General features: G+C 71.9%; 49 protein-coding genes and 2 pseudogenes (2 of these 51 running past the window's edge). 28 read left to right on the forward strand and 23 right to left on the reverse strand.

Annotated elements, in window-relative coordinates:
• The 3 genes in view from Drose_RS18425 to Drose_RS18440 are tightly spaced (at most 53 nt apart) and all read left to right on the forward strand, a layout consistent with a single transcriptional unit that may run on beyond the window.
• Positions 1 to 272, forward strand: the end of a protein-coding gene (locus Drose_RS18425; protein WP_260729413.1) for a GNAT family N-acetyltransferase. 397 nt of this gene lie to the left of the window's left edge; 272 of the gene's 669 nt are visible here — the last part of the coding sequence; its start codon lies off the left edge, out of view; its stop codon occupies positions 270 to 272.
• 53 nt (positions 273 to 325) lie between these two features.
• Complete coding sequence (locus Drose_RS38790; protein ID WP_313900030.1) at positions 326 to 1549, forward strand: EAL and HDOD domain-containing protein; 1224 nt, start codon at positions 326 to 328, stop codon at positions 1547 to 1549.
• Positions 1550 to 1601: 52 nt separating this feature from the next.
• A complete protein-coding gene (locus Drose_RS18440) occupies positions 1602 to 2864 on the forward strand; it encodes an EAL and HDOD domain-containing protein (protein ID WP_260729414.1) in 1263 nt (420 codons plus the stop codon).
• On the opposite strand, the gene Drose_RS18445 is transcribed toward Drose_RS18440, so the two are convergent.
• Complete coding sequence (locus tag Drose_RS18445) at positions 2836 to 3039, reverse strand: hypothetical protein (RefSeq protein ID WP_260729415.1); 204 nt, start codon at positions 3037 to 3039, stop codon at positions 2836 to 2838. The two genes, Drose_RS18440 and Drose_RS18445, sit on opposite strands and share 29 nt — an antisense overlap.
• A 1175-nt stretch (positions 3040 to 4214) precedes the next feature.
• Between Drose_RS18445 and Drose_RS18450 the strand changes: the two genes are divergently transcribed.
• The 4 genes and pseudogenes from Drose_RS18450 (at position 4215) to Drose_RS18465 (ending at position 11835) form a co-directional block, all read left to right on the forward strand.
• The gene (locus Drose_RS18450; RefSeq protein WP_260729416.1) at positions 4215 to 9815 is read left to right on the forward strand and encodes an RHS repeat domain-containing protein; all 5601 of its coding nucleotides are present in this window, start codon (positions 4215 to 4217) and stop codon (positions 9813 to 9815) included.
• 435 nt (positions 9816 to 10250) lie between these two features.
• Positions 10251 to 10506, forward strand: a pseudogene (locus tag Drose_RS18455) (IS1380 family transposase); the annotation flags it as partial.
• A gap of 31 nt (positions 10507 to 10537) precedes the next feature.
• A complete protein-coding gene (locus Drose_RS18460) occupies positions 10538 to 10759 on the forward strand; it encodes a hypothetical protein (protein WP_260729417.1) in 222 nt (73 codons plus the stop codon).
• A 26-nt stretch (positions 10760 to 10785) separates the two neighbouring features.
• Positions 10786 to 11835 (forward strand): hypothetical protein, encoded by a 1050-nt coding sequence (locus Drose_RS18465; protein ID WP_260729418.1) that lies wholly within the window; start codon positions 10786 to 10788, stop codon positions 11833 to 11835.
• A gap of 399 nt (positions 11836 to 12234) precedes the next feature.
• On the opposite strand, the gene Drose_RS18470 is transcribed toward Drose_RS18465, so the two are convergent.
• From Drose_RS18470 to Drose_RS18485, 4 genes are read right to left on the reverse strand one after another with little or no spacing between them, the layout of a single operon-like run.
• Positions 12235 to 12570 carry a hypothetical protein gene (locus tag Drose_RS18470; RefSeq protein ID WP_260729419.1) on the reverse strand — a complete coding sequence of 112 codons (336 nt, stop codon included), beginning with the start codon at positions 12568 to 12570 and terminating at the stop codon, positions 12235 to 12237.
• Between the two features lie 11 nt (positions 12571 to 12581).
• On the reverse strand, positions 12582 to 13388 hold the full coding sequence (locus Drose_RS18475; protein ID WP_260729420.1) for an alpha/beta fold hydrolase: 807 nt from the start codon (positions 13386 to 13388) through the stop codon (positions 12582 to 12584).
• Between the two features lie 6 nt (positions 13389 to 13394).
• Positions 13395 to 13844, reverse strand: a complete 450-nt coding sequence (locus tag Drose_RS18480) for an SRPBCC family protein (RefSeq protein ID WP_260729421.1) — start codon at positions 13842 to 13844, stop codon at positions 13395 to 13397.
• The gene (locus tag Drose_RS18485) at positions 13841 to 14182 is read right to left on the reverse strand and encodes an ArsR/SmtB family transcription factor (RefSeq protein ID WP_260729422.1); all 342 of its coding nucleotides are present in this window, start codon (positions 14180 to 14182) and stop codon (positions 13841 to 13843) included. The genes Drose_RS18480 and Drose_RS18485 overlap by 4 nt, the downstream gene beginning before the upstream one ends.
• 188 nt (positions 14183 to 14370) lie before the next feature.
• Between Drose_RS18485 and Drose_RS18490 the strand changes: the two genes are divergently transcribed.
• Positions 14371 to 14589, forward strand: coding sequence for a hypothetical protein (locus Drose_RS18490; protein WP_260729423.1), 219 nt, complete (start codon positions 14371 to 14373; stop codon positions 14587 to 14589).
• Here Drose_RS18490 and Drose_RS18495 read toward each other — a convergent pair.
• On the reverse strand, positions 14586 to 15647 hold the full coding sequence (locus tag Drose_RS18495; protein WP_260729424.1) for a hypothetical protein: 1062 nt from the start codon (positions 15645 to 15647) through the stop codon (positions 14586 to 14588). The genes Drose_RS18490 and Drose_RS18495 overlap by 4 nt on opposite strands.
• 108 nt (positions 15648 to 15755) lie before the next feature.
• Between Drose_RS18495 and Drose_RS18500 the strand changes: the two genes are divergently transcribed.
• The 4 genes from Drose_RS18500 (at position 15756) to Drose_RS18515 (ending at position 18358) form a co-directional block, all read left to right on the forward strand.
• Positions 15756 to 16118 (forward strand): ArsR/SmtB family transcription factor, encoded by a 363-nt coding sequence (locus Drose_RS18500; protein ID WP_260729425.1) that lies wholly within the window; start codon positions 15756 to 15758, stop codon positions 16116 to 16118.
• A complete protein-coding gene (locus Drose_RS18505) occupies positions 16115 to 16738 on the forward strand; it encodes an SRPBCC family protein (protein WP_260729426.1) in 624 nt (207 codons plus the stop codon). The genes Drose_RS18500 and Drose_RS18505 overlap by 4 nt, the downstream gene beginning before the upstream one ends.
• A 233-nt stretch (positions 16739 to 16971) precedes the next feature.
• Positions 16972 to 18069 (forward strand): amidohydrolase family protein, encoded by a 1098-nt coding sequence (locus Drose_RS18510; protein ID WP_260729427.1) that lies wholly within the window; start codon positions 16972 to 16974, stop codon positions 18067 to 18069.
• A gap of 127 nt (positions 18070 to 18196) precedes the next feature.
• Entirely contained in the window at positions 18197 to 18358 is a 162-nt protein-coding gene (locus Drose_RS18515; RefSeq protein ID WP_260729428.1) for a hypothetical protein, read from the forward strand.
• An 82-nt stretch (positions 18359 to 18440) separates the two neighbouring features.
• On the opposite strand, the gene Drose_RS18520 is transcribed toward Drose_RS18515, so the two are convergent.
• Positions 18441 to 19673 carry a PQQ-dependent sugar dehydrogenase gene (locus Drose_RS18520; RefSeq protein WP_260729429.1) on the reverse strand — a complete coding sequence of 411 codons (1233 nt, stop codon included), beginning with the start codon at positions 19671 to 19673 and terminating at the stop codon, positions 18441 to 18443.
• 85 nt (positions 19674 to 19758) lie between these two features.
• On the opposite strand from Drose_RS18520, the gene Drose_RS18525 reads away from it, so the two are divergent.
• On the forward strand, positions 19759 to 20325 hold the full coding sequence (locus tag Drose_RS18525; RefSeq protein ID WP_260729430.1) for an AAA family ATPase: 567 nt from the start codon (positions 19759 to 19761) through the stop codon (positions 20323 to 20325).
• Between the two features lie 24 nt (positions 20326 to 20349).
• Here Drose_RS18525 and Drose_RS18530 read toward each other — a convergent pair whose 3' ends face one another.
• The 3 genes from Drose_RS18530 to Drose_RS18540 are packed head-to-tail and all read right to left on the reverse strand — an operon-like array spanning position 20350 to position 23836.
• Complete coding sequence (locus Drose_RS18530; protein WP_260729431.1) at positions 20350 to 22641, reverse strand: ABC transporter permease; 2292 nt, start codon at positions 22639 to 22641, stop codon at positions 20350 to 20352.
• Positions 22638 to 23315 (reverse strand): ABC transporter ATP-binding protein, encoded by a 678-nt coding sequence (locus Drose_RS18535; RefSeq protein WP_260729432.1) that lies wholly within the window; start codon positions 23313 to 23315, stop codon positions 22638 to 22640. Before Drose_RS18535 ends, Drose_RS18530 begins: the two co-directional genes overlap by 4 nt.
• A complete protein-coding gene (locus Drose_RS18540) occupies positions 23312 to 23836 on the reverse strand; it encodes a PadR family transcriptional regulator (RefSeq protein WP_260729433.1) in 525 nt (174 codons plus the stop codon). The genes Drose_RS18535 and Drose_RS18540 overlap by 4 nt, the downstream gene beginning before the upstream one ends.
• Before the next feature lie 684 nt (positions 23837 to 24520).
• On the opposite strand from Drose_RS18540, the gene Drose_RS18545 reads away from it, so the two are divergent.
• Positions 24521 to 26368 (forward strand): glycoside hydrolase family 9 protein, encoded by a 1848-nt coding sequence (locus Drose_RS18545; protein WP_313900031.1) that lies wholly within the window; start codon positions 24521 to 24523, stop codon positions 26366 to 26368.
• Here Drose_RS18545 and Drose_RS18550 read toward each other — a convergent pair.
• Together Drose_RS18550 and Drose_RS18555 are read right to left on the reverse strand one after the other, a co-directional pair.
• A complete protein-coding gene (locus Drose_RS18550) occupies positions 26365 to 27324 on the reverse strand; it encodes a small ribosomal subunit Rsm22 family protein (RefSeq protein ID WP_260729434.1) in 960 nt (319 codons plus the stop codon). The genes Drose_RS18545 and Drose_RS18550 overlap by 4 nt on opposite strands.
• On the reverse strand, positions 27317 to 28237 hold the full coding sequence (locus Drose_RS18555) for a DUF389 domain-containing protein (RefSeq protein ID WP_260729435.1): 921 nt from the start codon (positions 28235 to 28237) through the stop codon (positions 27317 to 27319). Before Drose_RS18555 ends, Drose_RS18550 begins: the two co-directional genes overlap by 8 nt.
• A gap of 75 nt (positions 28238 to 28312) precedes the next feature.
• On the opposite strand from Drose_RS18555, the gene Drose_RS18560 reads away from it, so the two are divergent.
• Entirely contained in the window at positions 28313 to 29731 is a 1419-nt protein-coding gene (locus tag Drose_RS18560) for a WGR domain-containing protein (protein ID WP_260729436.1), read from the forward strand.
• 32 nt (positions 29732 to 29763) lie between these two features.
• Here the strand turns inward: Drose_RS18560 and Drose_RS18565 are convergent, their stop codons facing one another.
• Positions 29764 to 30528: a PIG-L deacetylase family protein gene (locus tag Drose_RS18565; RefSeq protein ID WP_260729437.1), complete on the reverse strand. Its 765-nt coding sequence runs from the start codon at positions 30526 to 30528 to the stop codon at positions 29764 to 29766.
• Between the two features lie 28 nt (positions 30529 to 30556).
• Here Drose_RS18565 and Drose_RS18570 point away from each other — a divergent pair, with 28 nt between their 5' ends.
• Together Drose_RS18570 and Drose_RS39095 are read left to right on the forward strand one after the other, a co-directional pair.
• Positions 30557 to 31468 carry an alpha/beta hydrolase gene (locus Drose_RS18570; protein ID WP_260729438.1) on the forward strand — a complete coding sequence of 304 codons (912 nt, stop codon included), beginning with the start codon at positions 30557 to 30559 and terminating at the stop codon, positions 31466 to 31468.
• Between the two features lie 18 nt (positions 31469 to 31486).
• Positions 31487 to 31543, forward strand: a pseudogene (locus Drose_RS39095) (hypothetical protein); the annotation flags it as partial.
• Between the two features lie 35 nt (positions 31544 to 31578).
• Here the strand turns inward: Drose_RS39095 and Drose_RS18575 are convergent.
• The gene (locus Drose_RS18575) at positions 31579 to 32349 is read right to left on the reverse strand and encodes a hypothetical protein (protein ID WP_260729439.1); all 771 of its coding nucleotides are present in this window, start codon (positions 32347 to 32349) and stop codon (positions 31579 to 31581) included.
• Between the two features lie 118 nt (positions 32350 to 32467).
• On the opposite strand from Drose_RS18575, the gene Drose_RS39100 reads away from it, so the two are divergent.
• Both Drose_RS39100 and Drose_RS18580 read left to right on the forward strand, forming a co-directional pair.
• Entirely contained in the window at positions 32468 to 32770 is a 303-nt protein-coding gene (locus Drose_RS39100; protein WP_390891444.1) for a DUF6886 family protein, read from the forward strand.
• 14 nt (positions 32771 to 32784) lie between these two features.
• Positions 32785 to 33066 carry a GlsB/YeaQ/YmgE family stress response membrane protein gene (locus tag Drose_RS18580; RefSeq protein ID WP_260729440.1) on the forward strand — a complete coding sequence of 94 codons (282 nt, stop codon included), beginning with the start codon at positions 32785 to 32787 and terminating at the stop codon, positions 33064 to 33066.
• 176 nt (positions 33067 to 33242) lie between these two features.
• Here Drose_RS18580 and Drose_RS18585 read toward each other — a convergent pair whose 3' ends face one another.
• On the reverse strand, positions 33243 to 35450 hold the full coding sequence (locus Drose_RS18585; protein WP_260729441.1) for a helix-turn-helix transcriptional regulator: 2208 nt from the start codon (positions 35448 to 35450) through the stop codon (positions 33243 to 33245).
• Between the two features lie 309 nt (positions 35451 to 35759).
• On the opposite strand from Drose_RS18585, the gene Drose_RS18590 reads away from it, so the two are divergent.
• Entirely contained in the window at positions 35760 to 36197 is a 438-nt protein-coding gene (locus tag Drose_RS18590) for a hypothetical protein (RefSeq protein WP_260729442.1), read from the forward strand.
• Between the two features lie 367 nt (positions 36198 to 36564).
• Here the strand turns inward: Drose_RS18590 and Drose_RS18595 are convergent, their stop codons facing one another.
• A complete protein-coding gene (locus tag Drose_RS18595) occupies positions 36565 to 37026 on the reverse strand; it encodes a cupin domain-containing protein (RefSeq protein ID WP_260729443.1) in 462 nt (153 codons plus the stop codon).
• Between the two features lie 260 nt (positions 37027 to 37286).
• Here Drose_RS18595 and Drose_RS18600 point away from each other — a divergent pair, with 260 nt between their 5' ends.
• From Drose_RS18600 to Drose_RS18630, 7 genes are all read left to right on the forward strand, one after another.
• Entirely contained in the window at positions 37287 to 37622 is a 336-nt protein-coding gene (locus Drose_RS18600) for a DUF3817 domain-containing protein (RefSeq protein ID WP_260729444.1), read from the forward strand.
• 182 nt (positions 37623 to 37804) lie between these two features.
• Positions 37805 to 39430 carry a M28 family peptidase gene (locus Drose_RS18605; RefSeq protein WP_260729445.1) on the forward strand — a complete coding sequence of 542 codons (1626 nt, stop codon included), beginning with the start codon at positions 37805 to 37807 and terminating at the stop codon, positions 39428 to 39430.
• A gap of 252 nt (positions 39431 to 39682) precedes the next feature.
• Entirely contained in the window at positions 39683 to 40534 is an 852-nt protein-coding gene (locus tag Drose_RS18610) for an aldo/keto reductase (protein ID WP_260729446.1), read from the forward strand.
• Positions 40535 to 40620: 86 nt separating this feature from the next.
• Positions 40621 to 41205 (forward strand): hemerythrin domain-containing protein, encoded by a 585-nt coding sequence (locus Drose_RS18615; protein WP_260729748.1) that lies wholly within the window; start codon positions 40621 to 40623, stop codon positions 41203 to 41205.
• Between the two features lie 9 nt (positions 41206 to 41214).
• Positions 41215 to 42012, forward strand: coding sequence for a hypothetical protein (locus tag Drose_RS18620; RefSeq protein ID WP_260729447.1), 798 nt, complete (start codon positions 41215 to 41217; stop codon positions 42010 to 42012).
• 478 nt (positions 42013 to 42490) lie between these two features.
• Positions 42491 to 43087, forward strand: coding sequence for a hypothetical protein (locus Drose_RS18625; RefSeq protein WP_260729448.1), 597 nt, complete (start codon positions 42491 to 42493; stop codon positions 43085 to 43087).
• Positions 43084 to 47394: a cation-translocating P-type ATPase gene (locus Drose_RS18630; protein ID WP_260729449.1), complete on the forward strand. Its 4311-nt coding sequence runs from the start codon at positions 43084 to 43086 to the stop codon at positions 47392 to 47394. The genes Drose_RS18625 and Drose_RS18630 overlap by 4 nt, the downstream gene beginning before the upstream one ends.
• Before the next feature lie 12 nt (positions 47395 to 47406).
• On the opposite strand, the gene clpB is transcribed toward Drose_RS18630, so the two are convergent.
• The 7 genes from clpB to Drose_RS18665 form a co-directional block, all read right to left on the reverse strand.
• The gene (clpB, locus tag Drose_RS18635) at positions 47407 to 50046 is read right to left on the reverse strand and encodes an ATP-dependent chaperone ClpB (RefSeq protein ID WP_260729450.1); all 2640 of its coding nucleotides are present in this window, start codon (positions 50044 to 50046) and stop codon (positions 47407 to 47409) included.
• Between the two features lie 34 nt (positions 50047 to 50080).
• The gene (locus tag Drose_RS18640; protein ID WP_260729451.1) at positions 50081 to 51049 is read right to left on the reverse strand and encodes a DnaJ C-terminal domain-containing protein; all 969 of its coding nucleotides are present in this window, start codon (positions 51047 to 51049) and stop codon (positions 50081 to 50083) included.
• A complete protein-coding gene (locus tag Drose_RS18645; RefSeq protein WP_260729452.1) occupies positions 51039 to 51626 on the reverse strand; it encodes a nucleotide exchange factor GrpE in 588 nt (195 codons plus the stop codon). Before Drose_RS18645 ends, Drose_RS18640 begins: the two co-directional genes overlap by 11 nt.
• Positions 51627 to 51629: 3 nt before the next feature.
• On the reverse strand, positions 51630 to 53528 hold the full coding sequence (gene dnaK, locus Drose_RS18650) for a molecular chaperone DnaK (protein WP_260729453.1): 1899 nt from the start codon (positions 53526 to 53528) through the stop codon (positions 51630 to 51632).
• 152 nt (positions 53529 to 53680) lie between these two features.
• Positions 53681 to 54238, reverse strand: coding sequence for a general stress protein (locus Drose_RS18655; protein ID WP_260729454.1), 558 nt, complete (start codon positions 54236 to 54238; stop codon positions 53681 to 53683).
• Positions 54239 to 54551: 313 nt separating this feature from the next.
• On the reverse strand, positions 54552 to 55262 hold the full coding sequence (locus tag Drose_RS18660; protein WP_260729455.1) for an Hsp20/alpha crystallin family protein: 711 nt from the start codon (positions 55260 to 55262) through the stop codon (positions 54552 to 54554).
• Between the two features lie 157 nt (positions 55263 to 55419).
• Entirely contained in the window at positions 55420 to 57336 is a 1917-nt protein-coding gene (locus tag Drose_RS18665) for a glycoside hydrolase family 15 protein (protein WP_260729456.1), read from the reverse strand.
• 228 nt (positions 57337 to 57564) lie between these two features.
• Between Drose_RS18665 and Drose_RS18670 the strand changes: the two genes are divergently transcribed.
• On the forward strand, positions 57565 to 57671 hold the beginning of the coding sequence (locus Drose_RS18670; protein ID WP_260729457.1) for an AraC family transcriptional regulator. 868 nt of this gene lie beyond the right edge of the window; the window shows 107 of its 975 coding nt (coding positions 1-107); the start codon lies at positions 57565 to 57567; its stop codon lies off the right edge, out of view.

Below are 57671 nucleotides of genomic sequence, written 5' to 3' on the forward strand. Positions count from 1 at the left end.
TCGTGCGGGAGGACGGGGAGTACGTCGCCGGGGTCGGGCTCAAGCCGCACGACGTGTCCGGGATCGAGATCTCCGTGGGGACCGAGGAGCGGGCACGCGGCCGGGGGCTGGCGCGGCGGATCGTCGCGCGGGCGGCCCGCCGCGTCGTCGTGAGCGGCGCCGTGCCGATCTACCTGCACGATCCCGCGAACACGGCCAGCGCGCACGTCGCCGTCGCCGCCGGCTTCCCCGATCTCGGCTGGAAGGTCCATGCCCTTGCGGGCACCGCGTAAAGTTTCCGCGCCGAAGTCGTCATCGTCGCCGTGGCCGGGTCGATGAGTGCGGTATGTCCCGCCCATCCGTCGCCGTACACGTCGGTCGTCAGCCGATTTTCGACCGGCGCGGTGACGTCCACGGCTACGAGCTGCTCTTCCGCGGCGACGCGGGGGCGGTGCGGGCCGACGAGCGCGGCGCCTTCGCCACCAGCCGGGTGCTCATCACCGCGTTCACCGAGATCGGGATCGAGTCGCTCTGCGGCCGCCGCCTGTGCTTCGTCAACCTGACACGGGAGTTCCTCGTCGGCGACCTGCCGCTGCCCTTCGACCGCGAGCAGGTGGTCCTGGAGATCCTCGAAACCGTCGAGATCGACGACGAGGTGGTCGCGGCCGTCGACAGGCTCGCCGGGCAGGGATTCCGCTTCGCGCTCGACGACTACGTGTTCGGGCTCGGTCACGAGCCGCTGCTGGAGCTCGCCACCTACGTCAAGATCGACATGCTGGGGACGCCGGACGAGGCCCTCGCGGCGACGGTCGCGCGCTGCCGCAGGTACCACCACCTCAAACTGGTCGCCGAACGGCTGGAGACCCCCGAACACCTCGCCCGGGCGCGGGAGCTCGGGTTCGACCACTTCCAGGGGTACGTCCTGGGCCGGCCCCAGGTGGTGAGCGCGGCGGCGCTGTCGCCGTCCCGGCTGGCCCGGGTCGAGCTGCTCAGCCTGCTCGTCGGGCCCGGCATCCCGCTCAACCGCGTGGTCGGCCTGGTCACCAGCGACCCGGCGCTCAGCCTGCGGCTCATGGCGGCCGCGAACGCCGACGCTCTCGGGCTGCCGGTCAAGGTGTCGTCGGTGCACGAGGCGGTGCTGCTGCTCGGTGTCGACCGGCTCCGCGACTGGGCGACGCTCATGCTCGTCAGCGACCTGGACGACCCCGGCACCCAGCAGTTGTCCGTCGCCGTCACCCGGGCCCGCATGTGCCAGAACATCGCGGCGCGGATGGAGCTGCCACCGGAGGCCGCCTTCACCGTCGGGCTGGTGTCCGCCGTCGCGGAGCTGCTCGGCCAGCCGGCGGCCGAGCTCACGGTGCGGCTCTCGCTCAGCCACGAGGTGACCGAGGCGCTGGTCGACGGAGCGGGGCCACTCGGTGAGCTGCTGTCGCTGGTCGCCGCGTACGAGGCCTCCGACCTGCCGATGCTCCTCGCGGCGCCGCTGCCGGTCGAGGACACCGCGCGGGCGTACCTCGACGCCGTCGCGTACACCGGCCGCATCATCGGCCCCCGCGGCGGCGACCGGTAGCGGTTCCGGCCGGTACCTTCACTCCGGCACGCCGCGGCCGATAGGCCCGGACGTGGACAGCACGCGACCCGTACACATCGGACGCCAGGCGCTCTACGACAACCGGGGACACGTCGCGGGCTACGAACTGCTGTTCCGCGACGGCCCCGAGGCGCACCACGCCACGGTCCGCGACAGCGCCGCCACCAGCCGGGTCATCGTCGAGGCGTTCACCGCGTTCGGGATCGAGGAGCTGGTCGGCGACAAGCTCTGCTTCGTCAACCTGACCCGCGAGTTCCTCGTCGGCGAGCTGCCGCTGCCGTTCCCGCCCGGCCGGGTCGGCCTGGAGATCATGGCCGGCGTCGAGGTCGACGACGAGGTGCTCGCCGGGGTGGCGGCGCTGGCCGAGCAGGGGCACCGGCTGGCCGTCGATGACTTCACCGGCGCCGGCTCGCGGGACCGCCTGCTGCCCCACGCCCACTACGTCAAGATCGACATGATCGCCGAGAAGCTGCGCGGCGACCGGAAGGCGATCGCCGCCATCGTCGCACGGTGCCGCCGCCACCGGCGGATCCGGCTCGTCGCGCAGCGCGTGGAGACCCTCGAACTGCTGGACCTGGCCCGGCGGCTGCACTTCCAGCTCTTCCAGGGCCACGCGCTGAGCCGCCCGCACCTGGTCACCACCCGCACGCTCACGCCGACCCGGCTGGCCCGGCTGCGCCTGCTCACCGAACTCGCCGCCGGCGACGTCCAACTGGACCGCGCCGTGGCCGCGATCGAACGCGACCCGGCGCTCGCGATGCGGGTCCTGCGCGGGGTCAACGCCGCCTCCAACGGCCTCAAGCGGCCCGTCTCGTCGATCTTCCAGGCGGTCGTACTGCTGGGAGTCCCGCAGGTGCGGCAGTGGGCGACGCTCATGATGGTCGCGGACCTCGCCGACGGCGACGAGTCGGTGCTGACCGACGCCGTCGTGCGGGCCCGCATGTGCCAGACGCTCGCCGAGCGGCGCGGCGTGGACGGGCCGACCGCGTTCACCGTCGGCCTGATCTCGGCAGTCGGGGACCTGCTCGGCGGGTCGGCGGACGCGCTCGCCGACAAACTGCCGCTCACCGACGAGGTCGCCGAGGCCGTGGTCCGCGAGCGCGGCGAGCTCGGCATGGTGCTGGGTGCGGTGCGCGGGTACCAGCGCCGGACCGCCGGCGGTGCCGACCCCGACCCCGGCCTCCGCCTCGGCCTCGGTGCGGATCTGCTGGCCGCGTTACGCTGGGCGAACGCGGCGCTGGCCGAACCGGAACCGGCCCCGTCGCCTAACGCCGCCGCAACTCGCGGCGGCTGACGCCGAGGTACACCTTGTGGGCGCGGTGGTCGATCCGCTGGACGGTGTCGACGTCGAGCCTGAGCCGGCCGCCGTCGCCGTCGGTGATCACCACCTGCGGTCCGTCGTAGGTCGCTCTGTCGATCGCGCCGACCGCGCCGTCGGTGGCCTCGACCGTGTACCCCACCAGCGTCATCGTGTGCCTCCTCTGTCCGGGCAACGACCCGTTACCCGGTTCGGCACGCCGGCATGCATCCGCCGCCGCGCGGGTCACCCGGACGGAGCGCCCGCCCGGACGACCTGCGGTCCCCGCCGGCCGACGGTGAGGGCGCTGGCGGACGTCAGGTCCGCTCCTGCTCGGCGAGCTGGAGCTGCTGCCGCCAGGCGCGATCCCGGAGCGAACCTCACGGTATCTGTGGCCCCGCGGGGCTGTTCGACACGGCGCTGTTCGCCGGAGGTCGAAACTTTCCGAATTTCCGCGATCACACAGAGCTATTCATCGATGTGATATAGACCACTGGCTCTCCGTTGACTGGCTCGTGTGGGCGTTCGCCGCGAGCGAGCTTCGGTGACGGCTCGTAGTGGGTTCTCCCAGCTTCTTCCGGGGATCGTCGGCGATCGATATCGTGCTGTCTCCATGGTCGCCACCGGGAGGCTCGCATGGTCGGTCGTCGGAACACATTCTCACTGCCTGGGTCCGGGCGCGGCCGGGCCTGGCGGTGGTTGACCGCTGCGGCCGCGGGTGTGGTGTTCATCCCCGTGCTGGTGGCGCTGCCGGCCCATGCGGCGCCGGTGTCGCCGTCTGGTGCGGTCAATCCTCAAGAGCGTTCAGTACCGGTGCGGCCGGTGGGGTCGAGGGCGTCGGTGTTGGCGAACGCGGACACGAAGAAGTTGTGGGCGGGTTCGGCGATGGTGTGGCCGGTGGGTGGGTCTGGTGTGGTGGGTGTGGTGGGGGTGTCGTCGGGTGCGGCGCGGTCGATGTCGGGTGGGGCTGCGGGCGCGGCCGGTGCTCCTGGTGGGTTGCCGGTGGTGGCGCGGGGTGCGGTGGGGTCGGTGGAGCCGCGGACGTTGCGGGCGGAGGAGGCGCAGGCCGGTGCGGCTGCGCGGGGCAGGCCGGCGCGGGTGAGGGTGTCGGTGGCGGCGCGGCCGGTGGCGGAGCGGGCGCATGTGGCGGGTGTGGTGTTTTCGGCGGTGCGGGCTGATGGTGTCGGTTCGGTGGGTCGGGTGGCGCTGGATGTGTCGTATGCGGGGTTTGCGGATGTGTTCGGTGGTGGGTTCGGGTCGCGGTTGCGGTTGGTGTCGATGCCGGGGTGTGTGTTGTCGACGCCTGAGGTGGCGGCGTGTCAGGTGCAGACGCCGGTGTCGGGGTCGGTGAACACTGTTGATGCGCGGGTGGTGTCGGTGGATGCGGTGCCGGTTGCCGGTGATCCGGCGGTGGGGTTGGCGGGGGAGTCGGCGGTGCCGACGGTGTTTGCGTTGACCGCGGCGGTGTCGTCGCCGGTGGCCGGGAATTTCGCGGCGACGTCGTTGTCGGCGGCGTATGGCTGGGCGCAGGGTGGGTCGTCGGGGTCGTTCAGTTACGACTATCCGATCGTGGTGCCGGAGGGGTTGGGTGGTCCGGTCCCGGAGGTGGCGTTGGGGTATTCGTCGGGTTCGGTGGATGGGCGGACGTCGGGGGCGAACGGTCAGCCGTCGTGGTTGGGGGACGGTTGGGACTACCAGCCCGGCTACATCGAGCGGTCGTACCGGTCGTGTCTGGATGACGGGCAGTCGATTCAGGATCTGTGCTATTTCTCGCGGTGGAACGCGACGATGGTGTGGGGTGGGAAGTCCACTGCGCTGGTGGCTGACACTGAGGGTGGCACGGGGTGGCACGCCGCGGATGATTCGGGGCTGCGGGTCGAGCAGTTGTACGGGGCGAGCAACTACACCGCCGATGGGCAGTATTGGCGGGTCACCACCCAGGACGGTACGCAGTACTACTTCGGGGCCGGGAAACGTTACGCCGCCGATCCGAGTAACACGTTGTCGACCGCGGTGGAGCCGGTGTTCGGTGATGACCCGGGTGATGACTGCCATCGGAGCACTCTGGCCACGTCGTGGTGCAACCTGGGGTATCGGTGGAATCTCGACTATGTCGTGGATCCGCGTGGTAACTCGATGACGTACTTCTACTCGAAGTACACCGGTGCGTACGGGTTGAACAACGGTGCTGTGATCGCGCCGTATGACATCACGGTCACGCTGGACCGGATCGAGTACGGCACCCGGGCCGGGTCGGAGGGTTCGTCCAGCGCGCCGATGCAGGTCGTGTTCGGTACGTCGAACCGGTGCACGCCGTCGGCGGCGAACTGCACGGCGTGGCCGGATGTGCCGTGGGACACGTATTGCAGCCCGGCGTGGGCGTCGTGCGCGCAGCGGACGCCGACGTACTGGACGCCGTCGAAGTTGGATACGATCACCACGAAGGTGTGGAGCACGGCCGATGGCGCCTACCGGGATGTCGACCGGTGGGACATGACGTACACGTTCCCGTCGTACGACGGGGTCAACTCGGTGCTGTGGCTCAACAATGTCCAGCACACCGGGCTGGTCGGTGGGAGTCTGGCCGAGCCGGCGATGACGTTCGTCGGTACGGCGTTGAAGAACCGGGTGTTCGGCAGCGAGCCGATGTGGCGGTTCCGGCTGTCGGGTATCGACACCGGCACCGGCCGGCAGCAGGTGGTCACCTACGAGGGATCCGGGTGCACGCAGGCGCTGCTGTCGACGTTCAACTGGCGGTACAACCCGTACCGGTGTTACCCGTCGTGGAACGGCACCAGCTACGACTGGTACGAGAAGTACGCGTTCTCCTGGATTCGTGACATCGACCTGCTGGGCGGCGGGCCGGAGGTGTGGACGTTCTACGGCTACAGCAACGACGGCAGCGTGAACCAGCTCTGGGCGTATGACACCAACGAGATGGTTCCGCCGGAGCACCGGAACTGGTCGAAGTATGTCGGGTACTCCACCGTGACGGTCAAGCAGGGCCCGGACGACGCGCATTCCAGCAGGGTTAAGACGCTGTACTACCGGGGGTTGCACGACGACGGGTTCGAGGCCGACGGCACGCACTACACCGTGAACGTCACCGACAGCCAGGCCGTGGCGACCGCCGATCAGCGGGCTCTGGCGGGCATGGTCCGGGAACGGACCACGCTGGACGGCACCACCCCGCTGGACTCGACGATCACCGACTACACCGTCACCCAGACCGCGAAACGGGTCACCACGATCCCGTCCGGGACGATCACCGCCTACCGCACCACGACCGCCAACACCAAACAACGCACGTATCTGGCGGCGACCAGTAGCTGGCGGTGGACCCGCACCGAGTACGCCTACAACAGCGACGGGCTCGTCACCCAGGTCAACGACCTCGGCGAAACCGGCACCGCGACCGGGAACACCCCGACCAGCGACGACACCTGCACCACAATCACCTACACCACACCCGACACCACCAAATGGTTCAAGAACTATCCGGCGCAGACCGTCACGACCGACTGCGCGGCGAACCCGACCGGCGGCAACTACCTGGCCGGCAGCCAAACCTTCTACGACGGTGCCACCACCCTCGGGGCGACACCGACGAAGGGCCTGGTCACCAAAACCACCGCGCTGGCGTCGGTGAGCGGGACGACCCTGAGCTGGGTCCAGGCCGGCCGCACCGGCTACGACACCTACGGCCGTGTCACGGACACCTACGACCGGCTCGACCAGCATTCCAGCACGGCCTACACGCCGGCGGCGAACTACCCGGTGACCCAGACGACGGTCACGAACCCGCTCGGCCACAGCACCACGACGACTTACGACCCGCTGCGTGGTCTGCCCACCGCCATACTGGACCTCAACAACAAGACCACCTCGATGCAGTACGACCCGCTGGGCCGGCTCACCAAGGTGTTCAAACCGCACACCTCCCCGACAACCAGCCTGCCGGACATCGAATACACCTACACACTGCGCTCTACCGGCGGCCCCAACTCCGTCACCACCAAGGTGCTCGGCCCCAACGGCAACCAGGTCACCAGCTACCAGCTCTACGACGGGCTGCTGCGGGCCCGGCAGACCCAGGCACCCGCAGCACAGGCCAACGGCGGCCGGATCATCACCGACACCCAGTACGACGGGCGCGGGCTCACCGTCAAGACGACCACGTTCTGGAACTCCAGCCCCCCGGCCGCCGAGGTCGTCGGCTTCGCCGACACCGATGCCGCGGTGAACAACCAGCACCGCTACACCTACGACGCACTCGATCGGCAGACCGTCGACGCGTTGTACTCCGCCAACACCCTCAAGTGGCAGACCACCACCGCCTACGACGGGAACCTCACCACCGTCACACCTCCCGACGGCGGCACCCCGACCACCACCTACGTCAACGGCCGGGGCAAACCCACCGAGCTGCGCCAGTACCTCGCCAGCACGCCCACCGGCAGCTACCACGCCACCACCTACAAATACGACCGGCTCGACCGCCTCACCGAGGTCAAAGACCAGTCCAACAACACCTGGACGACCCACTACAACCTGCTCGGCCTGGCCGACTCCACCACCGACCCGGACAAGGGCACCACGACCACCGTGTATGACGGTGCGGGCCGGCCACAGACCGTCACCAATGCCAACAACGCCAGCCTCACCTACACCTACGACGCGCTCGGCCGCAGGACCGGCCTCTACGACGGCACCACCACCAGCGGCTTCCAACGCGCGAAATGGATCTACGACACCGCCACCAACGGCAAAGGCCAGCTCACCTCGTCCACCCGCTACGTCACCGGCACCAGCGGCACCGACGCGTACACCACCACCGTCACCGGCTACGACGACGGCTACCGGCCCCTGGGGACCACCACGGTCATCCCGTCGAGCTTGAACCTGCCCGGCCTGCCGTCCGGCAGCTACACCACCAGCACCACCTACAACGTCGACGGGTCCGTCGCCACGATCACGTACCCGGCCGCTGGCGGATTGTCGGCCGAGACGGTCACCAGCACGTACGACAACACCGGTCGGCCGCTGACGTTGACCAGCCCGGACGCCACCTACGTCGCTTCCACCAGCTACTACGGTTGGGGCGTGCCGTACCAGCAGATCAACGGCACCGGCACCAAACGGGTTCGGCAGACGACCGCCATGGACGAGGCGACCGGGCGGCTGACCACCAGCAAGGCCGAGACCGAAAACCAGTCGACGCCGAACGCCTGGGTGGAGCAGCTCACCCAGAACTACGGCTACGACCAGGCTGGCAACGTCAAAAACATCACCGAGACCAGCGCCGGCGCCACCGTGTCCAACGAATGTTTCCTCTACAACAAGCTGCGCGAATTGACCGAGGCGTGGACCACCACCGCCGCCACCTGCCAGACCGCGCCGGCCACCGCGAACGTCGGCGGCCCGGACGCATACTGGACCAGCTACACCTACGCCACCGGCACCGGCAACTACAACAGCGGCAACCGCACCACGGAAGTCCGCCACGCCATCGGCGGCGGCACCGACACCACCCGCACCTACGCCTACCCCACCACCGGCAAACGCCACACCCTGACCAGCGTCACCGCCACCGGCGGGGCCACCGGCACCGACAACTACGCATACGATGCCGCGGGCAACATGACCACCCGCAACATCACCGGCAAACCCGGCCAGACATTGACCTGGGACAGCGAGGGCCACCTCGCCACCCTCACCGACTCCGGCGGCACCACCAGCTACATTTACGACGCCGACGGCAACCGCCTCGTCGCCAAGGACCCCGCCGGCGTCACCGTCTACCTGCCCGGCTACGAACTGCGCAAGGTCGGCTCCACCACGACCTGCACCCGCTACTACGGCTCCGTGGCGAGCCGGACCCCGGCCGGCCTCACCTGGATCGCAAGCGACCACCACGGCACCGGCCAACTCGCCATCGACGCCAACACCTTGACCACCACCCGCCGCAAGAGCGACCCGTTCGGCAACCCCCGCGGCACCGACCCCACGTGGCCCAACACCCGCGGCTTCGTCGACGGCACCCGCGACAACACCGGCCTCACCCACTTGGGTGCCCGCGAATACGAACCCACCACCGGCCGGTTCACATCCGACGACCTCATCACCGACTTCATCGATCCGCAACAGATCAACGGTTACGCGTACGCCAACAACGCCCCGACCACCAGCAGCGATCCCACCGGTCTGTGGAATGACCACGATCCTAGAGACACTCCTGCATGGGAGTGGCCATGCAGCTTGCAGCATACAGAGAACTGTGGTGCGCCCCATTATGGCAATGGGGGAACCGATCCTCGGAAAGTCAAGCGTCCGAGTACCTCGCCGAATTGCATGGTTATGCCACAGGGGTGCGAGAAGCCGCCCGTCGTGGTGCCTTCTGGAAAGCCTCCGAAGAGTAAAGACGGCTCGGCCGGTAAAACCAAGGGTAATTGGCCTCTTATTGAGCGCAATGAGCTGGCACCCGACGGCTGTGGATACCTGCATTGCTCCGATGAACCCGTGGTGAAGTGCGTTTCATGGTTGAACTGGGCGTGTCAATCTGCGGAATGGATCGATAAATATGTACAGATCGGGGCATCGGCGTGCTTCATGTACTGCCTCGGCGTGTCCTATCAGGATGGCACCGTCGGTTTGACTACAGCAGCTGGCGTAGGCCTGGGTTTTACCGGAACAATCGGCCTTACCAGCGCTAAGCCGGCCGATCAAGGTCCGGTCGGTTGGTTGCTCTGCATGGGTGATGGCCCGGGCGGCTGCTACATTGGCGGCGTTAAGGGTGACGTCGGCGCCGACATGAACGGACATTCGGACACTTGGCATGGTGGCGCGATCGGGGCCGGTGTGGGTTTCTATGGCGGGGGTACGTGGACGCCCTTCACCTGGCAGATTGGCCCCCATATGCCAAAGTGGCATCCCTTCCCTGGCTTCTGACGGCGACGGAGCGTATCGACTGATGCAAGCGGCCATTATGTTTGGTTTCGGGCTCCTATTCGTGGTGGTGGGCCTTGCCCTCGCCACCGATTTCCGGGGCATCACAACCAAGCACATTGCACTCGCCTCGAACCTGGTGCGGCCGATCAGTCCGCTCCGGAAGGGTCGAACGGAGCAGGATCTACAGCAGCGACAGTTTCTGCTTGTTGTCCTTGAGCGGCTCTTGGGGTGCATGTTTGTGTTGGCGGGTAGTGGACTTGTTGTGGCTGCGGCTTATACGTTCGTTACGAAATAGCTGCGGCGCCAGTTCCCTGGCCCGGGTGTTTCAGGATCGGTGATCCACTGGGTGGGCCAGAAACGCGTAAGTGCCTTCTGAACTGGGACAATGAGGTTTGTCGAAGGTCTCATCACGTCCGTACGGAAGGCAATTTCTGGATGCAGATTACCCGGACCCGACCGAAACTCACCGTCACCGCCGACGGCACCGGCGTGGTCGCCCACGCCGGAACCCGGCTCCTGGCCGACCTCGCCGACGCCGCCGGTCTGACGCAGGCGTTCAGCGACGCCCTGACCGGGTTGCGGCAGGGGGACACCGGTCACGACCCGGGCCGGGTCGCGGTCGATATTGGCGGTGATGCTCGCCGACGGCGGGCAGAGCATCAGCGACCTGGCCGTCCGGCCTCACCGAGCATGAGGCGCTGCTGCTCGGAGCCGCCCATGAGATGGACGTCAACCACGTGGCCAACGGTGTGAACCACTCGTGGGGCTCGGAACAGTCAAAGATCGACATGCATAATAACAAGATCGGAGCGGACTACGGCGCGATGCTCGCTAAGCATCCGACCCATTTCTCGTACACGGAGACGGTGCACCTCGTGAAGGGGTGGGTGTTGGATGATGGCTGCCGTGGCGCTTGTTTCTACAACTACGGAGTCTTTCGTTGACAGCGGGTGATGTTGCAGTGGGCGTCGTGAGGGCGTCGATCCTGCGGGTCGTGCGGACCACCGTTTCGGCGGTGGTCTGCGCGGCTGCGCTGACTGCCTGTATCCGCACCTCAGGGCCGGATCCGGCGCCTACGGTGTCGCCGCAGGAGCCGGATCTGCGGCGCGGTGCCGTCACCGCGATGGTGTGGTCGGCCGACGGATGGGTGTACTTCTACTACGGTCGGCTCAGTGAGCCGGGCGGGTTGTGGCGCCGACCGGTGGACGGCAGCTCGGCACTGGAGCGGGTCCCCGTCGGCCCGGCCGCGGACGCCTGCCCGACCGGCGGGTTCAGCGCGCTGGGGGAGGTCTCCAGCGGCGTCCTGGCTGCCGCCGCCGACTGCCCCGACGGCAGCGGTGGTGGTGGTGGTGGTGTCGTTACGACGCTGGACACTGGAACTGGCGAGCATCGGCGCCTGGTCGTGCTGCCGGAGTTCTCGGGTACGGGTCTTGTGGTGCTGCCCGGCCTCGCCGGTGCGTACATCACCGCAGCGGACGGGCACTGCCAGAGTCTGGGCCTCTTCGACCCGCGGGCGGGGTTCCGCCCACTCGGCCACCAGGTCACTGTGCGCGACACGGTGTTTTGGCCCGACGCACTGTTCCGGGCGCAGACCGCGCGGCCGGCCTGCGGCAAGACCGGCGACGGGGGATGGCCGGCGCTCACGGGCGACGGGAGGACGCTGTACTTCGTCGCCCGCGCCGCCCCGGCCAATGGCAGCGGTCAGATGGCTCAGGCGGAGGCGGCCGTGTTCCGGATGCCCGTCGACGGCGCAACCGCGGCCAGCCGGGTGTTCGACGGCTTCCGCTCGCCCCGGAGCCTGGCGGTCGTCGTGGTTGACGGCCGGCCCGCGGTCGCCGTCTGCGCCACCGTGAACGGCAAGGTGGGCGTGTGGCTGATCCGGGCCGAGGACGGCACGATCCTGCGGTCGTGGACGGGCCAGTACCGCCTGCTGTCCCCTTCGCTGGACCGCACCCGCCTGATCGCCACGAAGCTGGCGAACGATGCCGAGGAGGCCTTCGAGCTTCTCGACCTCGACTGAGTCTTCACTTCGCCGCGCTCTCATGTGGAGCTATGGCATCTCGGGTGCCGCGCTCCTCGGCGGAGCCGTGACCAAGTGTGTCGACTTCGACGGGGGCGGAGTCGGAACGTTTGCAACGACTGGCTGGGGGTGGCGTGTTCATTTCAGGCGGCGACGTGCACGACCAGGTCGAGCCATTCCGCACCGGTGAGGTGGGCGGGGGCTTGGACCTGGCCGCGAATGTCGAAATTGCCAACCCGTGAGTCCCCCGTTGGCGAACCGAGCGCGGCGACAGAGCATGCTCATACCGCGGTTCGTGCCGCGGCGAGCGGCACCGCCGTCAGGGCGAGCGCCAGACGCCCATGTCCGGGGCGCTGCGCCGCCGGCTCACCGGCGGCGCGCTTCGATGTCCGCGAGCGGTCAACTGGTCTGGATCCGGACGACGACCTCCTCGTCCGTCACCTTCTGCACGGTGATGTCGAAGCCCTCGGCCTGCGCGGTGCCGTCGACCGGCACGCTCACCGTCGTCCCGGCCACGTCGAGCTTGACCACGCCGTTGTCTACCCCGACGAGCTTCACTTCGACGCCGAGCACCGACGACTCGGCATTCACCCCGCGGTCGAACGTGACCGTGCAGGCGTTGGTCGTGCAGTCGACGTTGTCGGTGCTGCAGGCGGTGAGGGTGCCGAGGCCCAGGACGATGGCGGCGGTGACCACGATGCTGTGCCGGGCGATGCGGCGGGTCAGGGTCGTCATGCCCACCGAGTCTACTGGGAGCCCGCCAGCAGGAACTCCGCCAGCACGGGCGCCAGCGCGGCCGGGGCGACGTCGTGGGTCTGCCCGTCGAGCGTGCGATGCACGGCACCCGGGATCGCCTCGGCGGCGGCCCGCGCGCCGTCCTGCAGCACCTGCGGGCTCGCCCCGCCGCCGAGGACCAGGGTCGGGACGCGGATGCTCGACGCGATGCCGATCGGCACGTGACCGCCGTTGCACGCGGCATCGTCGTACGCGAGCGTATGCCCGATCGCCTCCAGCGGCGCCCAGCCGGGGGAGGCCCGGAAGCCCGCGACCTGCTCCGGCGGCATGCCGACCCGGGACAGGAACAGCGCGACCGCGTCGCCCTTGCGGCCCTCCGCGAGCGCCTCGGTGAGCTGTTCGGTGTACCGCTTCGCCGAGCCGCCGCCGTCTCCGTCGGCGCTGTCCACCTCCGCCACGAACGGCGGCTCGTAGAGCGCGATCCTCGTGATCCCGCCGCCGCGCGCCGCGGCGGCCATGACGAGCGCGGCGCCCGACGACATCCCGTAGAGGCACGCCGTCCCGCCGGCCGCGGCGACGAGCGCCCGGATGTCCTCGACCTCCCGGTCGACGGCGAACGGCAGGGTGTCGCCGCTCTCCCCACGTCCGCGCCGATCGTACGTGTAGACGGTGAAGCGCTCCTTCAAGTGCTCGGCGAGGGGCCGCATCGGGCCGAAGGCGCGGTGACACATGGCGCCGTCGACGAGGACGAGCGCCGGGCCGTCGCCTGTGCGCTCGTAGGCGATCGTGGTGCCGTCGGCCGAGATGACGGTCGGCATAGCGGGTCACACTCCTTCGGTGAGCTGCTTGAGGTAGGCGTCGAACCGGTCGAGACTGGTGGCGAAGCCGGCCCGGGCCTCGGCGCTGCGGTACTGCGCGGGGACGTTGGTCTGGTGCGTGACGACCTCGGTGCGGCCGTCGCCGAGGTCGGTGAAGGTGATCGTGGTCTTCATGCCGCCCTCGACGTCGGTCTCGATCCAGACCAGCCGGTCGGGCCGCCTGATCTCGACGTAGACGGCGCGCATCGTGTACGTGCTGCCGTCGGCGTCGCTCACCATGGTCGTCTCGAACACGCCGCCGGGCCGCAGGTCGACGACGATGTTCTCGACGGGTGTGGAGGATCCGGTGGGCCCCCAGAAACGGGCCAGGTGCTCCGGCGTGGTCATGCAGTCGAAGAGCAGCTCCGGCGGGGCACGGTGGACGCGCCGGAAGACGAGCTCGCCGATGTCGGTCATACGTCGGTACCTTTCTGGATCCGCCGCAGGTGCGCTGCGAGGCGGTCGTGCCGGTCGGCCCAGATCCGCCGGTGCCGGTCGATCCACCCGACGGCCGCGTCGAGCCGCACGGTGTCGAGCGTGCAGGGCCGCGACTGCGCGGTCCGCGACCGGGTGATGAGGCGGGCTCGTTCGAGGACCTTCAGGTGCTTGGAAACGGCCTGCTGGCTCATCGCGAAGGGCTCGGCGAGCTGGTTGACGGTGGCGTCCCCGAGCGCGAGCCGCTCGAGAATCGCCCGGCGGGTCGGATCGGCGAGCGCCGCGAACACCAGGCTGAGTTCGTCCTCCACGACAACCATGCCCCGAACCGTACCCACAACCGCCAGTTTGCACAACCATACGGTTGTAGAACCGGGCCCGCCCCCGGCGGTCCGCCAGGCGGCGAGCCGGCGGCGGGAGTCAGGCGCATGGGTGACCGGCGTGCCGCTGGAGGGGTTTGGTCGCCATCCCGGCGGGATACCTGCACCGTATGGCGAACAAGGACCCCATGGCAGTACCGCGCGTCGACGACGCCGTTGATCTCGACACCGTCCGTGACGAGGCCGAGGAGATCGCGGTGCCGGCGTTCGACTACATCAGCCAGCCCATCGACGCGGTTGTCGACGGCCTGACCGGGCGCGCCCACGAGGAGGACAGGGACGTCGAGGATACCCAGGTGCCCGAGGACCCCGAGGCCGGCGACGAGCGCCAGCACCACGAGGTCTAGGCCAGCGTCCGCAGGTCCAGCGCGTACCACGTCTCCGGATCGCGCGGGGTGGGCGACCACCACACCACGCAGCCCCGCGCGGTGACCACGCCGACGTCGGTCGCGAGGACGGTCAGGGTGCCGGACCGCAGATCGTACGCGAGCAGGCGCAGTTTCTGCCCGTCCAGTTCGGTGACCAGCTCGAAGCGGTCCACCAGGCCGACGTCGACGGTGACCGCGTTGACGTCGCCGGGGATGCGGCGCCGTTCGCTGCCGTCCGGGCGCATCACGTCGAGCAGGTTGTCGCCGTCGGGGGTCTGCACCAGGGACCGGCACCAGGCGGGGGTGCAGCTCGCCGTCTCGGCGGAGCTGGTCGTGACGGTACGGCGTTCGCCGGTCGCCTTGTCGACCAGCCGCAACGGGCCGCCCTGCTGGTCGGCGCTCTGCAGCCAGGGCCAGGTCGTCCAGCGGTACCGTCCGGGAAAGCGCTCGACGCTGACCGTTCCGCCGGTGAGTGCCACGCTGCGCAGCTCGGTCTGTTCGGACTCGTCCGGCGGGGCGGCGATCCAGTGCAGCCGGCCCTCGGCGACGACGAGGTCGAACTGCGAGTCGAAGAAGACGGCGGCGCCGGTGTCCGCGGTGAGCGACGCCGCCGGCGTGGTGCCGGTGAGGCCGGCGCGCCAGAGCCGGGTCTCGTACGGGCCTTCGGGTGTCGCGGTCGACTCGGCCCAGTAGAGCACGCCGTCGGCGACCGTGAACCCGAGGAACTGCGGGTACCGCTCCCGCGGGACGCGCCGCAGCTCCCGTTCGGCGCCCGCCGACCACAGCACGAGACGCTCGGCGGAGCCGTCGGTCGTGGGCACGGTGCCCACCGACGTGGTCGCGTCGGCGTAGAACACCGGCGTGTACCGCGTGCCGTCGGCGAGCCGCGCCGGGACGGTGCCCGGCTGCTGCGTCACCGTTCTCAGTGCCGCCGGTTGCCGCGACGGTACGGGTTGACGCGCCGGTCCCGAGGCCAGCAGCCACCCGCCGACCGCGAGTGCGACGGCGAGTGCGATGAGCGATCGGCCCCTTCTCACGCGCGTCAACATACCGGGCGAGCAGCGCCGATTATCGGCGGTCACCCGTCAGCGTGTCGGACTTATTAAGCCTTGACTTATATAAGTCTGGACTGTCATTCTTGGCTCGTGCACGCGTTCGACGTCCTGGGTGACCCGGTGCGGCGCCGGATTCTCGAGCTGCTCGCCGACGGTGAGCAGACCTCCGGTGCGATCACCGCGGTCATCCGGGAGGAGTTCGGCATCTCCCAGCCGGCGGTCTCCCAGCACCTGCGGGTGCTGCGGGAGAGCGGCTTCACATCGGTTCACGCCGAGGGGACCCGCCGTCTCTACGCCGTCGACGCCGAGCCGCTGCGGGAGGTCGACGTGTGGCTGGAGCGGTTCCGCAGATTCTGGAACCGGCATCTCGACGCCCTGGCGATCGAGTTGGCCCGGGGCAGACGTGAGCGGCGCCTCGAAGAGAAGCAGGAACGAGAGAGGAAAAACGGATGATCGACATCATCAACGAGATCGGTGCCATCCATCGCGACGTGGTCAGGCGGCCGGCTGAGGGCGGTGAGGTCGTCAGCGTCGTGATCAGCCGGACCTACGACGCCGACGTGGAGGACGTCTGGAACGCGCTCACCGATCCGGACCGCATCAAGCGCTGGTTCATGCCGATCAGCGGCGACCTGCGTGCCGGCGGCGCGTTCCAGCTCGAGGGCAACGCCGGCGGCGACGTGCTGGAGTGTGAGCGGCCGCGCCGGTTCAAGGTCACCTTCGGCGCGCCCGACAGCCTGGTCGAGGTGCGGTTGTCCGGCGCGGCGAGCAGCCGCACCGAACTCGTGCTCGAGCACACCGTCCCGATCGAGACGGCCCGCAGCGGCGCGGGTGCGCTCTTCGTCGGCCCCGGCTGGGACGGCGGGATCATGGCGCTCGGGCTGTTCCTCCGGGACGAGGTCATCGGTGACCCGGTCGCGGCGGCCAACTCCCCGGAGGTGGTGGAGTTCAACAGGCACTCCGTCCAGGCCTGGGTCGCGGCCATCGAGGCCTCCGGCACCGCCACCGCGGACGAGATCGCCGCGGGGATCGCGATGGCGCTCGGGCAGTACGTGCCGGATCAGCAGTCGTAAGGGTTTCCGCTCGTCGAAGCGCTTGACCTGCGGGGCGGCCCGCTCCGAGCACGCGAACCAGATCGACGAGGGTCGGCGGTCTCGCCGCCGCCCCCAAACCCCTTCCTAGTGCGTTGATCATGCAGTTGTGGTGCCTGGACACTCCCGCGATGTCCGATTTGTCAAGCACCACAAGTGCATGATCAACGCGGAAGAAAGGGGTTTGGGGGCGGTCTTCGGGGCATCTTCGGCCTATGCGGACCGAAGTGCGCAACGTCCGGGTCTTCGACGGCAGACGGCTGCACCCGCCGGACACCATTGTCATCGACGGGGAGCGGTTCGGCGGCGGTACGGGTGAGCCCCGCGTCGTCGACGGCGAAGGCGCGGTCGCGTTGCCGGGACTGATCGACGCCCACCTGCATCTCGACCGACGGACCACGCTCGAGCGGCTGGCGCGCTTCGGGGTCACCACCGCCCTCGACATGGCCTGCGGGCCGCCCGAGCTCGTCGAGGCCCTGCGGATCTCCCGCGGGCTCACCGACATCCGCAGCGCCGGCATCCCCGCCGTCGCGCCCGGGTCGTGGCACACCCGCATCCCCGTCCTCGGCGAGCGCGGTGTCGTGACCGGCGCCGATGAGGCGGAACGCTTCGTGGCCGAACGGCTCGCCGAGGGCTCCGACTACCTCAAGATCATCATCAGTGACCCGGAGCCGAGCCACGATCAGGCGACGCTCAACGCGCTCGTCACCGCCACCCACCGGCGCAGCCGGCAGGTCGTCGCCCATGTCACGTCCGGCGAGGCGGTGGCCAAGGCGCTGCGGGCCGGCGTCGACATCCTCACGCACGCGCCGCTGGACCAGCCGCTGGGGCGCGACACCGCGGACCGGATGGCGGTCGACGGCCAGGAGCTGATCCCGACGCTCACCATGATGGAGGGTGTGGTGGCGGCGTCGGCGCGGTCCGGCGCGCTCTACCCGGGTGCCAGCTACGCGGCGGCCCGCGACAGCGTCACCACCGCCTACCGGGCCGGCGTGCCGATCCTGGCGGGTACCGACGCGAACTCCACCCCCGAGGCACCGGCGCACCCGAGCCACGGCGACAGCCTCCATCACGAACTGGAACTGCTCGTCGACGCCGGGCTCTCCGCTCTCGACGCGCTGCGCGCCGCGACGGTGCTGCCGGCCATCCACTTCGGACTCGTCGACCGCGGCGCGATCGAGCCCGGCCACCGCGCCGACCTGGTCCTCGTCGACGGTGACCCGCTGCACGACATCCGGGCCACCCGTTCGATCACCCGCGTCTGGTGCGGTGGCGTCGAGCACACCCCGGCGGAGCTCGCGGGCACGACCTGACCGGCGGCGCCGCCCGGATCGCGTTGAGTCGCCCAATCTTTCGCCCTGTGCGGGTTAGGTCGGTGCCGAACGGGTAGCTGGCCGACCGGTACATGGCCGGTTGGACTATCCACGCACGGGGCACCTGATGACACTGAAGAAGACGCTGATGTACGCCGCAGGGGTGTTCATCGTCTATTTCGTCGCGTTTCGCCCGGACTCCGCCGCACGCGTGGTGCGGGGGCTGCTCGGCGGAATCGCGCGTATCGGCACGGGATTCGGTGACTTCTTCAGCCGCCTGGTCGGCTGACGGTCGTCGAGCGCCGTCCCGGGTCAGCTCGCGGTCGCCGGACGCCGACCCTCGGCGGCCGTCGAGCACCGGCCGGACGTGTTCACCGGGGGCGCAGCGTCAGGCGCAGGATCCGGTCGTCGTCGGACTCCGGGCCGCCGGGTTTCCGGCCGTCGCGGTTCGAGGTCATCATCCAGACGCTGCCGTCGGGGGCCGTGATCGCCGTGCGCAGGCGGCCGTACTTCCCGGTCAGCGCCTCGATCGGGCGAGACGTCACGCCGGCCCGCGGTCGCCAGCGGATGGTGCCCGTCTCGGGGCCGGAGACCGGCCCGTCCTCCCCGGCGCTGACGTCGCGGGCGATCGTGCCGTCGAGGGTGACGAGGTAGATGCGCTGGCCGCGCAGGCATGTGATCACGGCGGTGTCCCCGGTGATCGCGACGCCCGAGCTGACGCCGACCTCGGGGCGCCAGGCCGCCGCCGGGTCGACGAACCCCGGCTGGCCCTTGATGCCCTCGATCCTCGGCCAGCCGTAGTTCCGGCCCGGCCGGATCACGTTGAGCTCGTCCCAGACCGCCTCGCCGATCTCGGTCGAGTACATGTTCCCGTTGCTGTCCCAGGCGAGACCCTCGGGGTTGCGGTGACCGTACGACCAGATGAGTGAACCCGGGAACGGGTTTCCCGGCGCCGGCTTGCCCTCGGTGGTCATCCGCAGGGTCTTGCCGCCGAGGCTGCGGAGGCTCTGCGAGCTCTCGGTGTGCGACGCCTCGCCGGTGCTGGCGTAGAGGTAGCCGTCGGGGCCGAACATGAGCCGACCGCCGTCGTGGATGCCGCTCTTCGGGATGCCCGTGACGATCGGGTGCGGGCGCCCGCCGAGCCGCATCTTCGCGATCCGGTTGTCGTCGCGGGTCGTGTAGTACATGTACAGCGTCCGGTCGGTGCGGTAGTTCGGCGACGCGGCGATGCCCAGCAGGCCGCCCTCGTTGTCGGCGGTCGCCTCGACGACCCGCCCCACGGGCCGGACGGTCAGGTCGCCGTCCGGCTGCCGGCCCGGCCCGACCAGCAGGACCCGCCGCGTCTGCCGCTCGGTGACCACGGCGCCGCCGTCGGGCAGGAACGTGATGCCCCACGGCACCTCGAAGCGCCGCGCGAGCGTCGACACGTCCACGAGCGCGTCACCACCCGCGGAGGTGTCGGCCGGCCCGTGGTGGAAGTCCGTGGGGTCGGTCACGGGTGATTTGACCACCTTGGCGGCCGACTCCTGGGAGGTGCACCCCCCGAGCAGGGCGCTCAACGGCAGGCAGGCGGCGAGCAGGACGGCAACCGTGGTGCGACGCACGGCCCCACCGTCGCCGATCCCGGGCGGACGGCCCTCACCCGGCGGGTTGGACAATCGATTTATGCACTATTGCGAGCAGTGTGAGGTGGCGACCGTCATGGCGCCGGTCGGTGACGAGGCCGTCTGCCCGGCCTGCGGAGCGCGCCGCCCGGCCCGGCGGCTGCCGCTCTTCGTGGTGACCGGCGCGTCCGGCTCGGGCAAGACGACGGTCCTGCCGCACCTGACCGCCGCGCTGGCCGACTGCGTGGTCTTCGACGTCGACTGGCTGATCGGCCCGTTCCGCCGGGCCTGCGAGTTCGGCGACGTCGACTGGCCCGCGCTCCGGGACGCGTGGCTGAGCGTCGCGCACGGCGCCGCGCAGAGCGGCCGGCCGACCGTGCTCGTCGGCCCGTTCACCCTGGAGCAGCTCGACGACCTGCCCGGCCGCCGCTGGCTGACCGACCTGCACTTCGCCGTCCTGGACTGCGCCGACGACGTCCGCCGGGCGCGGCTGGAGGCCCGGCCGAAGTGGCGCGAGCGGGCGGTCGACCGGCACCTCGCGTTCGCCGCCCACCTGCGCCGGACCGTGCCGACGGCGATCCGGACCGACCTCACCACCCCGGACGAGACCGCCGGCGAGCTGGCGCGCTGGGTGCGTGACCGGCTCGCCTGAGCCGCCTGTCCGAGCCGTCCCGTCCTACTCGAAGCGCAACCCGTCGGGGCGCATCAGGCGCCACAGGGCCGGCATGCTGGCGACCGTCACCAGCAGCACCACCCCGGCCGAGATCCCGCTGACGGAGGCGATACTCGCCCAGTCCACCCGGATCGGCACGCCGACGATCCGCAGCAGGACCGCCCCGAGGCCGACTCCCAGCACGGCGGCGAGCCCCAGCCCCAGTGCCACGGGCACGGCGGTCTGCCACAGGATCGACCAGCCGATCGTCCCGCGTCGCGCGCCGAACGCCACCAGCGCCGCGAGTGTGCGCCGGCGCTCGCGCAACTGCTCCAGGGTCGACACGAGCAGACTCAGGCCGACGAGCAGCAGGGTCACCGTCGCGCCCGCGTAGAGGCCGTTGCGGATGCTGGTGAACCTGGTGGCGGTCGTCTGCCGCCGCAGGATCGACACGTCCGTCGTCGGGCTCACCCGCACGGCCGCGGTGCGCAGGCGCTCCGCGACGTCCGGGTCGGCGGTGTCGAGGCGGACCAGGGACACGTATGCCGCGTGGGCCGCCGCGGGCGGCGCCGCCGACGGCGTGACGAGCACCCCGCGGCGGGCGTTGCCGTACTGGTCGGGATACGCCGTGGCGGGCCGTGCGGCGCCCGGAACGGTCCACCGCAGGTCGTCGGGCGGGTCGCCGGACGAGTCGCCGAGCGTCACCGCCTTGCCCGCCAGGTCCGGCGCGACGACGAGGAACGCGTCACCGTCGGCGCAGCGCGGCAGGTCAGCGAGGTCGCGCAGGACCGCGCAGTCGCCGATCAGCACGTCGTAGTACTCCTTGCCGAGCCAGCCGGACTCCCGCCGATAGGTGCTGACGCCGGTCACCCCCCGGGCCGAGCGCAGCGCGGCGTCGACGTCGGCAGGGCCGCGGACCGGCCCCAGCGGTGAGTCGGTGACGACCGTGACCGCCTGTGCGCGGCTCAGGTCCGCCCCGGTGGGTTCCGTGTATCCCGCCTGCGCTGCCGCGAACAGCATCTGCAGGGCGATCGCGCCCGCCGCGGCGACGGCGATGGCGTTGACGGCGCGCACCGTGCTGCCGCCGGTGAGCTGTAGCCGCCGCACCGCTAGCTGCCACGACAGGCCGCCGGCGCCGCCGAGCCGGCCGACCAGCCGGTCGACGAGCCACGGCAGCAGGGTGGCGACGCCGAGCAGGAGCAGCACGACCCCGCCGACGGCCTGCCACGGGTTGAGCCCGGCGCCGTTCGACCCGGACAGCGGGGCGAGCGTGCCCAGCCCGGCGCCGGGCAGGATGATCCGCCACCACAGCCGGCGCTCGGTGCGCGCCGCGTCCCGCCGGACCACCCCCAGCGGCTCGACGACGACCCGGCGCAGCGCGAGCAGGGTCACGGCGAGCGCCGCCAGCGGCACGGCCACGACGATCAGGGCGGCCAGTGCCGGCACCGGCCGCACGTCTGCGGTGAACACGCTGAGCTCCGTGAGCTCGAACCGCTCGGCGAGCACCCGGCCGATGAGGAAGAGCCCGCCGCCGAGCAGCACGCCGAGCGAGGCGCTGACGACGGCCTCGCCGGCCGCGATCCGGTGCGTCATGGCGGCGTCGGCGCCGACGAGCCGCACCGCGGCGAGACGCCGGTCGCGCTGCTCGCCGCCGAAGCGGGTGGCCGCCGCGACGAACATGGCCACCGGCATGAGTAGGACGACGACGATGACGACGACGAGCAGCAGCAGGAACGGGTCGAGCGGATCCCGGGTGCTGCGTGACCCGTACGAACCCAGACGGAGCACCTGCGGCGTGTCGACGGTCAGGTCGTCACGGACGGCGAGGAACGCCAGCTCGCTCGGGCCGACGAGCCCCGCCTGGCCGATCGTGCCGGCGATCGGCCAGGGGTAGCGCTCGCGCAGCAGCGCGCCGTCGGGCGAGTCGAGGAGCTCCTTCATGGCGGGGGAGACGAGCATCGAACCGGCCGGTGGGAGGGACCGCACGCCGGGCGGCAGGACCGGATGCGCGCCCTCCGGCCGGACGAACCGGCCGTAAACGGGGCGTCCGCGGAAGGGGATGCTGTCGAGCGCCAGCGAGAGCACGGTGCGGTCGGACGGCGCCGGCGTGTCGACGCCGTACCGGAGATCGACCCGCGCCTGGCGCGCCGCCAGCATCGTCGGCACCGAGACCGCCAGCAGCAGCACGGCCACGCCGAGGGCGACGCCGAGGGCGGCCAACCCGGTCCGCAGCAGTCCTTCCCGCCCGCCGCCCAGGGCGAGCCGGGCGCCGAGCCCGACCTCCGCCGCCCAGCGCCGCACCCGGGAGCGCCTCATGCCGCGCGCTCCAGGTCGAGGGCCTTGCCGTCGCGGACCACGACCTCGCGGTCGGACCAGGCGGCGACCCGCGGCTCGTGGGTCACCAGGACCACGGCCGCGCCGCTCTCCCGCGCCGCGGCGGTGAACAGCTTCATGACCCGCTCGCCGTTGAGCGAGTCGAGTGCCCCCGTCGGCTCGTCGGCGAAGACCACCCGCGCGCCCGTGACGAGCGCCCGGGCCACCGCGACCCGCTGCCCCTGCCCGCCGGACACCTCGCCGGGGCGCTTCCCGGCCACGTCGTCGATCTCCAGCCGGTCCAGCCAGCCGGCGGCCCGGCGCTGCGCCTGCCGGCGCCGCACGCCGTCCAGCCGCAGCGGGAGGGCGACGTTCTCCAGGCAGGTGAGCTCGGGCACCAGTTGCCCGAACTGGAACACGAACCCGAACTCGCCGCGCCGCAGGGCGCTGCGGCCGGCGTCGGACATGGCCGACAGCTCGCGGTCGCGGTAGCGCACCACGCCCGAGTCGGGCCGCACGATGCCCGCGAGGCAGTGCAACAGCGTCGACTTGCCCGAGCCGGACGGCCCCATCACGGCGACGATCTCGCCGGCCGCGACCGACATCGACGCGCCCGACAGGGCCGGCGTGGCACCGAACGACTTCGTGAGATGCTCGGCCGACAGCAACGAGGTCATGCGCGCACCGTCCCGGCCAGCTCGTCGAGGCGCGCGGCGGTCAGCTCCAGCCAGCGCAGGTCGGCCTCGAGGTGGAACAGGGCGTGGTCGCAGACGAGCTGGTCGGCCAGGTCTCCGGCGGCCTTGCGGCGGGTCAGCTCGCGCATCAGCCGCAGGTGCTCGGAGCGCTGGGTGTCGAGGATCCCGGCGGCGGGACGGCCGGTCAGCAGCGCCAGGATCACTTTGGTGTAGAGGGTGCTCTGCAGATACGGCTCGGGCTTCTCCGGCTGCCCGAGCCACCGCTCGACGTCGGCGACGCCGGCCGGGGTGATCGCGTATCGCTTGCGGTCCGGTCCCTCACCGGGCTCGACGCCGTTTACGGTCACCAGGCCGTGCTTCAGCAGGCGGGAGAGCGTGGCGTAGACCTGCCCGTAGGCGAGCGGCCGGTCGGCGCCGAAGCGCTCGTCGTAGGCGCGCTTCAGGTCGTACCCATGCCGGGGGTGGGCCTCGAGCAGCCCCAGGAACGCTTGACCGATGGACATGCCGAGCACTCTACACGTCATGTATACCTGGTGTGTATACATGCCGTGTAGAGTCGGTCAGAGATCGAGGATCCGCGAAGTTCAGCCCGACGGCCCCTCGTCGCCCCGGATAAGCCGACGATTCGAGCGCGGGGCTCGGAAGTGTCGCCGCCGAGGCGCGCCATCCGCCGCCGCGTCGCTCGACCTCATGATCATGGGAAAGATCTGGCCGCCCCGATAGCCAGATCTTTCCCATGATCATGGAGTCGCCCGGCCGGAACGTGCCGCCCCGGGTTCAGCGGCGACCGCGATCGACAACCACCCCGCCCGCACGACGGTGTGTCACCGTCCTGTAGTGCGACACCGGGGACGGGCGGACGACCGGCCTTGGTTATCCGATGCTCCGGGCGGACCCCGCGAGGTGGGCGGGTTTGTCGATACCGCCTTCGGCATCCTGGCCGGCGGGCTCCAGCCTGCCGCCACCGCGCCATCAACAGGGCGCTGACCAGGTCTTCCTACAACTGTAGGAGGAAATGTGCCAAACCCCGGTCCCGGTTGTGGCCCGGATCACATTCAGGGGTTTATGTCCTTTTCTTCCCTTCTTTGGATCGGTAGCTTCGCCCAAACGCGTGGCCAATCACCCGATTTCTCCCCTGAGAGTCGGGATGCCGCGCTACATCCCTCACCCGATCCAAAGGAGAGCTGGTGCGCCTGCCTGTCCTTTCGCGAAAAGCCCGACTGGCCGCCATCGCGGCGGTCGTGGCTGTCCCCGCGGTGGCACTGCCCATCGCCTTCGCCGGCCGTGACAGCGGCCTGCCCGGAACCGGTGGTGCCAACGACGGCAGCGCTTACGCGTTCCCGGCCACGCCGGACCAGATCCCGGACACCCCTGTCCGGGTCAACCAGGTCGGCTACCTGCCGGACGGCCCGAAGCGGGCCACGGTCATCTCCGACGCACAGCAGCCGCTGCGGTGGGAACTGAAGGACAAGGCCGGCAAGGTCGTCGCGTCCGGTGCGTCCGAGCCGCGCGGCATGGACGACAGTTCGGGCCAGAACACCCATGTGGTGGACTTCAGCTCGTACCGCGGCACCGGCAACACGTACACGCTGGAGGTCGACGGCAAGGCGAGCCTGCCCTTCGATCTGGACCCGAAGGCGTACCAGCAGCTCGGCATCGACTCGCTGTCGTTCTTCTACCCGCAGCGCAGCGGCATCGAGATCTCCAACGACATCGCGCCCGGCTACGGCCGCAAGGCCGGCCACACCGCCGACACCCCCAACGGCGGCGACACGAAGGTCCCGTGCGCCCCGGGTAGCTGCGACTACACGCTCGACGTCACGGGCGGCTGGTACGACGCCGGCGACCACGGCAAGTACGTGGTCAACGGCGGCATCTCCGTCGCCCAGTTGATGAGCAGCTACGAGCGTTCGCCGAAGGCGGCGCAGGCCCGCGCGCTGCACATCCCCGAGACCGGCGGCAAGACCCCGGACGTGCTCGACGAGGCGCGCTGGGAGCTCGACTTCCTCCTGAAGATGCAGGTGCCGGACGGTGAGCAACTCGCCGGCATGGCCCACCACAAGATCCACGACGTGGCCTGGACCGGGCTGCCGACGGACCCGGCGGCGGACCCCCAGCAGCGCCAGTTGCGCCCGCCGTCGACCGCGGCGACCCTGAACCTGGCGGCGGCCGCCGCGCAGGGCGCCCGGGTCTTCGCCCAGTACGACAAGGCCTACTCCGAGAAGCTGCTCGGCGCGGCGAAGAAGGCGTACGCGGCCGCCAAGGCCCACCCGACGATGTACGCGCCGGACTCCGACGGGGTCGGCGGCGGCGCCTACGGCGACGCCAACGTCTCCGACGAGTTCTACTGGGCCGCCGCGGAGCTCTACATCACCACGGGCGACAAGCAGTACGCCGGGGACGTGAGCGACTCGACGGTGCACAAGGCCGACGTGTTCGACCGCGCCTTCGACTGGCAGAACACCGCCGCGCTCGGCCGGCTCGACCTGGCCACGATCGACAACAAGCTCCCGGACCGGGAGCGGGTGCGCGAGTCCGTCGTGGCGGGTGCCGACCGGTACCTGAAGATCGTGTCCGAGCAGGCGTACGGCCAGGCCTACGCGCCCAACGGCGGCTACGACTGGGCCTCCAACGCCCAGATGCTCAACAACCTGGCCGTCGTCGCGGCGGCGTTCGACCTGACCGGTGAGCACAAGTACCGCGACGGCGTGCTGTCCGGCATGGACTACCTGTTCGGCCGCAACGCGCTGAACCAGTCGTACGTCACCGGCTACGGCGAGAAGGCGTCGAAGAACCAGCACAGCCGCTGGTACGCGCACCAGCTCGACCCGAAGCTGCCGAACCCGCCGCGCGGCACCCTCGCCGGTGGACCGAACTCGCAACTGCAGGACGAGGTGGCGTCGGCCCAGCTCCGCGGCTGCAAGCCGCAGATGTGCTACATCGACGACATCAAGTCGTGGTCGACGAACGAGCTGACCATCAACTGGAACTCGGCGCTGGCCTACGTCTCGACCTTCGTGGCGGACCAGACCTAGCACTGGTCCGGTTCGGCACCTGACGAGTGGGGCGGCCATCGGTCGCCCCACTCGGCGTCTCTGGCCGCCTTGTACCGCGGCCCCTCCCGCTTGGACACCAGCACCGGCCCGACGGTGGTGTCCTCCCGGCACACCTGCAGCGTGACGAGTCCCTTCCGGAACGCGGGATGCCGCACGATCCGGCCCGCCGCCGCGCCCGGCGCGCGGGTCGCGGCGACGAACGCGAACTTCTCGTCCTCGTGGCCGAGCTGCGCGTCCTTCAGCCGCCGGTGCAGCGCCGATCGGTTGACCCGGGCCGAGAAGTGGCACCAGTCCCGGCCCCGCATGCCGCAGGCGAGCTGGTGCGGGCAGGGCGCCGCGACCGTCCATCCCGCCGCGATGAGCTGGTCCCGCACCGTGAGGATCCGGCGGTACCCCTGGGGAGTCCCCGGCTCGACGACGACCAGAGCCTGCCGTGCCGCCCCGGCGGCCAGCCCGACGAGCGAGCGCTGGTCCTCCTCCGTCAGCTCCGTCAGCACGTATGACACCGTCACGAGATCGGCCTCGTCCGGCACCTCGTCGCCGAGCCGCCAGTGCCGCCAGTCCGCCTCCAGGCGACCCGTCGCGATCCGCCGGCCGAGCCGCAGCGCCTCCGGCACCTGGTCGAGGATCGTCGTGCCGACGGTGCCGAAGACGTCCGCCACCGCCCAGGCCGCCGCGCCTGTGCCGCCACCGAGGTCGAGCAGGCTGCGCGGCCCGACCGGCGGCAGGTGCCGCAGCGCGGCGGTGACGGCGGCATGGGTCGCCGGCATCCGGTACGCCGCGTAGGCCGTCGCGTCCACCATGTTCCGCAGCAGCGGCTCGTCGGCCGGGCGCCCGCCGCGGTAGTCGGCGATGAGCCGCCGCACCGCGTCCGCCAGCCGCGCGGGCGGCACGTCGGCCAGGACCGCGTCGAGGGCGGTGCGCAGGTCAGACACGACCGCGCCACCACCAGCGCTGGACGAGCAGGGTGAGGACACCCGCGGTGACGATGGCGGCCAGGTTCAGCAGGAGCTGGAGCGCCGACCCCGCCGCCTCGTGCCACACGCCGTAGGCCAGCGCCGCCGCGATGTTGGCCGCCGCCGGCACCGTCGTCACCGAGATCAGCACGCCGATCAGCGGGCCCGCCTTCGCCGACGTCAGCGACAGCATGCCGGCCACCCCCGCGAAGAAGCCGACGATCCAGGAGAGCGCGTCGGGCTGCCAGATGAAGTCGGTGAGCGGCCGCTCCCGCAGCAGCATGCCCTCGTCCACCAGGCCGAGCAGGTCGAGCAGCCAGGTGTTGACCATGGTGGCCAGGATCGCGATGGGGAACCCGACGCCGAGGGCCAGCAGCGCCCGCCCGATCGCCCGGCGCCGGGCGCGCACGACCCCGACGCACAGCGCCGCCAGCGGGCCGAACTCCGGGCCGACGACCATCGCGCCGACGATGAGGATCGGCTGGTCGAGGATCACCCCGATGCCCGCGATGACGGTCGCGATGCCGAGCATCAGCAGATACGTGCCGGAGAGCTCGGTCTCCTCGCCGGTCTTCTGCTCGATCTCGTCCCAGACCACCGCGTCGGCGGCGAGCCCGGGCGCCGCCGCCGCGGCCCGGCTGGCCGACCTCGACAGCGTGACGTCGACGTTCTCGATGGCGATGGAGCCGCACTCGTCGATACCGAGCTCACGCAGCGTGGCGAGGACCGGGCTGCCGGCCTCCCGCACCACGTCGCAGAGCACCACGTCACCGGCCGGCTCACGAGCGGCGCCCGGCAGCACGACCAGGTTGGTCGCCCCCGCCTCGACGGTCAGGACGCCGACGACCTTCTCCGTCAGCTCGGGCGGGCTGATGACCCTCAGATGCAGCATGGTTCCATTTTTGTCGTACCGGGTCGCTAGGCTGACGCCGCCCCTCGATCCCCTCACCTGGAAGGCACTTCATCGATGGCCCAGACGACCTATCTCGAGCTGTCCCAAGACAGCGGCACCGCGCACAAGTTCTACGAGGTCACCGTCGACGGCACCGAGATGACGATCCGATACGGGCGGATCGGCGACGCCGGCCAGGTCAAGAAGACCACCTACAACGACTCCTCGAAGGCGCAGTCGGAGGCGGCGAAGAAGATCGGGGAGAAGGTCCGCAAGGGCTACGCGCCCGCCGTGCCCGGCCAGCGGGCGCCGCGCTCGGTGACCCGGCGGCAGATCGTCAGCCAGCAGTCGACGGCCAAGACGGCGCCGGTGCTGTGGAAGTACCGGTCGGGTGCCCCCGCGTTCGGCATCTTCATCAACGACGACGTGTGCATGGTCGGCAACGAGAAGGGCACGATCACCGTGCTGCGCCACGACGCCACGGTCGACCGGCAGTTCCAGTTGCCCGACGGGGTCAAGTGCATCGTGGCCGACGACGCGTGGATCTACGCCGGCTGCGACGACGGCAACGTCTACGACCTGTCCGGCAAGGTCCCGCGGCTGGCCTATGCGATCGCCCCCGACATCGACATCTACTGGCTCGACATCCACGACGGCATCCTCGGCGTCTCCGACGACAAGGGCGGCGTCTGCGCCATCGACCACGAGGACGAGTTCCTGTGGCGCAAGAAGAGCAAGGGCGCCAGCGGCTGGATGGTCCGCTGCGACGCCAACGCGGTGCACCACGGCCACAGCAGGGGCGTCACCAGCTACGACTGGCGCACCGGCGCCGAGCGGTGGTATCAGTCGACCCAGGGCGCCGTCCTGTTCGGCTGGCAGGAGGGCGACATGCTCTACGCCGGCATGTCGTCCAACTCGGTGCTGTCCTTCGGTAAGGACGGCTCGACGGGCGTGACCTACCGCTGCGACAACACCATCTTCTCCAACGCGACCTCGCCCGACGGCCGCTACGTCTTCGCCGGTGACTACCGCTCGTCGGTCTACTGCTTCGACGCCGCGGGCAACCGGCTGTGGAAGCTCGGCACCGGTTGCGGCAGCGCCTACTCGATGCAGTACCACGACGAGAGGCTCTACATCGTCACCACCGACGGATCACTGGCCTGCATCGACGCCAGCGAGAGCGCGGTGCGCGCGGCCGAGCAGGGCGTCGTGCCGGAATACGTCGACGTGAAGGCCCCGCGGATGGACGCCGTCGCCCCGTCCACGACGGTCGAGGTCGTCTCCGACCCGGCCGACGGTGTCATCGTCGAGTGTGTCGAGCAGGGCGGCCGGCTGCGGATCCGCGTCGTCAGCCCCGGCTACCACGACGACTGGCAGGTCCAGTTCCCGAAGGGCATCCGCGAGGCCAACGCCCGCTACGTCGTGACCGGCGTCCGTGAGGCCACCCGCGGCGGCTTCTACCGCACGCACGGCGAGATCCGCCGCCTGGTCTGACGCGGTCCGGCCGAGCCGGCCGAGCCTGCCGGTCAGCCGGCAGGCTCCCACGGCGGCGGGCCCTCGAAGCGCAGCATGTAGACGTCGAACAGCACCGCCGCCTCGACGCCGATGGCGGGGCCGCCCAACTCGGCCATCCAGGTCAGGAACGGTCCCGGCTCGGGGCCGCTGACGCCCAGCCCCTTCGTGTACTCCGCATGCGCGGCCAGCGAGCGGATGCCGGCCCGCAGCGGCTCGCCGGTGACGTCCACGCCGTGGGTCGGCCGGTCGGCACCGGCGAAGCAGACGAACCGCACGCCGTCCCACGGTTCCAGGCCCTCGTCGGCCAGCTCCGGGAAAATCCAGCGGTTGCCGGCGTCACGTGCGGCGTCCAGCGCGGCGAGGCCGACCACCCGGTGATCGGCCTGGTTGGCCATGCCGCCGGCCATCCGAGTCTCATACGAGCCGGTCACGATCACGTCCGGTTTGTGCCGCCGGATCGACCGTACGATGTCGCGACGCAGTGCCGGCCCGCCCTCGATCACGCCGTCGGGGTGGTCGAGGAACTCCACGACGTCGACGCCGACCTCGGCGGCGGCGGCGCGCTGCTCCTGCTCACGCAGCGGACCCGCCTTGGACGGATGCAGGCTGTCGATGCCGGCCTCGCCGCGGGTCGCGAGCAGATAGGTCACCTGCTTGCCCTGGGCGGTCCAGCGCGCGACGGCCGAGGCGGTGCCGTATTCGATGTCGTCGGGGTGGGCGGCCACCGCGAGGCAGCGGTTCCAGTCCTCGGGTAGCACCTGCGTCGGTGCGGTCATGCCCACACGGTACGGGATACTGGCCCATATGGAACCCTCCCGGCTGCACCCGCAGGCCCGTGCCGCCCTCGGCGTCCAGCGGCGGCAGCCGTTGACGCTCGACAACCTCGCCGCCGTCCGCCGCAGCATGGTCGACGCGGTCCCCGACGAGGTCGGTCCCGGGCGGGCGATCAGCAGCGTGACCGACGTCGACGCGGGCGGTGTTCCGGCACGCCTGTTCCGCGACGGTACGGCCGGCGCCCGGCCCGTCCTGCTCTACGCCCACGGCGGTGGCTGGGTGCTCGGTGACCTCGACACACACGACGGATTCTGCCGGGAACTCGCCGCGCAGACCGGCTGGGCGGTCCTCGCGGTCGACTACCGCCGCGCGCCCGAGCACCCGTTCCCGGCGGCGCTCGACGACCTGGCCAAGGCCCTCGACTGGGTGCACACCCGCCCCGACGACCTGGACCCGTCCCGCGTCGGCGTCGCGGGTGACTCGGCCGGCGGCCACCTCGCGGCCGTCACCGCCCGCCGCGCCCGCGACGCCGGCCGGCCCCTCGCCGCGCAGGTCCTCGTCTGCCCGGTCGTCGACCCCGCCATGGCGTACCCGGACCTCGACGGCTACGGCCTGCACCGCGACGAGATGCGGTTCTTCTGGGACGCCTACGCGCCGGCCGGCACCGACCGGGCCGTCCCCGACCTCGACCCGCTCCGCGCCGACCTCGCCGGTCTGCCGCCCGCCGTGGTCATCACCGCGGAGCTCGACGTGCTGTGCCCGGAGGGCGAGCGGTATGCGGCGGCGCTGATGAACGCGGGCGTGCCCGTCGTCGCCACGCGGTTCCAGGGCATGGTGCACAACTTCCCGCGCAAGCTCGCCCTCTTCGACGCCGCGCCGGTCGCCGTCGCCCAGATCGCCGCCGCCCTGCGCCGCTGGTCCCAGCGCCCGGCTCGTCACTGAGACCGGGCTGCCTCGGCCATGCGCCGCCTCCACCCGAACGCGTTCGGTCGGTGGCGGACCGTCGGCAACGTGGGGGAGTGGTGCGCCGACCGGTGGCGGTCCGGGCCACCTCAGCCTTCGCCGGCCGCGCCGCGGCGGCGCAGCATGGCGAAGCCCGGGATGCCCACGATGGCCTGCCGCAGGTCGCGGGTCACGCCGAGCAACTCGTGAATGTCCGGTCCGACCCGGTCGAGCGTGGCCAGGATCGGCATGACGTCGGTGTTGAGGTGATGGGCGAGCTTGGGCAACTCGTCGATCATCCGGATCGCGGCGTCGATCTCCTCGGGCGACAGGTTGTCGACGAACCGGCGCAGACCGGGCTCGTAGGCGCTCAGCAGCTCGTCGGCGGTGCCGGCGGTCCGTGCCGCGTGCGTGACGACCGCGGCGGCCGCCGCCGACGCCCGCGTCGCCTCGTCCATGACGCCGGCGGCCGTGGTGGTGATGGTGCGGGCGTCGTCCACGACACCGGTGGCCGTGGTGGTGACGGTGCGGACCTGTTCGACGATGCCCGCGGCCGTGGCGGTCAGCGCCCGGGCGTCCGCGACGGCCTGCTCGGCCGCGTCGAGGGCGGCGGTGGCACGGGCCATCAGCACCTCGGCCCCGTCGACGAGCCGCAGGACCCGGCCCGGCAGTGCGATCACGACGGCGGCCGCGCCGACGGCCGTCTCGGCAGCCTTCCCGGCGGCATCGACGGCCGTCCCGGCCGCCTTCCCGGCCGTCCCGGCCGCCTTCCCGGCCGTCCCGGCCAACCTGCCGGCGGTGTCGGCCGCCCTACCGGCCGCCTTCCCGGCGGCGAAGGCGAGATTGACAACGGCGGAGGGCAGGGGGAGCGGCACCGGCATGTGCCCATTGTGCCCGCCACGGCGGCGGTCCGTCGGATAGGCATGTCGGGTGCGACCGGAAACAGGCCAGGTGCTGCATTTCTCGGAGGACCCGACGATCACGCGGTTCGTGCCGCACGTGGCCGCCACCGCACAGCAGCCGGAGGCCTACGTCTGGGCCGTCGACCACGCGCGGGCGCCCGACTACTGGTTCCCGCGGCAGTCCCCCGAATGCCCAGGCGCCACGAGGCGAAGACCTGGGCCCCGAGGTGGGCCGGGCGCCATGCCGCGCCGTGAGCCCGGCGCGCCGCGGTGCCGGCGGCCGGGCCGGCTGCCCGCAGCGTCGTTCGGTTCCGCCGGTGTCCGGGCCCCGTCCGCCGCATGCGTGTTTCGGTCACGGTCGCTGAGGGCATCAATGCGTCGACCGGAATTGCAGGGTTGAGCTTAGGAGGAGCGGTGACCGTCACCGGTATCATCACGGCGCTGATCGTCGGTCTGATCGTCGGCGCGCTCGGTCGGCTGGTGGTTCCCGGCCGGCAGAACATCTCGATCGTGCTGACCATGGTCGTCGGCGTCATCGCCGCGCTGCTCGGGACCGTGCTGGCCAACGCGATCGGCATCGCCACCGACACCCCGGGCGTCGACTGGGGCGAGTTGCTGGTCCAGGTCCTGCTCGCGGCCGTCGGCGTCGCGCTCGTGGCCGGTCTGTCCGGCCGTGGCCGCCGCAGCGCCCTCTGACCCGGCGCTGACCGCTGGCACGTGACATCGTACGGTCCCCGGCCGCCGGCCGGGGACCGTACGTGTGTGCGGGCTACCCGGCCACCGGCACGTCGTCGTCGGTCGAGGCCGGGGCCGGGGCCAAGGGTGCGAGACGCTCCACGACCATGAAACGGCAGCCGAACCGCAGGGCCGTGTCACAGCAGGCCGAGCTCGCGGCCGCGGCGGATCGCGTCGCGGCGGCGGTGCACGCCGAGCTTGTGGTAGATCGCCGAGGTGTGCGTCTTCACCGTGTTCGGCGAGATCCGCAGCGCGGCGGCGATCTCGGCCACGGTCATGAAGCCCACGAGCATCCGCAGCACGTCCGTCTCGGCCACGGTCAGTACCGCGGGCACCGCCGACCGGTCCGGTGCGGTGTCGGCCGGGCGCGGCAAGCCCCGGTCGACGGTGAACGGATACCACAGCCGCTCGCGGGCGGCGATCTCCCGGGCCTCCCGCACCAGGCCCGCCGTGGCCGCGGTGTCCCCGAGGCGCTGCGCCGCGTGGGCGAGCACGAGCCGGACGTCGATGTCGTGCAGCAGGCAACCCGTCGGCCCGGCCAGGTAGGGCCGCAGCAGTTCGCCGACCCGCGGGTCGGCCCGGCCGGTGGGCCGGTGCGCGAGCAGCAGTGCGGCGGCGCCGAGATCGGCCACGACGGGCGGGAACCGTCGAGCGTCGGCCTCCCACCGCCGTTGCGCGTCGTGCGGCAGGCCCTCCGACAGGAGGAGCTGGATCCGCATCGCGCGTGGCGCCCACGCCGGCAGGACCTCGAGGTCGGCCTCCTCCGCGATGAGCCGCTCCAGCGCGACGAGCGCCGGGCCGTGCCCGCCCTGCTGGCGCAGCACCCCGAGCCGGTGGAAGGTCGCGTTGGCCAGTAGCGCGGACGTGCCCGGCCACACCTCGACGAGCAGCTCGTCGAGGTACTGGTGCGCGGGCTGCGGGCAGCCGCGGAGCTGGGCCACGGCGGCGAGGATGAGCAGCGCCCAGCCCTCGTCGTGCGAGCCGGTGACCCCCTCGCGGTGCAGGACGGCACGGGTCCGCGCGGCGAGCCGGCCGGCGCGTTCGAGGTGCCCCCGCTGGAGCTCGATCATCGCGCGGACGCACAGCATCGACCCGTACGACGGCCGGTCAGCGGTGTCCACGGCCCGCCGGGCGGCGGTGTCCACGGCCCGCCGGGCCGCGTCCGGTTCGCCTTGGCCGAGTGCCCGCCACGCACTGCCCAGCGCCGCGTCGTCCGGCGGCGGCCACGGCGAGGACGGCGGCCACGGCGCCGGTGCGGCCGGCGCCGCGGTGGCGACGGTCCGGGCCGGGCTGTGCCGGATGGCGTCGGCCTGGGTCCGGGCCAGCCGGGCGGCGAGCCGGTGGTCGTGGCCGGCGATCGCGTGCCGGAGCGCTTCACCGGGCTGGCCGTGGACCGTGTACCAGGCGCCGGCGATCCGATGGAGTCGCTGGGCCAGCACCGGGTCGTCGTTCACCAGGGCGGTGTAGAGGGCGGTACGCCACAGCCGGTGGAACCGGAACCACTCGGAGTGCCGGCCGACGCGGGTGGCGAAGGCGCCGTTGCGGGCGAGGTCGGCGAGCAGGGCGGCGCCGTCGGGACGGCCGCTGAGCGCCGCGAACAGGTCGGCGTCGACCGACTCGGCGACGCTGGCCAGCCGTACCGCGTCCCGCGCGTCCGGGGTGAGCTCGCCGAGGACGTCATGCCACACGTACTCGTCGAGCCCGGCCCCGGCTCGCAACAGTTGGTCGACGTCCGGCTCCCGGTGGGGCGGCAGGCCCGCCATCGCGTCGAGCGCGATCACGAGGCCGGCGGCCCAGCCCCCGGTCACCGCGAAGACGCCGTGGACGGTGGTCGGCGGCAGGTCGAGCCCGCGCGACAGCGCCAGCTCGGTGGTCTCGGCCGAGGTGAACGCGAGGTCCGCCGCGTCGACGGCGACCGGGTAGATCGCGTCGCCCGTACCGGCGCCGTCGGATCCGGGCCCGTGCCGGCCGACCAGGACGACCCGGGCCGCCGGGCGGTCCGCGACGAACCGGTCCACCTGTATGCGCAGGCCGGCGTCGGAGACGGCCTCGACCCCGTCCAGCACCACGGTGACGGGACCTGCGCGGCCGGCCACGCGCGCGGCGAGGTCGACCGGACGGTCCGGCCCGAGATCCGTGCAGTCGACGGAGATCACCGCGCCCGCCGCGGAGGACCGGGCCAGCCAGTCCCGCACGAGCGTCGTCTTCCCCGCGCCGGCCGGGCCGTAGACCGCGATGGCCCGGGCCCGGCCGGCCGCCGTGAGCAGCGCTTCCAGGCGCGGCCGGTGCAGCCGGTGTTCGGCCGCGCCGGGCTCGCTCGCGGGTCGGTGCGTCGTCGCGACCATGCGCCCGCCTTTCCGCGACAGGTCTGCTGTGGAAGAGCCTGCCCTGACGGCGGTGCGCCGCCTCGGGCCGGTACCGATTCGCCGCGCGGATCCGACGATGCCGGCTCCCGGTCACACTGTCCATCGATGGCGCGGCCGGTTCCCCGCGATTCGCGAATCCGCGACCGAACCGCCGGTCTGCGGTGCCGGATCTACCGATCGGACCGACCGGATCTACCGATGCGGTCCATGACGGGGCGCCGCGGGCTACGCGATGTCGATCAGCACACCCGCACGGGTGCCCGGCCGGATCTTGTACTGTGCGACGCTATGTCGGTCATCGCTTCCTTTACCGTCCTCAATGCCAAGCTCCTTCCCGACTTCACCGCCGACCCCGCCGGTGTGCTCGCGGCACACGGGCACGCGGTGTCGGGGGAGTACGGCTGGTCCGGATACGTCGTGCTGGCGGTGCTGGACGCCCTCGAGGACCGCGGGATCTCGCTGTCCGACACCGGGCCCGGCGAACCGATCGGCGGCCCGGACGACGACAGCTTCTACACCCTGCTCAGCCCCGAGCACCGGCGGCATCTGCCGCAGCTCGACCCGGCCGGCATCGACGCGGCCGAGTTCAAGGCGATCTTCGACGAGGAGGGCCTGGAGCTGGACGAGCACGAGTCCGGCACCGCCGGCCGGGAGACGGTGACCCTCTTCCGCGACCTGATCGCCGCCCTGGCCGACGACGAGGTGCTGGTGGTCCACATCGGCTGAGCGCTTCCTGGCCCGGATCCGGGCCGCTGTCCCGGTGGCGGCATCCATGCGGAACGTCCCGCCGCCCGGCGGAGCACCGCGCCGGGCGAAGGGCGCTCCGCCGGGCCGGCCCGTCACGGGCCGGGGCACACCGTGGTCGGGGCGGCCGGTGGCGGGTTTCGCGCGACCCAGTCGGCGAGCCGGCTTCGCCGGCGAGCCGGCTTCGCCGGCCCTGTTGCGCGTTGATCATGCAGTTGTGGTGCCTGACAAACCGGTCATTCAGGGAGTGTCTCGGCACCACAACTGCAAGATCGACGCGAAAAAAGGGGGTGGAGGCCCGGCCGGTGTCGGCCGGCCGGGGCTCACGGGTCGCCGGGCCGTCAGGAACTCACCAGCACACCTCGGGCTGGAAGGTCCGGTCCTCGTCCTGACGTGGCACGACGGCGCCCATGGGCGGTAGGCGGTATTCGGCATCGCTCACGTGCGCACCCCATTCGGTGCCGGCGTCGAGCGCGTCGGTCTCGCAGGTCGACATGACGGCGACGAACGAGTCCGGTGCGGCGCCGTGCCAGTGCCATTCGCCGGCATGGCAGACGACCGTGTCGCCGGCGAGCACCTCCAGCACCGGGCCGCCCCGGCGCTGGACCCGGCCCACGCCGAAGAGAACGTGGAGCACCTGGCCGTAGGGCTCGCGGTGCCACGCGGTCCGGGCGCCGGGGCTGAACTGCTCGCTCAACGCCCGCAGCCGGGACGGCTCCATGCCGACGATGTCCTTGCCGGTCCACACGACGCCGCTGTAGCGGCGCTGCGGAGCTTCCCGGCGCTCACCCGGGGCGCGGATGACCTCCATAGCCTCCCTTTCTCCAGTTGTACGGTCAGGCGCCGGTATCTCCGGCGTCCCGGCCGCGAAACGGCCCGCCGGGGTGATTCGGTGTGGGGTCCCGCGAGCCCCGGCGCATGCCCTGGAAAGGTCGCACCACGGTGACCGGTGCCGGTGCGACGGCGCGGTCCACGGGCTGACCGCCAGCTTGCTCCCGGCGGCGCGGAAGGGGCGGCTATCCTCGGTAGCGATTCTCGGACCGCCCTGACCTGCCAGAAGCCGGAGGCATCATGCAGCCGTACCGCCTGTTCCGCTTGACCGCCCTGGCGGAGGCGTGCTCGTGGACGGGCCTGCTCGTCGGCATGTACCTCAAGCACGTCGCGGAGGTCACCGACGCCGGTGTGTGGCTGTTCGGCAGGCTGCACGGGGTGCTGTTCATCGCCTACCTCGTCGCGACCGCGTGGGTGGCGCGCGCGGAGCGGTGGTCCGCCGCGCGCACCACCGTCGCGGTGCTGGCGTCGGTTCCCCCGCTGACCACGCTGCTCGTCGAGCGCTGGCTGTCGCGGCGGCGGCCCGCTCCGGCCGAGGCCGCGCGCACCGGTGCGCCGGCGGAGGACCGCGTGTAAGGCCTGCCGCCGGAGCGCGCGCCGTCGACTCACCCTTGTCGTGGCCCTCGGCCACCGCGATTTGTGCGCGAATGCCCTTTTAGCGGCTACCGTCGATGTTCTGTTTCCGCATACATTCTCCCTGCCCGTCGATACGTCGGGTGGTTCCGTGCACAGCCACACGGAGAGGAGAACACATCGTGGTGTCTCGCTCGGTTCGGAGGCTCCTGGGTGCGGCCACCGCCGCCGCCCTGGTGGGCTCGATCGGCCTGGCGAGCCCGGCACACGCCGGCTCGAGCGGCAACAACGACACACCGAAGAAGCTGACCAAGGCCGTGACGCTGCCCGGCGTCATGCGGCACCTGCTGGCGTTCCAGGCGATCGGCGACAAGAACGGCGGCAACCGCGCGTCCGGCCAGCCCGGGCACAAGCGCAGCGCCGACTACGTGGCGGCGCTGCTCCAGCACGCCGGCTACACGGTCACCCGGCAGCCGTTCCAGTTCAACTTCTGCGACCAGAGCGGCTCGTCGTTCGCGCAGACCGCGCCCACACCGACGACCTACGTCGACGGCACCGACTACGACCTCATGGACTGTTCAGGGTCGGGCGACATCACCGCGGCCGTCGTACCGGTCGACCTCAACCTGGTCGCACCCCGCACGACGGTGACGTCCGGCTGCGAGGCCTCCGACTTCACCGCCGCCGTGGTCGGCAAGATCGCGCTGATGCAGCGAGGTGGCTGCCCGTTCGGCACCAAGGCGGCCAACGCCGCGGCGGCCGGTGCGGCCGGCGCGATCGTGATGAACCAGGGCAACGGCGACCCGGTCACCAACGCCGACCGGTACAGCCTGTTGCTCGGGACGCTCGGCGCGCCGGTCGGCATCCCGGCGATCGGGGTCTCGTACGCCACCGGTGCGGCGTTCGCCGACACCCCGGGCCTGACCGCGCACCTCACGGCGAACACGACCGCCGAGATCCGCACCACCGAGAACGTCATCGCGGAGACGAAGACCGGGCGGGCCGACAACGTCGTCATGGCCGGCGCGCACCTAGACTCCGAGCCGGACACGGTGGGCGTCAACGACAACGCCAGCGGCAGCGCCGGGTTGCTCGAAGTGGCCCTGCAGATGGCCAAGGTCAAGCCCAAGAACAAGGTCCGCTTCGCGTGGTGGGGCGCCGAGGAGGCCAACCTCGTCGGCTCGACGTTCTACGTCACCAACCTCACGCCGCAGCAGCAGGCCCAGATCACCCTGTACCTCAACTTCGACATGATCGCCTCGGCCAACTACATGTTCGGCGTCTACGACGGCGACGACTCCGCGGCCCAGGGCTCCGGCCCCGGCCCGGCCGGATCGGCGCAGATCGAGAAGCTGTTCGAGGCGTTCTACGCATCGCGCGGCCAGCCGACGAACGCCGCCGACTTCACCGGCCGCTCGGACTACGGCCCGTTCATCGCGGCCGGCGTCAGGATCCCGGCCGGCGGCCTGTTCACCGGCGCCGAAGGGATCAAGAGCGCCGCCGACGTCGCCAAGTTCGGCGGGGTCGAGGGCGCGCAGTACGACCCGTGCTACCACGACCCGTGCGACGACCTCTTCCGGGTCGTCCAGAAGGGCGGGGACGCGGCCCTGTACGCGCAGCTCCGGAGCCGGTACGAGCTCATCGGCAACATCAACACGTTCGCGCTCGACACGAACGCCGACGCGATCGCCACGGCGGTGATCACGTACGCGTTCGACACGTCCACCATCCCGCCGCGCACCGCCCCGGCCGCCACGAAGGCGACCGTGGCCGGGCCGCAGACCGACGCCAACGGCCTGCACCTGCGCTGACCGGTGCCGACCGGCCGCCGCGCCCGGCGCGGGCACGGCGGCCGGTCGGCATGCGACCCGGGTGCGGCCGCGGTCACCGGTCCGGACGGCGACGAGGCGGTGCGCGAGGCCGCTCGCGGCTACCGGTCCGGCAGCCGACCCGACCTGGGCCGACCGGGCCCGGGACGGCCCGGGACGGCCCGGGTTTACCGGCCGGGGGCCGAGGTAGTGGTCGGTGACGAGCCTCCCGGGACCCGACGCGAGGAGGGGCGGATGCGGACGCTGACCATGCCGACGGTGGAACTGCCGGCCGGGCAACAGATCCCGGCCCTCGGACAGGGCACGTGGGGTCTCGGCGAGGACCCGGCGTACCACGACGAGGAGGTCGCGGCCCTGCGGACCGGGCTCGACCTGGAGATGACGGTCGTCGACACGGCCGAGATGTACGGCGACGGCGCCGCGGAACAACTCGTCGGCGACGCCGTCTTCGACCGCCGCGACGACGCGTTCATCGTCACCAAGGTCCTGCCGTCGCACGCCGGTCGTCCCGACACGCTCCGTGCCTGCGAGGCCAGTCTGCACCGGCTGCGGACCGACTACATCGACCTGTACCTGTTGCACTGGCCCGGCCCGGTGCCGCTGGACGAGACCGTCGACGCGTTCACGGTCCTCCAGGACCAGGGCAAGATCCGATTCTGGGGCGTCAGCAACTTCGACGGCGTCGACCTGATGGAGCTCACCGCGGTCCAGGACGGCGGTGCGGTGCAGACCGACCAGGTGCTGTACAACCTGGTCCACCGCGGCATCGAGTGGGACCTGCTGCCCGCGTGCCAGCGCGACGGGCCGCTGATCATGGCCTATTCGCCGTTCGACCACCGCGGGACGGTGCTGCGCCATCCGGCCGTCGCCGCCGTCGCCGACCGGCACGGCGTGACCCCGGCGCAGGTGGCGATCACATGGGTGCTCCGCCAGGACGGGGTGACCACGATCCCGAAGGCGAGCACCCCGGAGCACACGCGGGAGAACCACGGCGCGCTGGCGGTCCGGCTCGACCTCGAGGACTACGCCGTGCTCGACCGGGCCTTCCCGCCGCCGGACGGTCCCCGGCCACTGGAGATGATCTGAGCCGCCGGTGCCGCCCGTCGCATGAACCGGGCCGTACCGGGCAGTGCCGCCCGAGAGACGCAGATGTGGGGGTGATGTCGGTGAGCATGACCGAGACCGAGAACGGCCGAGACGTCGTCGACCTGCTGCTCCAGCAGCATGACGAGATCAAGAGCCTGTTCCGCGAGACGAAGGCGACGAAGGGACCGGCGAAGCAGGAGCTGTTCAACGACCTGGTACGGCTGCTCGCGGTGCACGAGACGGCGGAGGAGGCCGTGGTCCACCCGCTGGCCCGCCGCAAGCTCGACGACGGCGAGCACGTGGTCGAACAGCGGCTGGAGGAAGAGGACCGGGCCAAGAAGGAACTGGCCGACCTGTACGACATGGGGATCGACCATCCGGACTTCGATCGCCGGCTGGAGCGCTTCGAGGCCGAGGTCGTCAGCCACGCGACGAGGGAGGAGAACGAGGAGTTCCTGAGGCTGCGCACCGCTGTCGATGCCGGCAGACTGCGCGACCTGACCGGGGCGCTGAAGGCGGCGGAGATGGTCGCACCCACCCGGCCGCACCGGATGGCACCCCAGTCGGCCGTCGGCAACATCGTGGCCGGCCCGCCGATGGCGCTGTTCGACCGGGTCGCCGACGCGGTCCGGGACTGGCGGCAGAAGCATCCCGAGGAGATCAAGACCTGAGCAGGGATCGTGGACGACACGGGCGAGGAAGCGGCGCGGGACCGGGCCGCCGTGCGACTCGAGGCCGGTGATCTCTCCTTCTTCTACCGTCCGCGGGTGGACGACGACCTGGTGGCATCGCTGGACGAGGTGCAGCGACTGCTGCTGGTCCTCCGCCCGTGGACGGGCCACGCCGTGCGGCTGCTCGTCGTGGGGCGCAAGCGGCTGCCCGACGTCGGCGCGCACGAACGGGCCTGGTGCTTCGTCGACCGGGTGGTGGCCCGGCCGAAGGAGCTGCGCGAGGCGCTGGACGAGCGGCGGTACATGACGAAGACCCGTGGCGAGCGGGTCCAGCCGCCCGCGCGGCCGGCGGGGGAAGGGGAGTACACCATCGCCCGGCACGACGACCACACGCACTTCGAGTACGCGCTGGAGCTGCCGGAGCGGCCGGGTCCGGTACAGCGTGACCTCAACATCGAGACCCAGGCCGGCTACATCGTGGCGGTGCGGAACCCGCGGACGCCGGCGCCGCAGGGTGTCGGCCGGGCGTGGACCCGGGCCGGGCGCAAAGGGCCCGAACTGTCGCCGGCGCTGCTGGCGCGCTTCGGCGGCCGGCGCTTCTCCCCGCTGGATCCCCCGGCATTCCTCGACCACGAGGGCGTCGAACTCGTTCTCGTGGGTGCGTCGCGGGACGATGCGGAGGAACTGGGCCTGCGCCCGGGCGACCGGGACGCGGAGTCGGCGGCGCGCGGCGCACTGCTCGAAGAGCTGCGGATCGAGCGCCGCCAGCACCTGCTCGAGCCGCTGCTGGCCGGGGAATGGCGGTAGGAGGCCACGTCGCGACGCCCGGATCCCATCCGCTCGAAGCCTGCCCGCCGCTCCGGCCGCGCGCGCCGCGCGGGCGCTCCGGCCACCTGTCGTCCGGCGACGAAGCGCAGGTCGGCGCCGGAATTCCGCCGTGACGGACATCTCAAGTCGACGAGTACGTCACTCGTTGTTCACGTAGCGCTCGTACGGTTCGGCGCGCAGGTCGTCCCACCCCGCAAGGAGCACCGCCATGTCCCACCTGTTGTCCGCGATCGTGATCGAGGTGGTCAGCGCCCTGCTGATCGCCGGCATCATCGCCGTCGTCCGCCGGATCGCCGCCCCGCGCACCGCCTGACGGGACGGCCGAACACCCGGCACACCGCCGCCCGGCGCGCGGAGTTGTCCATCCGGTGCCGGATCCTGGGTTGCCCCGGCATCGGATGGGTAGCTCCGTGCGCTGGAGAAGTCACATGTGACGTCCCTGCGGAGGTGCTTCTCGATGACGAACACAGCAACGCAGACCCGTCCGCAGTCGCGTTCGGCGGAGACCGCGCGCCGCACTCGACGGTCGACGAGCCGGGCCGCCGCGGAGAGGTCCGAAGCGGCGGCCACGGAGCAGCCGGCCACCACACGGCCCGCCGGCAGACGGACCGCCGGCACCCGGACCACCACTGGACGGACCGCCGCGCAAGAGGCCACCACCGCGGCGAAGGCCGCGGCGAAGACAGCGCCCGCCGCCCCCGGCGAGGCCGGCCCGGCCGGGCCGGCCGAGCCGAGTCCCGCCGAGCGCGCGGCCGAACGTGCCGCCGGCAAGGCCGTCGCCGGGGCGGAATCGGCTCTCGCACAGGCCAAGTGGACGGCCAGGACGCTGGCGTCCGCGGTACCGCTGCCGGAGCCCCGGCGCCTGCTGTACTACGGCGGAATCGGCGCGCTCGCCGCGCTCGGAATCCTGGAGTGGCCGGTCGCGGCCGTGGCCGCGGTGGGCGTGTGGGTCGCCACCCACACCGACGGCCACGAGCAGGCGTCGCACCGGGCCGCCGGGCCGCCCGGTGCGGACATGGAAGGTGTACGGGGCGTCCCCGCCACCGCACGGTGACGAGGTCGACGGACGGCCGGCCGGCGGCGCCGCGGTCCCGCGGCCGGCGGCTGGCCCGGGCCCGGGGTGGCCTCGCACAGATCGAGGTGCGCGGCGCCCGCCCCGGTCGCGTCACGGCGGAGCACGGCAGGCTGTTCGAGAAGTCCCTGGAGAAGCTGCGCGGTGTCGACTGGGCCGCCTGGAACGGCGTGCTCGGGCAACTGCTCGTCAGCTACGACGAGGACAGCCTCGGGCTCGACGACCTGGTCGAGGCGGTGGCGACCGTCGAGGCCGACCACATGGCCGGTGAGCCCGCCGGTGCGGAACGGCTCGACGTCGAGACCCGGCACAAACTGACGCTCGCCGCCGACGTCCTGGGTATCACGGCTTCGGCCGTGGCCAAGCGCCTGGGGCTGCCCAGCGCGCCGCGCGAACTGCACGCCGTCGCGGCGCTCGTCGACCACCTGCCCCAGGTGCGGACGACGCTGCGCCGGGCGATCGGCAAGAACCGGGCCGATTTCGCGCTGTCCGCGGCGAGGACCGCACTCGGCGTCGCGAGCCAGTCGAAGGTCGGCATGACCACGGACGCCGTCCTGCGGGTGATGCTGCTGCAAGAGGCCTCCGCGGAGCGGGACGCCTGGCTGCACCGCCTCGGCCGCCTGCTCCCCGAGCCCGCCGCCGCGCGCGCCGACGCCCACCGCGGCGGGCGCCCCGCGGAAATGCCGGACGGCCCCGTCGAGCAGTACGCACGCCGCGTCAGCGTGCTCACCCTGCTCGTCGCGGGTGCGGCGGCCTTGCTGCCCAGCGGCATGCGGCACGCCGCGCGTGTGGTTTCGGCCGGCTCGCCCGGCCCGGCGCAAGTGGGGCGCGAGGCGTACGCCGGCCGCCTCGGCCGCCTCCTCGCGCACCGCGACGTGCTCGTGCGGGACCGGACCGCGCTGCGCCGCCTCGACCGGGTCGACACCGTGGTGATCGACGCCCAGGTGCTCACCGGCGCCGGCCACGTCATCAAGCACGTGGTGCCGGTCCGCGGGACGGTCGAGGCCGCCTGGGAATCCGCCGCACGGCTCCTCGACGGCGGCCGCGGCACCCCGACCGGCGAGCCGGACGCCGACGGCTGGGCCCTGGCCGACCCGGATCGCCTCGGCACACCCGTCCCCGACGACGCCCGCGCCGAGGCCCGCGCCCACGACGGCACGCGCGGGAAGCTCTACGCGCTGGTCCACGATCGGACCCTCGTGGCGCTCGTCGTGCTGGAGGCCGCGCTGGACCCGCTCACCGTCGCGCTGGTCACGGCCGGGCGTCGGGTCGGCCAGGTGCTGCTCGCCGGGGCCAACGCCGACCTGCGCCGGCGGGTGCCGTCGGACGGCACGGTCGCCGGCGGCTCGCGGCTGGCCGGCTCGATCCGCGCGCTGCAACGTGACGGTCATGCCGTCGTGCTGGTCGCCGGCCGGAACGACGCCGCCCTGGCCGCGGCGGACTGCGGCTTCGGCGTGCTGCACCAGGACCGCAGGCTGCCGTGGGGCGCGCACCTGATGGGCGGCCCCGGTCTCGAGAACGCCTGGCTGCTGCTGGAGGCCGCGGCTCTGGCCCGGACCGTGAGCCGGCGCAGTGTCCAGGTCGCGTCGCAGGGTTCGGCGGCCGGCGCACTGCTCGGCGCGGCCGACGGGACACAACGCGGGGCGCGCAACGTGGTGCTGGCGACGGGCATCGCGCAGATCGCGAACCTGGTCGGCGCGGCGATGTCGGTGCGTGGCCTGGCCCGCCGCACACCGCCGCTGCCCATCGGCACCGTCGCCTGGCACGCGTTGCCCGTCGACGAGGCCTTGCGGATCCTCGAGACGTCCCCGGCGGGCATCAGCGAGGAGGCCGTCGCGCAGCGCCGGCCGGCCGGGCAGCAGAACGGCGACCAACCCGTCGAGCGGGGGCTGGTCGCGACGATCGTCGGTGAACTCGACACACCGCTCACCCTGCCGCTCGGCGCGGGTGCTGGGGTCTCCGCCATGACCGGCGCGAAGAGCGACGCGGGCCTCGTGGTCGCCGTCATCCTGGCCAACGCGGTGCTCTCCGGCGTCCAGGACATCGCCGCGCGGCGGGCGCTGCGGCAGCTCGTGACCGCGGCGACGCCGCCGGTCCGGATCCGCCGGGACGGCGTCGACCGCCCAGGGACCCTCAACGAGCTCGTGCCCGGCGACGTGATCCTCCTCGATCCCGGCGACGCGGTACCGGCGGACTGCCGCCTCATCGCCACGACCGGCCTGGAGATGGACGAGTCGGCGCTGACCGGCGAGTCGATGCCCGTAGCGAAGGACACCGCCGCGACGCGGGCCGCCGCCGTCGCCGAGCGCAGCAGCATGGTCTTCGCCGGGACGACGGTCGCCGCCGGCTCGGCGACCTGCGTCGTCGTGGCGACCGGTGCGGAGACCGAGGCGGGCCGCAGCGCGCGCACCGCGCTGCACGGCACGCCGAAGACCGGTGTCCAGCAGCGGCTGCGGCAGCTCACCAAGGCGTCGCTGCCGGCCGCGGGCGTCGCGGCCGCCGCGCTGCTCACCAACGGCCTGATCCGGGGGCGGTTCGCGCAGTCGGTCGGCGACTCCGTCGCCCTCGCGGTCGCGGCGATCCCCGAAGGCCTGCCCTTCATCGCCACGGCCGCGGAGCTCAGCTCCAGCCGCCGGCTGTCCCGGCGCAACATCCTCGTCCGCGACCACCGCTCGATGGAGGCGCTCGGCCGGGTCGACGTGATCTGCTTCGACAAGACCGGCACCCTCACCGAGGGACGCATCGCGCTGCGCAGCGTCTCCGACGGCCAGGAGCAGGTGTCGGTCGACGCGCTCACGCCCCGGCACCGCGCGATCCTCGGTGCGGCGCTGCGGGCGAGCCCGGCGCCCAACGGCTCCGGGACGCTGCCCCATCCGACCGACCAGGCGGTGGTCGTCGGGGCCGCGGCCGCCGGCGTCGGCACCGGCGAGGGCGCCGAGGACTGGCGCCCGGTGCGCGAGCTGCCCTTCGAGCCGGTGCGCGGATTCCACGCCGTCCTCGGCACGGCCGGCACCGGCCAGGTGATCAGCGTCAAGGGCGCGCCCGAGATCACGCTCCCCAGGTGTACCACGATCCAGGGCCCGGACGGCACGGTCCGGCCGATGACGACGGCCGACCGGCAGCGGATCGAGGCGGACGTCGACCGGATGGCCCGCCAGGGACTGCGGGTGCTCGCGATCGCGGAGCGCGCGGCCTCGCGGCGGGTGGGCCTCGACGCCGAACGGGTCGACGGCATGGAGTTCCTCGGCCTGCTCGGGCTCGCCGACCCGACCCGGGCGAGCGCCGCCGAGGCGGTGAACAGCTTGCGACAGGCCGGCGTCAAGGTGCTCATGCTGACCGGCGACCACCCGAGCACGGCGGCCGCGATCGCGGCGGAGCTCGACCTGCTCGACGGCGGTGCGGTGCTGTCCGGGACCGACCTCGACGGTGCCGACGACGCGACCGTGGACGCGCTGGTGTCGAAGGCCGCGGTCTTCGCGCGGGCCAGCCCGGGCGACAAGGTCACCGTCGTGCGGGCGCTGCGCCGTGCCGGGCACACCGTCGCGGTCACCGGCGACGGCGCCAACGACGCGCCGGCGATCCGGCTCGCCGACGTCGGTATCGCGCTCGGCGAACAGGCCACGGCGGCGGCCCGCCACTCCGCGGACATGATCGTGATGGACGGCCGGATCGAGACGATCGTCGACGGCGTGATCGAGGGCCGCGGGATGTGGGCGTCGGTACGGGAGTCGCTCGCGCTGCTCCTCGGCGGCAACCTGGGCGAGGTCCTCTTCACCGTCGGCAGTTCGGTCGTCTCCGGCACCTCGCCGCTCAACGCGCGGCAGATCCTGTTCGTCAACCTGATGACCGACCTGCTGCCCGCGATCACGATCGCCGCGCGGCCACCCAAGCACGTCAGCCCGGAGCGGCTGGTCCGTGAGGGACCGGAGGCGTCGCTCGGCGGCGCGCTGGCCAACAACGTCATCCGCCGGGCGGTGGCGACCTCGGCCGCCACCACGGGTGCCTGGCTGGCCGGCAAGGCCACCGGCACGGCGGCGCGGGCCAGCACCATCGCCCTGGCCTCGCTCATCGGTGCGCAGTTGGGTCAGACCGCGCTGCTGTCGGGCGGTGACCCGGTCGTGCTCGGCGCGGCCGGCGCGTCGGCGGCGGCGCTGTTCGGCGTGGTGCAGACGCCCGTCCTGAGCCAGTTCTTCGGCTGCCGGCCGCTCGGCCCCGTGGGCTGGGGGACCGTCCTGGCCGCGACGGCGGCCGGCACGGCCCTGGGAGCGATGCGCACACCGGCCCGTTGACTCCCGGGCCTGTCACGAGGGCGCCGCGGCGCCGGCCGGAGCGCCTGCCCAACCGACCTCGAGACCGGCCGGGCCCAGATCCGCCACGATCGTGTCCGCCTCGTGGCCCTCCGACCGCAGCAGCATCCGCGCGATCGGTGTCTCCAGTCGCCGTTGCAGGTAGCGGCGCAGTGGGCGGGCGCCGAACACCGGGTCGAAGCCCTCGGCGGCGATGTGGCGCAGCGCCGCCTCGGTCACCTCCAGCCTGATGCGCCGGTCGGCCATGAGGCGGGCCCGCAGGTCGTTGAGCATCAGCTCGACGACCTGCTCGATGTCCGCCAGCGTCAGCGGCTTGAACAGCACGGTGTCGTCGATACGGTTGAGGAACTCGGGCCGGAAGTGCGAGCGCAGTGTCGCCAGCACCGCCTCGCGGGCCTCGTCGGTGAGGTGCCCGTCGCTGGTCACGCCCTCTAGGAGGTACTGCGAGCCGAGGTTGCTGGTCATGATGACGATGGTGTTGCGGAAGTCGACGGTGCGACCCTGCGAGTCGGTGAGCCGGCCGTCGTCGAGCACCTGCAGCAGGATGTTGAACACGTCGGTGTGGGCCTTCTCGATCTCGTCGAGCAGTAGCACCGAGTACGGCTTGCGCCGCACCGCCTCGGTGAGCTGGCCACCCTCCTCGTAGCCGACGTAGCCGGGCGGCGCGCCGACGAGCCGGGAGACGGTGTGCCGTTCCTGGTACTCGCTCATGTCGAGCCGGATCATGTTCTGGTCGGTGTCGAACATCGCGGCGGCGAGCGCCTTGGCGAGCTCGGTCTTGCCGACCCCGGTCGGGCCGAGGAACAGGAACGAGCCGATGGGCCGGCGCGGGTCGCGGATGCCGGAGCGGGCGCGGATGATCGCGTCGGCGACCGCCTGCACCGCCTCGTCCTGGCCGATGACCCGCTCGTGCAGGATCTCGTCGAGCCGCAGCAGCTTCTGCCGCTCGGTCTCCAGCAGCCGGGTGGTCGGTATGCCGGTCCACCGGGCCACGACCTGCGCGATCTCGTCCGGCGTCACCACCTCGCGCAGCAGCCGATGGCCGCTCTGCTTCGTGGTGAGCCGCTCCTCCTCGGCCCGGAGCCTGCGTTCGAGCTCCGGCAGCCGGCCGAGGCGCAGCTCGGCGGCGCGGTCCAGGTCGTAGGCGCGCTCGGCGTGTTCGGCCTCGCGGCGGATCCGCTCGATCTCCTCGCGCAGCGCCTGGACCCGGTGGATGGCCTGGCGTTCCGCCGTCCACTGCGCCCGCATCGCGTCGACCTGGGCGCGCAGGTCGGCGGCCTCCCGCTGGATCTGGTCGCGGCGGGCGAGGCTGGCCGGGTCGTCCTCCTTGGAGAGCGCGGCCGCCTCCATCTCCAGCCGCATCAGCCGGCGGCTCGCCTCGTCCAGTTCGGCGGGCTGGGAGTCGATCTCGGTGCGCAGCATCGCGCAGGCCTCGTCGACGAGGTCGATCGCCTTGTCCGGCAGGAAGCGGTCGGTGATGTACCGGTGGGACAGCTCGACCGCCGCGACGAGCGCGCCGTCCTGGATGCGCACCCCGTGGAAGACCTCCAGCCGCTCCCGCAGCCCGCGCAGGATCGTCACGGCGTCCTCCGGGGTCGGCTCCTCGACCAGGATCGGCTGGACCCGCCGCTCGAAGGCCGCGTCCTTCTCGATGTGCTTGCGGTACTCCGCGAGGGTCGTGGCGCCGATCATCCGCAGCTCGCCGCGGGCGAGCATCGGCTTGAGCATGTTGCCGGCGTCGAGCGCCCCCTCGGTGGCGCCGGCGCCGACGACGGTGTGCAGCTCGTCGATGAATAGCAGGATGCGTCCCTGCGCCGCGGTCACCTCGGTGAGCACCGCCTTGAGCCGTTCCTCGAACTCGCCGCGGTATTTCGCGCCGGCCACGAGCGAGCCCATGTCGAGCGCAAAGATGATCTTGTCGCGGAGCCCTTCCGGCACGTCCTGGTCGACGATGCGCTGGGCGAGCCCTTCGACGATGGCGGTCTTGCCGACGCCCGGATCGCCGACGAGCACCGGGTTGTTCTTGGTCTTGCGGGACACGATCTGCACGACCCGGCGGATCTCGTTGTCCCGGCCGATGACCGGGTCGAGCCGTCCCGCGCGGGCGTCTGCGACCAGGTCCCGGCCGTACTTCTCAAGGGCCTCGTAGGCCGCCTCCGGGTTGGCCGACGTGACCCGCTGCGCGCCGCGGATGCCGGTGAGCGCGGTCAGGAGGCGCTCCCGGGTGATGCCGAGGTCGTGCAGGACGCGGCCGGCGGCCGTGCCGGGGCCCTCCTCGTCGAGCGCGAGCAGCAGGTGCTCCACCGACACGTACTCGTCCTTGAGGCGCCCGGCCTCGCGCTCGGCGGCGTCCAGCAGCCGGGCCAGCCGTTGCGTGACCATGACCTGCCCCGGTCGGGCGCCGGGACCGGACACGGACGGCCGCCGCCGCAGCTCGGCCTCGACCCGGTCGCGGACCTGGTCGACGTCGGCGTCCAGGGCCGTCAGCAGGCGCGGCGCGATGCCGTCCGCCTGGTCGAGCAGGGCGAGCAGCAGGTGCTCGCCGTCGACCTCGGGGTGCCCGAACCGCAGGGCCCCGGTCTGGGCGTCGTGGAGGGCTTGCTGTGACTTCTCGGTCAGCCGGTTGAGGTCCATGTCCGTCTCCTGGGCGGTGCTTCGCGTCGGTGGGTCATCCCATCCGCCGGGGATCGAACGTCGACACCCTGGCCCACTGCTCCAGCAGGCGACGCTCTTCGTCGGAGAGTTTGGGCGGTACCACGATCTTGATGTTGGCGTAGAGGTCGCCGGGGTCTCCCCGGGGGTTCGGCATGCCCTTCCCGCGCAGCCGCAGCCGCCGTCCGGACGGCGTGCCGGGCGGCGCGTGCACCCGGACGACGCCGTCCGGCGTCGCCAAGGGCACGGTCGCGCCGAGTGCCGCCTCCCACGGTGCGACGGGGAGGTCGACGGTGATGTCGCGCTCCTTGACGCGGTACCGCGGGTGCGGCGCGAGGTGGACGCGGAGGTACAGGTCGCCGCGCGGCCCGCCGTCGGCGCCCGATCCGCCCTGGCCGGCGAGCCGGATCCGCGATCCCTCGGTCACGCCGCGCGGGATGGTGACCTCGTACTCGCGGGTGCCGCCGGACGGTGCCGGCAGCGTGACCTTGCGCCTGCCGCCGTGGAAGGCGTCCTCCACGCTGATCGTGAGCTCGGCCTCGGTGTCGGCGCCCCGGACCGGTCCGAAGCCGCGCGGCCCGCCGGCCCGCCCGCCGAAGAGGCTCTCGAAGAGGTCCTCCACGTCGACCACGCCGCCGGCGGCCCGGCCCGAGCGGAAGCCCCGGGCGCCGCCCCGTCCGCCGCCGGCGCCGGCGGCGGCCCGGTCCCACGCTCCGGCCCCGGTCCGGCCGGCCGCCTGCTCGAAGTCGTCGGGGATCTGCCGCCAGGCGTCGCCGAACTGGTCGTACTTGCGGCGGCGGCCAGGGTCGGACAGCACGTTGTACGCTTCGTTGATCTTCTTGAACCGGTCCTCGGCCCCCGGCGCCTTGTTGACGTCCGGATGGTGTCGCCGCGCGAGGGTGCGGTACGCGCGCTGGATCTGTTCGGCGTCGGCGTCCCGGGACACGCCGAGGATGTCGTAGTAATCGTTCGACTCAGTCGCCATCCGCTCCGCCACCCGGTCGGTCGTCTGGGCCCGCCGCGGGCCGGGACTCCGCGGCGGCCTCCGGCCCGCCGGCCTGCTGCGGGGCGGCGCTCACCGCGACGACCGCCGGCCGCAGCAGGCGATCGCCCTTCGCGTATCCGGGCAGCAGCACCCGGGCCACCGTGCCGGGTGGCACCGCGGTGTCCTCGACCACCTCGGCCGCCTCGTGCAGCTTCGGGTCGAAGGGCTCGCCCACCGTGCCGATCGGTTGGAACCCCAGCAGCGAGAGCACCCGCTGGGCCTGCTCGCGCACGTGCCGGACGCCCGCCACGATCGTCACCGGGTCGGCCTCGGCGTGCTGCAGCGCCAGGTCGAGGTGGTCGAGGACCGGCAGCCACGCCGCCGACACCGCCAGGCGCTCGTTGAGCCGCTGGTCGGCCGCGTTGCGGCTGGCCCACTTCCGGGTGTTGTCCAGCTCCGCGAGGGCCCGCTGCCACTTGTCCCGGAGGTCGGCGGCCTCGTCGCCGGGCGGCGCCACGGCCGGCTCGGCCGTGGTCTCGTCGGTGGCGGCCTGTTCGGCCGCGTGCCGTTCGGTCATGGCTCAGCCCGTGCTGAAGTCGGCGTCGATGACGTCGTCGCCGCCGCCGTCCGGTCGCGCGCCGGCGGGCTGCTCCTGGCCACCGCCGGGTTGCCCGGTCCTGGCTTCCGCCGGACGGGCGCTCAGCGCGTACAACATCTGCTGCAGATCTCCGGTGAGCCGGCGGGCCTGGTCCAGCGGTGCCTGGTCGCGCACGGCCTGCCGGGCCTCGTCGAGGAGCATGTTCGCGCGTGCCCGGTCGTGCTCCGGCACCTGGTCGCCCAGTTCGCTCAGTTGGCGCTCGACCTGGTAGGCCATGCTGTCCAGCGAGTTGCGGGCGTCGACCTCCTCGCGCATCCGCTGGTCCTCGGCCCGGTGCTGCTCCGCCTCGCGGAGGAGCCGCTCGACGTCGGCCTTGTCCAGCGTGCCGCTCTCGGTGATGGTGATCTTCTGCTCGGCGTTGGTGTCCTTGTCCCGCGCGGAGACGTTCAGGATGCCGTTGGCGTCGATGTCGTAGGTGACCTCGATCTGCGGCATACCGCGCGGTGCCGGTCGGATGTTCTCCAGCCGCATGCGGCCCAGCACCCGGTTGTCGGCGGCGCGTTCCCGCTCGCCCTGCAGCACCACCACGTCGACGGCCGGCTGGTTGTCCTCCGCCGTGGAGAACACCTCGCTGCGGCGGGTCGGAATGGTCGTGTTGCGGTCGATCACCTTCGTCATCAGGCCGCCGAGCGTCTCGACGCCGAGCGACAGCGGCGTGACGTCGAGCAGGACGACGTCCTGCACCTCGCCCTTGAGCACCCCCGCCTGGATCGCCGCGCCGAGCGCGACCACCTCGTCGGGGTTGACCGTCATGTTCGGTTCCTTGCCGCCGGTGAGCCGCCGCACGAGGGCCTGGACGGCCGGCATGCGGGTCGCGCCGCCGACGAGGATGACCTCGTCGAGGTCCTCGACGCTGATCTTCGCGTCGCTCATCGCCTGCCGCACCGGACCCATCGTCCGCTCCAGCAGGTCGTGGGTCAGCTCCTCGAACCTGGCCCGCGTGACCGTCGCCGTCAGGTGCTTCGGCCCCGTCGCGTCGGCGGTGATGAACGGCAGGTTGACCTGCGTCTGGGTCACCGACGACAGCTCGATCTTCGCGCGCTCGGCGGCCTCGGTGAGCCGCTGCAGCGCCTGCGGGTCCTTGCGCAGGTCGATGCCGTTCTCGCGCTTGAACTCGCCGGCGAGGTGGTCGACCAGCCGGTGGTCGAAGTTGTCGCCGCCCAGGTGCGTGTCGCCGGCGGTGGCCCGCACCTCCACGACGCCGTCGCCGACGTCGAGGATGCTCACGTCGAACGTGCCGCCACCGAGGTCGAACACCAGCACCGTCTCGTGGCCGGCCTTGTCGAGCCCGTAGGCGAGCGCGGCCGCGGTCGGCTCGTTGATGATCCGCAGCACCTCCAGGCCGGCGATGCGGCCGGCGTCCTTGGTCGCCTGCCGCTGGGCGTCGTTGAAGTACGCCGGGACGGTGACGACCGCCTCGGTGACCTTCTCGCCGAGGTGCTTCGCCGCGTCGTCGGCGAGCTTGCGCAGGACCTGCGCCGACACCTCCTCCGGCGAGATCAGCTTGCCGCGGACCTTGAAGCGGACCGTGCCCTCGGGCCCGGGGGCGACGTCGTAGGTGACCGTCTTGATCTCCTCGCCGGCCTCCTCGTACTTGCGGCCGACGAACCGCTTCGCCGAGTAGATCGTCCCCTTCGGGTTGAGCACCGCCTGCCGCCTGGCCAACTGCCCCACGAGGCGCTCGCCGGTCTCGGTGTAGGCCACCACCGACGGCGTCGTCCGGCTCCCCTCCGCGTTCGGAATCACGGTCGGTTGACCACCTTCGTACGCGGCGATCACCGAGTTCGTCGTGCCCAGGTCGATCCCCACAGCCCTCGCCATGAGCGGGTCTCCTCTCGCCTGTCGGTTGGTGCGGGCCCGCGGCCCGCGAAGTTCAGCAGTTCCGTGGTCGGGGGCCAGCGGCGCCGGTGGGGCGGCCGGCCGCGGCGTTCCCCCGCGACGGCGCGGCGAGGCCGTGCGGGACAACGCCGTCGTCAGCCCGCCGCCGTCTCGCCGAGGATCTGCCGCGCCTGGCCGGCGTACTCGGCGTCGATCATGAGCGAGTACGTGGACGCCTGGAGGTTGCTGGCCGACTTGAAGTCCCGCTGGCCGCCGGTCATCGCGTGGGCGATCGCGCCGAACGCGGCACCCCACAGCAGGCCGGCGACGACGGCGAAGACCACGACCTGCCACCACGCGCCGACGGCGAAGATGCCGAGCAGCACGCCGACCAGCAGGCCGAACCATCCGCCGCTGCCGGCGCCGGCGAGCGCCGCGCGGCCGATCGTCATCCGGCCCAGCACCCGCTCCACCAGGCGTACGTCCGTGCCGACGATGGTGACCCGGTCGACCGGGAACTTGGCGTCGGACAGGCGGTCCACCGCCCGCTGGGCCTCGAGGTAGTTGGGATAGGTGGCGATCGTCATCATCGGCCGCTCCGGCGCACCGATGTCCCGGCCGGCGGCGCGGTCCGGGGTGACGGGCCCGCCGCCGCGGGTGAACGGCATCGAGTTGCTCTCTCGCGGTATACCGGCGTCGGCCGGATTGGTCATGGCGACAACCCTCCTCTGTTCCCGTGAAGGTCAACCAACGACGATGCGGTGGTCCACCGCGCTCCGCTTGCCGCTTCTCGAGTTCTCCTCCGAGCCTTCTTCGAGCCTTCTTCGGACACGGGTGACGGCGCCATCCGAAGAGGGTGAGACGAAGGCTGTTCGGGCAGGGCCCGGTGCGGCGCGGCCTCCCGGTGGGCGACCCTGCCGATGCGGTCGGCAGGGTCGAACCGCTGTGCGGGGCCGGTGGTGAACAGCGGGCCGCCGCCTCCGGTGGCAGCGCCGGCGGCTGCCGCCGGGCGCGCCGGTGTCGTGGTCAGCGCCGGCCGCCGCCTCCGCTCTGCTGGCTCTGCTGGCCTTGCTGACCTTGCTGGCTCTGCTGGCCCTGCTGGCCCTGCTGGCCCTGCTGGCTCTGCTGGCCCTGCTGGCTCTGCTGGCCCTGCTGGCTCTGCTGGCCCTGCTGGCCCTGCTGGCCCTGCTGGCCCTGCTGGCCCTGCTGGCCCTGCTGGCCCTGCTGGCCCTGCTGGCCCTGCTGGCCCTGCTGACGCTGGATCTCGATCCGGCGCGGCTGTGCCTCCTGCGTCTTGCCGATGTCGACCGTCAGGACACCGTTGCTGCAGGTCGCCTCGACCCGGCCTGGGTCGACGTCGCTCGGCAGGTCGATGAGGTACTCGAAGTCACCCCGCTGGCGGTTCTGGCGCCGGACTATCCCGTTGCGCTCCCGCTCCTGGAAAGTGCCCGAGATCCGCAGCTCCTCACCGCGCATCTCGAGGTTGATGTCCTGCGGGTCGACGTTCGGCACGTCGATCTCGACGATGTACGCGTTCTCGGTCTCCTCGATGTCCACCGGGACCGCCAGCGGCGACATCCCGCCGATCGCGGTGGGGTCGGTCAGGAGCGCCTGCATCAGTTGCCCGAACCGGTTGTTGATGTCGCCCATCTCCCGCAGCGGGTCCCAGCGGTACAGGGGAGTGAGCTGGCCGCCGCCGCCACGCCACCGTCGGGAGGTGAAGGGTGCGAGTGTCATGACTGATCGGTTCCCTTCTCGATCCGAACGCTCTTGGTACGGAGCCGGTTTCCGCGGGTGGATCACTTCTCAGCCTCGGCCGGGACGGGCAAATGTGTTTCCCCTGGCGGGGATGAAGTCCGACACGGCCGCCGGACACTGTCCCCGTGGCCTGCGATCACGGCATGGAGCAGGGCTGCACCCTGCCGAACTTCTCGGCGTACTCCTCCTCGGCGCGGATCACGTGGAACACCGCGTTGATGAGCGACAGGTGGGTCAGCGCCTGCGGGAAGTTGCCCAGGTGCCGGCCGCTGTCGGCGTCGAGTTCCTCGGCGTAGAGCCCCAGCGGCCCGGCGAACGACAGCAGCTTGCAGCACAGCCGGCGGGCGCGCTCGACCTCGCCGATCTCGATGAGCGCCGACACCAGCCAGAACGAGCAGACGGTGAACGTGCCCTCGTGGCCGTCGACGCCGTCGTCCGTGTCCTCCGGGCGGTACCGCAGCACCAGGTCGTTGACGGTGAGCTCGTCGGCGATGGCCAGCACGGTCGCCCGGACCCGCGGATCGTCCGGCGGTAGGAACCGGACCAGCGGCACCAGCAGCACCGAGGCGTCCAGCGTGTCGGTGCCGTAGTACTGGGTGAAGACGCCGCGCTCGTCGGTACCGTGCTCGCAGACGTCGGCGTGGATCTCGTTCGCGATCGCCCGCCACCGCTCGGCGAGCTGCCGATCGTCGCGCAGCCGGGCCAGCCGCACGCCCCGGTCCAGCGCCACCCAGCACATGACCTTGGACGAGGTGAAGTGCCGCGGCTCGCCGCGGACCTCCCAGATGCCGCGGTCCGGCTCGCGCCAGTGCTTCGCGGCGCTCTCGACCTGGTGGACCAGGATCGGCCACATCCGCTCGTCGAACCGGTCGCGGGTCTTCGCGTGCAGCGACACCGAGTCGAGCACGGCGCCCCACACGTCGTGCTGCCGATGGCTGAACGCGTCGTTGCCGATCCGGACCGGTCCGGCGCCCTCGTAGCCCTGAAGGTGGTCCAGCGTGTGCTCGGTGAGGTCGCGTTCGCCGCCGACCCCGTACATGACCTGGAGGTCGACGTAGCGGCTGGTGATCTCGTTGACGAACCGGCGGAAGTCGTCGGCCTCCCAGTTGAACCCGAGCGTGTAGAGCGCCCACAGCGTGAACGTGGAGTCCCGGATCCAGGAGAACCGGTAGTCCCAGTTGCGCGTGCCGCCCGGCGTCTCCGGCAGCGAGGTCGTGGCCGCCGCGGCGAGCGCGCCGGTCGGGGCGAACGTCAGGCCCTTGAGGGTCAGCGCGCTGCGCTCCAGGTGTCCCCGGAACGGGTGGTCCGGGAACGTGCCCCGGGCCAGCCAATGCTGCCAGTGGTGCGCGGTCCACACCAGCCGGGAATACGCCTCGGCGAAGTCGTGCGGCGGCTCGTGGACGGTCCACGACAGCGCGCAGTAGCGGGTGTCGCCGTCTTTGAGCAGTGTCCGCGCGATCGCCCGGTTGCCCTCGAAACCGATCCGCAGGTCGGTGGTGAGGCGCAGTTCGATGTCGACGTCATCGGCCCGGCAGAGGCCCTGATGGTAGCCGGAGTCGGTGTACTCCCAGTGCCCGGCCAGCCGTCCGTAGTCGAACATCGGGTCGCAGTCCATCGTGAGCTGCACCTCGCCGTTGACGCACCGGATGGTGCGCAGCAGCACGTGCTCGGCGTCGTAGTCCGTCGGCGCGCGGCGGTGCGTGTGCGATCGCTCGTCGTCGTGGTGCCACGGACCCATGAGCAGCACATCCCGCACGATGAGCCAGCCGGTCCGCGTGCCCCAGCTCGTCTCCAGGACCATCGTGCCGGGGAGGTACCGCCGGGCCGCGGGTACCATGACGTCGGCCGGCCCGACCCGGAACCGGCCCGCGCCCCGGTCGAGAATCGCGCCGAAGACACTCGGCGAGTCGATCCGCGGCAGGCAGAGCCACTCCACGTTGCCGCTGGGCGCGACGAGCGCGGTCGTCTCGCAGTCGGAGAGGAAGCCGTACGATTCGATCGGCGGGAAGGGCGACACCGGCGATACCGGTATCGGCGTGCTCGGTGCGGACATCGCTCACCCTCCTCGGCGTGCCGGCCCTCCACCCGCGTCCGCTCGCCGGCACCCGGTCGCGGCGGTCGTGGGCGGGAGCATCGCGTGGTCACGTCAGCCATCGGCGTGCCCGCGACGCTCGCTCGGCTTCGGGCATCGCTCTGGTCGACGCTGCCCGTTGCCGGGGTGAGTCGGCCTCACCCTCACCTCGACTTGCGGTCGTGCACCAGTTGTGAACAGGATTCCCCGGTGGACGACGTGGCGCAGCGGTTGTCGGAGCGGGTGTGGGGTGTCGAGGAGGCAAGGGCGCTCTGCCACACGTATTTCTACCCGGTGACGCTGGAGCCGCTGAAGAC

This window comes from Dactylosporangium roseum (genome assembly GCF_025264685.1).
Taxonomy (GTDB): domain Bacteria; phylum Actinomycetota; class Actinomycetes; order Mycobacteriales; family Micromonosporaceae; genus Dactylosporangium; species Dactylosporangium roseum.

What these genes read in the sequence shown, in the direction of transcription:
- Drose_RS38790 (WP_313900030.1), top strand. Translation starts at nt 326, where the DNA reads ATGTCCCGCCCATCCGTCGCCGTACACGTCGGTCGTCAGCCGATTTTC.
- Drose_RS18445 (WP_260729415.1), bottom strand. Translation starts at nt 3,039, where the DNA reads ATGACGCTGGTGGGGTACACGGTCGAGGCCACCGACGGCGCGGTCGGC.
- Drose_RS18460 (WP_260729417.1), top strand. Translation starts at nt 10,538, where the DNA reads ATGGACGTCAACCACGTGGCCAACGGTGTGAACCACTCGTGGGGCTCG.
- Drose_RS18470 (WP_260729419.1), bottom strand. Translation starts at nt 12,570, where the DNA reads ATGACGACCCTGACCCGCCGCATCGCCCGGCACAGCATCGTGGTCACC.
- Drose_RS18475 (WP_260729420.1), bottom strand. Translation starts at nt 13,388, where the DNA reads ATGCCGACCGTCATCTCGGCCGACGGCACCACGATCGCCTACGAGCGC.
- Drose_RS18480 (WP_260729421.1), bottom strand. Translation starts at nt 13,844, where the DNA reads ATGACCGACATCGGCGAGCTCGTCTTCCGGCGCGTCCACCGTGCCCCG.
- Drose_RS18485 (WP_260729422.1), bottom strand. Translation starts at nt 14,182, where the DNA reads ATGGTTGTCGTGGAGGACGAACTCAGCCTGGTGTTCGCGGCGCTCGCC.
- Drose_RS18490 (WP_260729423.1), top strand. Translation starts at nt 14,371, where the DNA reads ATGGCAGTACCGCGCGTCGACGACGCCGTTGATCTCGACACCGTCCGT.
- Drose_RS18505 (WP_260729426.1), top strand. Translation starts at nt 16,115, where the DNA reads ATGATCGACATCATCAACGAGATCGGTGCCATCCATCGCGACGTGGTC.
- Drose_RS18510 (WP_260729427.1), top strand. Translation starts at nt 16,972, where the DNA reads ATGCGGACCGAAGTGCGCAACGTCCGGGTCTTCGACGGCAGACGGCTG.
- Drose_RS18515 (WP_260729428.1), top strand. Translation starts at nt 18,197, where the DNA reads ATGACACTGAAGAAGACGCTGATGTACGCCGCAGGGGTGTTCATCGTC.
- Drose_RS18530 (WP_260729431.1), bottom strand. Translation starts at nt 22,641, where the DNA reads ATGAGGCGCTCCCGGGTGCGGCGCTGGGCGGCGGAGGTCGGGCTCGGC.
- Drose_RS18535 (WP_260729432.1), bottom strand. Translation starts at nt 23,315, where the DNA reads ATGACCTCGTTGCTGTCGGCCGAGCATCTCACGAAGTCGTTCGGTGCC.
- Drose_RS18540 (WP_260729433.1), bottom strand. Translation starts at nt 23,836, where the DNA reads ATGTCCATCGGTCAAGCGTTCCTGGGGCTGCTCGAGGCCCACCCCCGG.
- Drose_RS18555 (WP_260729435.1), bottom strand. Translation starts at nt 28,237, where the DNA reads ATGCTGCATCTGAGGGTCATCAGCCCGCCCGAGCTGACGGAGAAGGTC.
- Drose_RS18560 (WP_260729436.1), top strand. Translation starts at nt 28,313, where the DNA reads ATGGCCCAGACGACCTATCTCGAGCTGTCCCAAGACAGCGGCACCGCG.
- Drose_RS18565 (WP_260729437.1), bottom strand. Translation starts at nt 30,528, where the DNA reads ATGACCGCACCGACGCAGGTGCTACCCGAGGACTGGAACCGCTGCCTC.
- Drose_RS18570 (WP_260729438.1), top strand. Translation starts at nt 30,557, where the DNA reads ATGGAACCCTCCCGGCTGCACCCGCAGGCCCGTGCCGCCCTCGGCGTC.
- Drose_RS18575 (WP_260729439.1), bottom strand. Translation starts at nt 32,349, where the DNA reads ATGCCGGTGCCGCTCCCCCTGCCCTCCGCCGTTGTCAATCTCGCCTTC.
- Drose_RS18585 (WP_260729441.1), bottom strand. Translation starts at nt 35,450, where the DNA reads ATGGTCGCGACGACGCACCGACCCGCGAGCGAGCCCGGCGCGGCCGAA.
- Drose_RS18590 (WP_260729442.1), top strand. Translation starts at nt 35,760, where the DNA reads ATGTCGGTCATCGCTTCCTTTACCGTCCTCAATGCCAAGCTCCTTCCC.
- Drose_RS18595 (WP_260729443.1), bottom strand. Translation starts at nt 37,026, where the DNA reads ATGGAGGTCATCCGCGCCCCGGGTGAGCGCCGGGAAGCTCCGCAGCGC.
- Drose_RS18600 (WP_260729444.1), top strand. Translation starts at nt 37,287, where the DNA reads ATGCAGCCGTACCGCCTGTTCCGCTTGACCGCCCTGGCGGAGGCGTGC.
- Drose_RS18610 (WP_260729446.1), top strand. Translation starts at nt 39,683, where the DNA reads ATGCGGACGCTGACCATGCCGACGGTGGAACTGCCGGCCGGGCAACAG.
- Drose_RS18615 (WP_260729748.1), top strand. Translation starts at nt 40,621, where the DNA reads ATGACCGAGACCGAGAACGGCCGAGACGTCGTCGACCTGCTGCTCCAG.
- Drose_RS18625 (WP_260729448.1), top strand. Translation starts at nt 42,491, where the DNA reads ATGACGAACACAGCAACGCAGACCCGTCCGCAGTCGCGTTCGGCGGAG.
- clpB (WP_260729450.1), bottom strand. Translation starts at nt 50,046, where the DNA reads ATGGACCTCAACCGGCTGACCGAGAAGTCACAGCAAGCCCTCCACGAC.
- Drose_RS18640 (WP_260729451.1), bottom strand. Translation starts at nt 51,049, where the DNA reads ATGGCGACTGAGTCGAACGATTACTACGACATCCTCGGCGTGTCCCGG.
- Drose_RS18645 (WP_260729452.1), bottom strand. Translation starts at nt 51,626, where the DNA reads ATGACCGAACGGCACGCGGCCGAACAGGCCGCCACCGACGAGACCACG.
- dnaK (WP_260729453.1), bottom strand. Translation starts at nt 53,528, where the DNA reads ATGGCGAGGGCTGTGGGGATCGACCTGGGCACGACGAACTCGGTGATC.
- Drose_RS18655 (WP_260729454.1), bottom strand. Translation starts at nt 54,238, where the DNA reads ATGACCAATCCGGCCGACGCCGGTATACCGCGAGAGAGCAACTCGATG.
- Drose_RS18660 (WP_260729455.1), bottom strand. Translation starts at nt 55,262, where the DNA reads ATGACACTCGCACCCTTCACCTCCCGACGGTGGCGTGGCGGCGGCGGC.
- Drose_RS18665 (WP_260729456.1), bottom strand. Translation starts at nt 57,336, where the DNA reads ATGTCCGCACCGAGCACGCCGATACCGGTATCGCCGGTGTCGCCCTTC.